The organism is Paraburkholderia youngii, assembly GCF_013366925.1.
Classification (GTDB): Bacteria; Pseudomonadota; Gammaproteobacteria; order Burkholderiales; family Burkholderiaceae; genus Paraburkholderia; species Paraburkholderia youngii.
In genome coordinates this window covers 3,213,001-3,270,671 of the sequence record NZ_JAALDK010000001.1, presented here as the reverse complement: position 1 = coordinate 3,270,671, position 57,671 = coordinate 3,213,001, and the positions used below count along the sequence as shown (strand labels likewise).

Sequence of the window (57,671 nt, the reverse complement as noted above, 5' to 3'; positions counted from 1 at the left end):
GCACGACGACCGCGCCGAACGCGACCGCCGCCGGGCCGGCCTTGATCGTCGCGAGCGCCTGGAACTGCACCAGCGCGACCAGCATCGTGATCACGTAGATATCGAGCATCGACCAGCGCCCGATCAGCTCGATCAGCCGATAGATCCGCGTGCGCTGCCCGGGTAGCCATTGCCAACGAAGCTGCGTGGACAACGCGAGATAGCCGATGCCGAGAATCTTCAGCATCGGTACCGCAATGCTCGCGATGAATACGAGCACCGCGAGCGGCCATGAGCCCGATACCCACAGATAGACCACGCCGCTCAGGATCGTGTCCTTCTGCGAACCGAACAGCGAACTCGTGTCCATCACGGGCAGCACGTTGGCCGGAATATAGAGCACCATCGCGGCGACCAGATACGCCCAGGTCCGCGACAGGCTCGCGGGCTTGCGCTGGTGCAACGGCGCCTTGCAGCGCGGGCAGACATGCTTGCCCGCGCCGCCGGGCTGCTTGAGCAGCAGGCCGCATTCTTCGCACAGCACGAGCCCGTAGGCAGCCGCCGTGATGGCGTTGCGGCGCACGCGGATCGGCGGCAATTGCCAAGCTTGCGCGCCACGCGCCGCCGTGATTCGCGACCACACCTCGCGCGGATCGAACGTCGCCGCCGCGGCCGCGAGCAGCAGCATCAGCGCGATGAACGACCACAGCGCGGTGCCCGGCACCACCTTCGCGATATGCGCGAGCTTGACCAGCGCGACCAGCAGACCGAGGATCAGCACCTCGGTCATGCCCCACGGCCGCGCGAGCTGAAACACGCGAAAGAACTCGACCGGGCGCCACGGTGCGCGCCCGAAGTGCAGCGGCAGCAGCAGCCACAGCATCGCCGCGGTTTGCAGCACCGGCGTGACGATCGTCGTGAGGCCGACCAGCAACGCGAGCGGCCACGCGCCGTGGGTGTACAGCATGCGCACCGAACCCGCGAGCGTCGTCTGCACGAGATTGCCGTTCAGCGACAGACCGACGATCGGAAACGCGTTCGAGATCACGAGCAGCACCGCCGACGCGCACGAGAATGCGAGCGCATACTCGGGCCCGTTCGAGCGTCCGCGCCTGAGCTCCGCGCGGCAACGCTGGCAGCGCAACGCATTGCCGGCGGCGGGCGGCGCGCCGAGCTGAAGCAGGTCGCACTCTTCGCACGCGATCAGCTCGTTGCCCGTCATCTCGCCGCCTCCACTGCACCCGACGTTCCACCCGGCGCGGTCAAGTTCTGCGAGGCCGGCGCCATCGCTGGCGACGCTTGCGGCGCGGCCGGCGGTGCAGTCATTTTTTCCGCCTCGGCCACCCAGCCGCCGCCCGTCGCCTTGTAGAGCGTGACGTACGAGGCCAGCACCGCGCCTTGGGTCTGCGCATAGCTCAATTGCGCGTTGAACAGGCTGCGCTCCGCATCGAGCACTTCGATATAGCTCGTATAGCCGCCTTCGTAACGCTGCCTCGCGAGGTGCGCATACGTGACCAGCGCTTCGACCTGAAGGTTTTGCGCATCGAGTGCCTGATGTGTCTTCTGCACGGAGAGCAACGAGTCCTCGACCTCCTGAAACGCCACCTGGATCGCCTTTTCATACGAGTACAGCGCTTCCTGCTGGCGCGCTTCGGCCTGATGCACCTGGCCGGTGATGTTGCCCGCCGTGAAGATCGGCTGCGTGACGCTGCCCGCAAACGACCACGCGCGCGCCGGCCCGGTGAACAGATTCGAGAACTGCGCGCTGACCGAACCGAACAGCCCGGTCAGCGAAATCGACGGGAAGTACAACGCGCGCGCCGCGCCGATCAGCGCGTTTTGCGCGACCAGCGTCTGCTCGGCCTCCAGCAGATCGGGACGGCGTTCGAGCAGTTCGGACGGCAGCCCCGCGGGAATCGGCGGCGTGCCCATCTGCGCCAGCTCACGGCCGCGCAGAATCGCGCCGGGATTCCTGCCGATCAACACCGACAACGCGTCTTCCTGCTGGCCGATCTGCGCTTCGAGCTGCGGAACCGTGACCTGCGCGGCTTGATACTCCGACTGGCTTTGCGCGAGTTCCATCTGCGAGACCTCGCCGTAGCGGAAACGCGCCTCGAACACGCGCACCGATTCCGCGCGGCTTTGCACGGTCTCCTTCGCGATCTCGAGCTGCCGGTCCAGACTGCGCAGATTGATATAGGCCGAGGCGACCGAGCTGACCAGCGTCAGAATCGTCGCGCGGCGGCCCTCTTCACTGGCGAGCAGATTCGCGCGCGCCGCCTCGGTTTCGCGGCGCACCTTGCCGAACAGATCGAGTTCCCAGGACACCGCCAGGGTCGCTTCGAACTGGTTGTAGACGGGGCTCACGCCCTTGGGCACCGTCACGGCTTCGACCTGCGAGACGCGTTGGCGCGACGCCTCGGCGCCTGCCGAGACTTGCGGGAACAGCCCGGAACGCGTGGTCACGAACATCCCGCGAAACTCGTCGACCCGGGCGGCCGCGACCTTCACGTCGCGGTTGTCCTGCAGCGCGGTGGCGATCAGCTGATCGAGCACTGGGTCCTGAAACTGCTCCCACCATACGGCGTTGGCGATGCCCGCGGCCTCGCCCTGGGCGAAACGATAGGTGGCTGGCACCTCGACCGCCGGGCGTTGGTAGTTGGGGCCTAGCAGGCATCCGCTCAGCGCGAGCAGCATGACGCAGGCGAGCAGACGGGTCGGTGCCGTGCCACGCATGTCATTCACCTTGCCGCGGCGCGGACGGCGCCTCGCTCGACGCACCGGGCCCGGCCACCGCCGAGGGCTCCCGTCCCGCGCCGCCACTGTGCTGCGCGTCCGGCTTCGACTTTTTGCCTCCCTTCGAGCGCGACGACATCGATTCGAGCAGGTAATAGAACATCGGGATGAAGAACACCGCGATCGCCGTGGCGCCCAGCATCCCGCCGATCACACCGGTACCGATCGAATGGCGGCTGTTCGCCGATGCGCCCGTCGCGATCGCGAGCGGCACGCAGCCGAGAATGAACGCGAGCGAGGTCATCACGATCGGACGCAGCCGTTCTTCCGCGGCGGTCATCGTCGCGTCGAGGACCGATGCGCCGCCCTCGCGGTTGAGCACCGCGAATTCGAAGATCAGGATCGCGTTCTTCGCGGCGAGCGCGACCAGCATCGTCAGCCCGATCTGGAAGTAGACGTCGTTGGACAGCCCGCGCAGCATGATCGCGAGCAGCGCGCCGAAGAGGGCGAACGGCACCGCCATCAGCACGCCGAACGGCAGCGTCCATTTCTCGTACTGCGCGGCGAGGATCAGGAACACCATCACGAGACCGAATACGAACACGAGACCGGAGGTGCCGCCCGACTGCCGCTCTTCGAACGCTTCGCCGCTCCACGCGACGTCGTAGCCGTCCGGCATCTGCGCGGCGAGCTCTTCGAGCGTGGAGATCACCTGCCCGGAGCTATAGCCCGGCGCGGCATTCGCCGTGACCTTGACGGCCGGGAAGTTATTGAAGCGGGTGACGAGGTCGGGGCCCGTCACATAGCGGTAGGTCGCCAACGCCTTGATCGGCACCATCGTGCCGTTGGTGCTGCGCACGAAGATCTGATCGAGATCGGTCGGCTTCAGGCGATATGACGGCTCCGCCTGCAGGATCACCTGCCACAGCCGGGCCGCGCGGTTGAACTGCGACACATATAGCGAGCCGAACATCGTCTGCATCGCGCTATAGACGTCTTCGACCGGCACGCCGAGCGTCTCCGACTTGTCGCGATCGACGTTGACCATCAGTTGCTGCGACGACGCATTGAATGTCGACGTCACGCGAGTCAGTTCCTTGCGCGCCCGCGCTCTCTGTAAAAACTGATCGACCACGCCCGCGAGCTGCGAGATGTTCCCGTCACCCTTGCTCTGGATCCACACCTCCGTGCCGCCCGTCGTGCCGAGCCCCGGAATCGACGGCGGATTGACCGGCAGTACGATGCCCTCCTGCACGTTCGAGAAGTACTTATACGCGTCGAGCAGAAGCGCGCGCGCATTCTGCGTCCTGATGTTGGCCCGCGTGTAGCGTTCGTCGAAGCTCTTCAGACCGACGAAGAATGTGCCGGCATTGTTCTTGTTCTGACTGTCGAGCAGGCTGAACCCATCGATCGTGGTGATGCTGCCCACCCCGTCTCGCTCCTTGAAGTAGTCGGTGACGCGTTGCGATACCTGGCCGGTGCGGTCGAGGCTCGCGGCGTCCGGCATGATGACCGCGCCGAGCAGATAGCCCTGGTCCTCGGGCGGCAGGAACGCGGACGGAATCGAGCGCACCATCAGCACCGAGAGCGCGATCAACGCGACGAAGAACACGAGCCCCATGATGCAGCGCTTGATGACGACTTTGACCGCGCGCGTATAGCCCGCCGTCATGCGGGCGAACTGATTGTCGAACCAGCGGAAAAAGCCCTTTTTCTCGTGGTGCGCGCTCTTGAGCAGCAACGCGGCGAGCGCCGGCGACAAGGTCAGCGCGACGATGCCGGACAGCACCACCGAAATCGCGATCGTGATCGCGAACTGCTTGTACAACTGCCCGGTGATGCCACCGAGAAACGCAACCGGCACGAACACCGCGCACAGCACCAGCACGATCGCCACGACCGGTCCGGCGACTTCGTCCATGGCCATTTTCGCGGCTTCTTTCGGCGACAGCTTGTGCACCGTCATGTTGCGCTCGACGTTCTCGATCACCACGATCGCATCGTCGACGACGATGCCGATCGCGAGCACCATGCCGAACAGGGTCAGCATGTTGATCGAAAAGCCGACCAGCAGCATGAACATGCAGGTGCCGACGATCGACACCGGCACCGCGACGATCGGAATCAGCGTGGCACGCAGACTTTGCAGGAACACGAACACGACGATCACGACGAGCACCAGCGCTTCGAAGAACGTGTGGATCACGTCCGAGATCGACGCCCGCGTAAACTCGGTCGTGTCCATCGCGATCTCGTAGGTCATGCCTTCCGGAAACGACTTCTTCAGCTCCGCGAGCGTCTTGCGCACCTGCTTCGACACTTCGAGCGCATTGGCGCCCGGCTGCTGATACACGGCCAACACCGTGGCCGGCTTGCCCTGGAAGCGGCTGCGAATCGAGTAGTCCTTCTGGCCCAGCTCGGCGCGGCCGATGTCCTTCAGGCGCACGATCGCCGCGCCGCCGCTCGCCGCGCGCACGATGATGTTGTCGAACTGCGACGGCTCGGCGAGGCGCCCCGTGGTCGTGACCGCGAACGACTGCTGCACCGCCGAGCCCGTTGGCGACTGCCCGATGCTGCCGACCGCGAACTGCTGGTTCTGGTTCGCGACGACCTTCTGCACGTCGGCGGCCGTCACGCCCAGTTGCGCCATTCGATCCGGCTTCAACCATATTCGCATCGCGTAGTCTGGATTACCGAATATGGACGACTGGTTCGCGCCGGGAATCCGCTTGATCGCGTCGAGTACGTAGATGTTGGTGAAGTTCGCGATATAGGTCGCGTCGTAGCGGTCGGTGGGCGAATAGACCGCGATCACCATCATGAACGCCGACGACTTCTTCTGGACCTGGACGCCCTGTGACTGCACCGAGCTCGGCAGTTGAGGCAGCGCGAGATTCACGCGGTTCTGCACGTCGACCTGGGCCAGTTCGGGATTCGTGCCGATGTTGAAGAACACGTTGAGCGTAAAACTGCCGGTCGACGAACTGGACGAGTTCATGTAGATCATGTTGTCCGCGCCGTTGACCTGCTGCTCGATCGGCGCAGCGACGTTGTTCGCGACGACCTCGGCGCTCGCGCCCGGGTAAGTCGCGGACACGGTGATCTGCGGCGGCGTGACGTCCGGGTATTGCGCGACCGGCAGCGCGAACATCGCAATCGCGCCGCCGAGCGTGATGACGATCGAGATGACCGACGCGAAAATCGGCCGGTCGATGCAGTAGCGCGAGATATTCATGTGGGCGCCCCGTCACTCGGCGGCGGGCGCCGCCGCCGCGCCACTTTGCGATGCAGCCGTCGCCACGGCCGCCGAGTCCTTGGCCGGCGGCAGCTCCTTGACGATCTTCAGCTGCGAATCCGCGGTGACGCGCAGCGCGCCATCCACGACGATGCGCTCGCCCGCCTTCAGTCCATCGGACACGAACCAGTTGTCGCCCTGCCACTCGCCGACTTCGATGACCCGCTGATGCGCCTTCGCATCGTTACCCACGACCCACACGAAGTGACTCTTCGCGCCCTGCAACACCGCGCGCTGCGGCACCAGCGTCGCGTTGGGCCGGATCGCACCGCCGACGCGGGCCTTCACGAACTGCCCCGGACGCAAGGTGTATTTCGGGTTCGCAAAGGTCGCGCGCACGAGGAAGGTTCCCGTTTCCGTGTTGAACGCAGGGTTCGCGAAGTCGATCTGGCCCTGCTCGGCATAAGGCGTGCCGTCGGCGAGAATCAGATGTACGGAGAAATTGTTGTTCGGCGGAAAGCGCAGCCGTCCGGCCGCGATTTCGTCGCGGTACTTCAGCATCTCGTTCTCGGAAATGCTGAAGTTCACCCACATCGGGTCGAGCTGGTACACGTAGGTCAGCAAGCTGCTGTTGCCGGTTGCCGTCACGTAGCTGCCATCCTGCTGACGCGCGAAGCTCGACAGCCCGTTCAGCGGAGACTTGATCGTGGTGTAGCCGAGGTTCAGCTGCGCGGTATCGACTTCGCCCTGCGCGGCGAACACCGCCGCGGCGCTTTGCTTCTCGTTGCCGACAGCGTCGTCGAGATCCTTCTTGCTCAACGCGTTCTGCGCCGCCAATGGTTGCACGCGCGCGAGATTGGCCTTGGCGACTTCGAGACGCGCCTGCTGCTGGGCCAGTTGCCCTTTCGCGGTCTGCAGCGCGGCCTCGAACGGCTTGCGGTCCATCTGGAACAGCGTCTGTCCCGTCTTGACCAACGTGCCTTCGGTGTACATGCGCTTGTCGAGAAAGCCGTCCACCCGCGAGCGGATCTCGACTTCGCGCGAACTCTGGGTTTGCGCGGTGAATTCGAAGTCGACCGGCGTGTCCTGCTGGACCACCGTCATCACGGTCACTTCCGGCACGGCGGCCACCTGCGGTGGCGCTTCCTTCTTGCACGACGCGAGCAGCGTGAGCAGCGTCAGTGCCGCGACGACGGCGAGCAACGGGAGAGGGCCGCGAGAATCCGGCCGCGGCGAGGCCAAACACACGGGTACGGTTTTCATCGCGCACTCCGCCTGATTACAAAGGCGTGCAGTTGCCGAACAGCACGAAGGCATCGTTTCTGTTCGCGATCATCAGCGTCATCTCGCCGTCCGTCGAATCGACGGCCAGCGTCCAGCCAAAGCCCATTTCATTGCCAAGCATCACGAGCTGATCCGCCTCTTTGGTAACCGAGAGCATCGGCGTCGTGTGCGCGGGGCCGACGACCGCGCGTTTGTCGAAGTCGAGCGTGAGGAATTTCGGCAGACCGAGATCCGCGGGCAACGCGCGCGTGCAAGCGATCCCTGGATCGCAGGCGTGCGCGTCGATCGTCGCGCACATCAGCCGCTTGCTGCCGTCGAAGTCCGCCGCGCCCACCTGCATCGCAGCGGTACCGAGAAGAATCGCGAGACAAACCGAAATTGATTTCATCACTTGCGCTCCCGCTCTTATCCTTGAACGCTGCCGCGCTCCGCGCGGCGCAGCCGGCGTTCGGTTCGACGCTTGGATTGAGTTCAGTTTGGTGATCCGAAGAAACGGCGGCAATCGGACCTTGGTCTCATATCTTCTGGTGCGAAGGCGCGCGTTCAGGGTGTCGGCGGCGGACCGCCGATGGCCACCTCGACCGCCTTGAACAGAATCGCGCTGGTGAAAGGCTTGCGCAGATACGCGGCCGCGCCGGCCGCGAGCGCGGCCTGGCGGACGGAGATATCTTCGTAGGCGGTAATCATGATGACCGGCACCCCCATTTGCGCGAGCTGACGCTGGACTTCCAGGCCGTTGGTTCCCGGCATCTGGACGTCCAGAATCACGCAGGCAGGCCGATACGACGGAATTGCCGCAAGCGCATTCAAGAACTCGTCACCGCTGCAAAACGTCTCCGCCCTGATACCTTCGGAATGCAGCAAACGCTTGATAGCTCGGCACACCGACTCGTCATCGTCGACCACCGCAACGAATTGGTTAGGGTTGACCATATGACAACGCGAACGCGCGGCCGCTCCGGAAAGGGGACCTCTGATGCCTTAGCGTACTGGTTGAAACCCCAATGAGATATAAGACTTTGGTCCACTAGCGGTGTCGGTCAGCGCCGCTGAAAGTGGCGGCGCAACGCGGGAGCCGGGCGATTATTCTTCGTCGGCCGTACAAAAGCCGCCCTTTCGCAGCAGATGAACGAGTTCGACGATCGATCGGGCCTTCATCTTCTCCATCACGCGGGCCCGATGAATCTTGATCGTTTTTTCGGCCGCGCCCAGATCGCTCGCAACCTGTTTGTTCAGACGGCCGGTCACGACGAGCTCCATCACTTCGCGCTCGCGGCGGGTCAGATGCCGCATGCGCTCTTCTATTTCCTCGCGTTCGTGGCGGCGCCTGCTTTCCACGCATGCGCGCGCGAGCGCGCGATCCACCGCGGCGAGCAACAGCGAGTCGCGCACCGGCTTGGGCAGGAAGTCGACGGCTCCGCCTTTCATCGCGTCGACGCTCGAGCCGATGTCGCCGTGGCCGGTCAGAAAGACAATCGGCAGCAGCTGATCGAGCTTGCGCTGCACTTCGAGTCCCGTCATGCCCGGCATCTGCAGATCGAGAACGAGGCAGGCCGGCATGCTCGTCAAATCGGCTCGTTCGAGAAAGGCCTCGGGACTGTCGAAGCATTCGACCTGGTAGCCGGACGCGCGCAGCAAGCGGGCGAGCGCGCTGCGCACGCTGCCGTCGTCGTCGACGATGAAGACGCGAGTGTTGGTCTGGTTCATGATGATCAGGGCACGAGTCTCTGTCGGATATCGGTCGCGACGGGAAGCGTGACGTGAAACGATGCCCCTTTGCCCTCGTTGTTTTCCGCCCACAGCCGGCCGCGGTGCGCCGTGACGATCGTGCGGCTGATCGACAGGCCCAGCCCGAGCCCCTGCGGTTTGGTGGTGAAAAATGGCCGGAAAATCCTTTCCATGCTGTCGACGTCGAGGCCCTGGCCGCAATCTTTTACCGTTATCCGTATCAGCCCGTCCGCTTCCTCGCGCACCGTCGTTTCGACGCGGCGCTCCGCGGCAGGGCAAGCCTTGACCGCGTCGAAAGCATTCAGCAGCAGGTTCAGGATCACCTGCTGAAGCTGAACCTTGTCGCCGCAAATCAGCGCCAGATTCTCCGGGATGTCGAAGCTCGTGTGCACGCCGCGTGTCAACGCATCGCTATGCACGAGCATCGCGGTGTCGCGCACGACGTTGCCGGCGTCCAGCAACTGCAACTCGACATCGCCTTTGCGCACCAGGGCGCGGATCTTCTGCAGCACGTCGTTCGCGCGGCAATTGTCGGCCACGATGTCTTCGAGCGCTTCGCGCAGCTCCACGACGTTGGTGGTCTCCGAATCCAGGAATTTGCGTGCGGCCTGCGCGTTGAAGAGGATCGCGGTAAGCGGCTGCTTCAACTCGTGTGCGAGCGATCCGGCGAGTTCGCCCAACGAAGAAACGCGCGCGAGGTGCGCGAGATCCCTCGTATTTCCATCGACTTCGCCGCACGCACTGCAATCCGATATCGCGGTGATCCGCAATTCCTGATCGTGCACGCGGCATCGGGTGGTCTCCGCCTCCGCGTGAAAGCCGCCGCCATCGCGCCGCCGCGCGATCAGACTCTGCGTGGTCGTGACGCCGAGTTGCAGCTTCGCGCCACGATTGCCTCGACTCGACCGATCGGCGTTGAAGCCGTCGATCGGAAACAGCCTGGCGCTCGGCGCGCCGACCAGCTCTTCGCTCGTGTAGCCGAACAGTTGCGCCGCCCGCGCGTTCGCGAAAATGATCTGGTCGCGCTGATCGATCGTGACGATCGGCACCGGCAACATTTCGAGCGTCTCGCACAGCGGCACTCTCGCGTCGAGCATGCGCCGCGTGCCGCTATCGCCTTCGCCTCGCAACCATGACGAGCAGGCGGCGACATAGCGCCGCCATGCCGGCAAGCCGGACGGCGGCTCGCAGGTATCGCGGGGACTCTGCCGGCTCGACACGCCGGTGATATTTCGAGCGGTCTGAAACCGATGATGCCTGGGTGAAGACTGTCTGGAACGGTCATGCCCGGATAGCGGAGGACCGTCGTTGCGCGCATTGTCGATCTGCGACGGGTTGCTTTGACCCATGTGGCGCGGTTGCGCGTGCAGCGCCGTGAGGATTCCCGCTACCCCGATCGCCAGGTGTCTGCCATGCACGATCAGATTAATCATTGGCACCTCCGGGTCCAGTGCGAACGGATTCCGTACAACTGCGACGTCTTTATCGTTGGGCTTCGAACCAAATAATCGACTTCACAATCGGTACTTCGCACGTCTGGTGCTGGAAGTCAGTATAGGATATCCAGAATCAATTACCGACAGGAGACCGTAATTTATGCAACTTACTCGGGAAACTACTCAATGGTTTTTTGCATTGTCCGCCATCAACCGGCAGATGGCGACCCAGTTTGTTAGGCAGTTAATTATTGCTGGCCCGGAGTGTCGGCCCATCCACACGCGCACAAGGTTAGCAAACCAGCAACGTCGCCGTTTGGAGCCGCAATGCTTTCACTCTGGGCGATAGCGCTTTCAAATGGAAACTTCAACGGTAAAGTTTTCATGCAGTGCGAATTAAAGAGCCAGCGGGCAGGCCCAACGCCAATTCTGCAATTTAGTTAATCTCCCGGAAATATGTTTTTGACGCAAGTCAAGCTTTTATCCCGATATTCCACGCGGTGAATATCTGCTTTCATCAACCGCGAAAAATAAATCTATGCCAGGAAGATGAGGAACCCGAGTTTCGGTTTCGTCTTTGGTCAGTGCAGATCAAAGGCGGCGTCGCCGGGAGCCGCGAGCGCAGCTGGCTCGCAGCGTTTCGTGAGAACAACGGGAAGGATGATAGGGAGGCCGGCTGAGGTGGGTCCGCCAAAAACCATGCTGGCGCGTCGCCGTACCAAAGCATGCGACGCGCCGCCGGGTGACGGCGTCATGACGATCGATCGAATGGCGCTGCTTGCCGCGTCCGGTTACAGATTCAGACGCGTAACCTTGGTGCCGGCCACCGACACGTCGGCCATCAAGCCCGCATTGGTCAAGACCATCGCCACGACCTCGGCGGTCGCCGACGAGGTATCGATCGCGCCGTTAGCCCCGACTTTCAGCAGCGAAACCGACGCATCGGCGCCCGCCGACCAGCCCTTCGAGTTGCGGAATTTGTCGAGCGAAGCCTGCGTCATGAACAGGAAGAACACGGCGGTCGACTGCGCGCCGGCCTGCAATCCGAACGAAGCCGCGGCGGTACTGTAATAGCCGACCGTCGCTCCGCCGACGCGCAATGCGCCTTCACCGTACTCGCCACCGACGATAAACGCTGCCTTCTTCACCGAAGGAAACACCAGCACGCCCTGCGCTTTCGATACGAGCTCGTGCGAGCCTTGCACCGTATCGAACAATTTCGACAGCGCACCGTTCACGGCCGCGTCGATCTCCTGCCGTTTGGCGGCGTCGGTAGTGGCGCTTTCGCCACTGCCTCCTGTCGTCGTGCAACCCGCCAAAGCCAGACTCGCTGCCATGGATGTTAGCGCGAGCGTGTGCACAAAGTTCCGTCTGTTCACTTTCGACTCCGTTCTGGTTACGATCCGAGTCGCCAGTCGTGATGTCTGGAAGCCTCGATCTTTTTTCTCTGCCGTGAAGCGGCATAGCCGCCCAAGGAACCATCAATGCCACCGCCGCGCGTCGATCTTCCGAGCGCATGTAGCGAGCATTGGAAGCGTCGCTCTTAAGTTACCGGAGCGACGACTACAACGCTTGCAGATACATGATGTCACGCTGAAACCGCTGCGGAATCGGACCTTGGTCTTACAGGTAGCGCAGTGTGGATGCTGGGCGAAACGCGAAGCCAGAGCTCATCGATCATCCGCCGAGCGCGATGATCGCCATGGTCAGCAGCACGCCGACCACCGCCATCGCAAGGCCGGCGTGCCAGCCGCGAAATCCCGCGTAATGGCCCAGCGCCACGCCGCTGCCGAATAACATCACGATGGTCAATACGCGAGAGACGATCAGCGCCGTCGGCACGTGCGTGAACAGCACGAAGGGCAACGCGACCGGGAACGTCGCGGCAACCACGAGCACGAAGATAGCCGCGGCGCCGATGAAATCGTCGCGAACGAATACTGCACGCTGCGGCAAATCCGGACGCGCGGCAACACGCCTGCGGATGGACTCGAGCTCCGTGTCGCCGATCAACGGCTTGAGCCATGCCGCCATCGCATCGCGAAGCGCCCGAACGCCCGCGGCCGCATCCGGCTCACTTCGCACGGAATGCGCAACCGTCATACGTCTGCCGCGAGACACCAGCGTACGCACGAGGTACATCACCGCGTCCGCGAGACCCCAGGCAAGATTGCAGCCGAGCGCGGTGTAGAACATTTTGTGCCCCGCGTCCGCACTCGCGCCGACGGCCGAGACGGTACCGACGAAGGTCAGCGCCATGAAGAGGCCGAAACATAACTCGCACACTCGATCGACGACATCGAGGACCGGCTCCCTATCGCCGACGTTTTCCCGCTCCGTGTGACCGGTGGCATCCATGAGGCCTCCCGTGGCGATGGCGTCGAACTATCCCGCGCGCCTTGCCGGCATATGGACGAGGTACCGCGAGGACAGTCGGATCGGGCTCGCGCGAGCAAACGCCCAGAGCATACAGCGCGCCCTGTACCGACGATATTGGACCAAGGTCGTATGGCCCTGCTTCGCGCCGCGCTCTACCTTGGGAATGGATCATTGCGCAGTACCCTGGAACAGTCCGCGCTGGGGAGAAGAGTATGACCAGAACGAAGTCGGAAAACGGGCAGCCCGAGAAAGACAGGTCGCTGTCGTACAAGGAGTATCGCAAGGCGTTGTTCGATCTGCATGTCGAGCTCGTCAAGCTGCAGGAATGGGTCGTGCAAACGGGAGCGAAGATCTGCATCGTCTTCGAGGGTCGTGACGGCGCGGGCAAAGGCGGCACGATCAAGGCGATGACCGAGCGCGTCAGTCCGCGCGTGTTCCGCGTGGTCGCGCTTCCGGCGCCGAGCGAACGCGAAAAAAGCCAGATGTATATGCAGCGCTACGTGCCGCATTTGCCGGCCGCGGGCGAGGTCGTCATCTTCGACCGTAGCTGGTACAACCGCGCGGGCGTGGAGCGCGTGATGGGCTTTTGCTCCGAGGACGACGTGCAAAGCTTCTTCAAGGCGGTGCCGCTCGTCGAGCGGGCGATCGTTCATTCCGGGATCATCCTGCTCAAATACTGGCTGGAGGTCAGCCCCGAGGAACAGACTCGCCGGCTCGAAGCACGCATCAACGACGGCCGCAAGCTCTGGAAGCTGACCGACATGGACCTGAAATCCTATAGCCGATGGTATGACTACTCGCGCGCCCGCGATGAGATGCTCGCGGCGTCGGACACCGACTTCGCTTCGTGGTACCTGGCGAACTCGAACGACAAGCGGCGCGCGCGGCTGAACATCATCAGCGACATGCTTCAGAGGATTCCGTATAAGCAGTCGGCCCGCAAGAAAGTCTCGTTGCCGAAACGGCAAAAGCCGGACGGCTATAAGGAACCAGACTATCCGTTTAAATATGTGGCCGAGCGGTATTGATGAGGCAGGTGTTGCTCGCCTCACCTCGCTAGAACGACTCGTTGAACGGGCGCAGGTCGATTTCCTGCGACCACGCGCTGCGTCCCTGCTGATGCAGGTGCCAGTATGCTTCGGCGATGTCGTCGGGATTCAGCAGGCCGTCCGGGCCGCGTTCGGCCACGTATTGCGGCGCGGACGTGCGCAGACGTTCGCCGTCGATGCCGCCATCCACCACCACGTGCGCTACATGAATATTGCGCGGCCCGAACTCGCGCGCGAGGCTCTGCGTGAGCGAGCGCAAGCCGGCTTTGGCCGCGGCGAATGCGGCAAACGGCGGCCGCCCGCGCAGCGACGCGGTGGCGCCCGTGAACAGCAGCGAGCCTCGTCCTGCTGCCAGTAAGGCCGGCAACGACGCTCGCGCGAACAGAAAACCGCCAAGGGTGATGACGCGCCATGCCGCCTCGAACTGCTCGGCGCTCAATTCGAGCGTCGGTCCACGCGTTGCGCCGGCAGCGTTGAAAATCGCGACTTCGAGCGTGCCGTGGTCGGCGAGCTGGCGCGCAATGGCGGCGAGTTCGCTCTCGCTCGTCACGTCGCCGGGCAACGCATCGGCTTGCCCTCCGGCACGCCGGATTTCGTCGACGATCGTATCGAGCCGATCGCGCGAACGGCCCGTCACCGCGACGCGCAGACCCTCGCGAGCAAAACGACGCGCGAGCGCGGCCCCTAGCCCGGCGCTCGCGCCCACTCCGGCAATCCACGCGACACGCGCGTTCGCCGCGTTTCCGACGGCTTCAGTCATCGCACTCTCCGTTGGGTCGTAGCCGTGGCACGACAGGCGTCACGGCACCAAGTACATGCTTGCATGGTGTCATCAGCTTAGGCGAATTTCGTCGGATCGGCTGGCGAATCGGATTGTCGGAGTTGTCGAGCTGCCGCTGACTTTCAAACGTAGGGCAGCGCTGCCTCGCAAGCGGCTTCAACGAGGCTGCGGCGATAAGCGAAGGCCGCGAGCGGGTAGTCGAAGAAGAAGCGGCCCGTGTCGCGCTTCTGCACGTAGAACGCTTCGGCCTCGCATTGCGGCGTCGCAATTCGCAGCGTGCGCGCCCACGCGAACGCCAGCAGCATCCAGCCAAGCATCGCGAGATAGTCGTCCGCGACGCGGTAGGCCGTCTCCGGGTCTTGCGCATGGCGTGCCTTGATCACCCGCGTCGTGTTCCCGACTATCTCCGCGAGTTGTTCGAGCTTCGCACCCGCAGAACGAACCAGCGGATCGGATTCCTGGCACAAGCGCGCTTCGGCGCGCACGTGACGAAGCAGCATATCGAGGGCTCCAGCCCCGTCCGGCAGCACCTTCCGAACCAGCAGATCGATCGCCTGAATCTCGTTGGTGCCTTCGTACAACATCGACACGCGGCTATCGCGCAACGTCTGTTCGATGCCGTACTCGTGGATGTAGCCGTAACCGCCGAACACCTGCAATGCCTTCGACGCGGCGTCGAAACCATTGGCCGTAAAAAACGCCTTCGCAACCGGCGTGAGCAACGATGCGAGCTGCGCCGCCCGGTCTCGCTCGTCGGCATCGGCATGATGCGCGGCGATGTCGAGCCAATGCGCGGTCCAGTAACCGATCGCGCGCTCGCCTTCGACGATCGCCCGCAGCTCCATCAGAATCCGTCGCATGGCCGGATGAAACGCGATCGGCGCAGCCTGCCCCGCCGCGACGGTCGCGCCGGGCGGCACGCTGACCGCGCGCATCTGCGCGCGTTCCTGCGCGTAAGCATGCGCGCGTTGCCACGCGGTATGCGCATGCCCGAGGCCTTGCATCGCAACCTGCAGGCGCGCCGCATTCATCATCACGAACAGGCAGGCGAGGCCGCGATGCGGCTCCCCGACGAGCCAACCGAATGCGCGTTCGAAGCGCATCGTGCAAGTCGGGCTGCCCTTCAGGCCCATTTTCTTTTCGATGCCTTCGCAATGGACACCATTGGGCGAGCGCCCACCGTCGGCGTCTTCGAGCCATTCGGGGACGACGAACAGTGACAACCCTTTCGTACCGGATGGCGCATCGGGCAAACGGGCGAGCACCAGATGAACGATGTTCTCCGTCAGGTCGTGCGCGCCACCGCTGATGAAGATCTTGCTGCCGTCGATGAAATACCCGTCGGTGCCCGGCGCTTCTGTCGCACGCGAACGGATCAGGCCGACATCGCTGCCGGCCTGGGGCTCTGTCAGACACATCGTCGACAGCCACTCGCCACTCGCGACTTTCGGCAGCAACTCTGTTTTCACGCGCTCGCTGCCATGCGTCTGCAAGCAGGCAGTCGCGCCGTGCGTGAGCCCAGGAGACATCAACCACGCATGATTGGCGCCCGCGAGCATTTCCTGCAGTGCGACGTCGAGAAGCTGCGGCAGGCCCTGTCCGCCGTGCTCGGCGTCGAGCGACAGCGTCGGCCAACCCGCTTCGACGAACTCCGCGTAGGACTCGCGAAAACCCGCGGGCGTCGTCACCTTGCCCGCATCGAAACGACATCCTTCGAGATCCGCGCTCGCGTTCAGCGGCGCGATGCGCTCCTCGACGAAACGCGCCGCTTCCTCCAGCACCTGCTGCGCCGTCTGCGAGTCGAGGTCCTGCCAGTCGGGCACGTCGCGCCACCACGACGCGGCGTCGAGCCACTCGTCGATCGCGAAGCGCATGTCGCGCAGCGGCGCCTTATAAGTCAACGTCATTTCTTCGTGTCCCCGGACTGGCTGCCTTTGCGCGCATGGATCACCGTCGCGTCGGCTGCGTCGGCTTCGTGCATGGCTTCCACTAGCGCGGCGCGGTGCTGGAGCACGGCGCGCTGATTGATCGAGCCTTTGTCGGTGATCTCGCCCAGGTCGAGCGACGGCGGCGCGCTCAGCACGTGCATGCGGGCAATGAACGACGCACTGCCCGTCGCACTCCGATTCAGCCGCGCGACGAGTTCGCTGAAGAAATCGCGCACGGCGGCCGTGTTGAGCACCTCCTCCGTGCTCGCATCCGCGGGCGAACCCGCCAATGCGCGACACGCGTCGAGGCGCGGAAAAATCATCACGCCGACTTCGTCACGGTTCATCCCCGTAATGACCGCATCCTGAACGTAGGGCGCCCCTTCGCTGATGATGCGCGCGCGCATCGGCCCAACGCTGACGAAGGTTCCCGACGCCAGCTTGAAGTCTTCCGCAATGCGGCCATCGAACATCAGGCCCAGTTCCGGACGTTGCGGGTCGACGAAACGCACGGCGTCGCCGGTGCGGTAGTAGCCTTCGTCGTCGAACACGCTGCTCTGAAGCGCCGGCGATGCGCGCCAGTAACCGCCCATCACGTGAGGGCCGCGAAAGCGCGCTTCGAATTTGCCATCGACAGGCGCGATCTTGGCCTGGCACCCCGGCGGCGGCAAGCCGATATAGCCGGCGCACGATACGGGTCCCGTCGTGAACAGACAGGACGGGGCGGTTTCGGTCATGCCGAGCCCGGCCATGATGCGGATGCGTTCTCCGCAATGTTCGAGCGTCACGCGTTCGAGACGCTCCCACGCCGCCTGCGACAGACCGGCGCCCGCGAAGAAATACATCTTCACGCGTGAGAAAAACCGCTCGCGCAACACCGCATCCTTTTCCAGCGCGATGGTCAGTTCTTCCCAACCCTTCGGCACGTTGAAGTAGATGGTCGGCGCGACCTCTCGCAGATTGCGCAGCGTCTCGTCGAATTTGCCGGCGATGGGTTTGCCGTCGTCGATATAGAGCGTGCCACCGTTGTACAGCACGATGCCGACGTTGTGGCTGCCGCCGAACGTGTGATTCCACGGCAGCCAGTCGACGAGGACCGGCGGCTCGATGCCGAACTGCGGAAAGGTTTCGAGCAGCATCTGCTGGTTTGCGCCCAGCATGCGATGCGTGGTCGGCACGGCTTTCGGCAGGTTCGTCGAGCCGGACGTGAACAGGAACTTCGCAATCGTGTCGCCATTCACGCGCGCGTTGGCCGCGTCGACGTCGCGCGGGACGGTGTCGAGCAATGCGTCGAAGCGCGTCACCCTGGACGCGTTCGGCGCGGGCGCCGCGCTGACACGTTCAACTTCGCTATCCAGCGCGGCATCGAGCGCGGTTGTATATGCGCCGATATCGTCCGCGTAGACGAGACCCGGTTTGAGCAGTTCGAGGACATGGCGCAGCTTTCCGTAATCGCCCGACATCAACGAATAGGCCGGCGACACCGGTGCATAAGCGATACCGGCCCACATCGCGCCGAGTGCGAGCTGCATATGTTCGACGCTGTTGCCCGACAGGATCACCAACGGGCGCTCGGCGCTGAGATCGCGATCGAGCAGCGCCTGCCCGATCGCACGCGCGCGCTCGAGCATTTGCGCATAGGTGATGCCTTGCCACGCGCCATTGGCATCGCGTCGCGCGACGAGCAGCCGGTCGGGATGCGCGCGTGCGCCGCTCAGCAAGCGGTCGGTAAAGCGCTCCGGAAACGGGCCCAGAGGTTCAAGTGACTCGAGGTACCAGCAGTCGCCGCGTTTCTCGATCCGCGAGGAAGGCGCTCCGATGGCGACGCTCCGGTATCCGGTCGCCAGAGAGCTTGCGTGGCTGTGCTCCGATTCCAAAACCTGTCTCCTATGTCGACCAGAGTTAGCGCTTTATCGCTTACTCTGGTCCCATGTTGGTTGTATCGCTTTTCCTACCCTTAGGGCATTGCGGCCGGGAGCCGACGCCTAGATCGGATAATGACGCGGGCTCGTCTGCACCGTGATCCAGCGCAACTCGGTGAACTCGGGAATCGACGCCTTGCTGCCGAAGCGCCCATAACCGCTCGCCTTCACGCCGCCGAACGGCATCTGCGCCTCGTCGTGCACGGTCGGGCCGTTGATGTGGCAGATGCCCGACTCGATGCGTTTCGCGACGTTCATCGCACGCGCAATATCGCGGCTGAACACCGCCGCCGACAAGCCATACTCGCTATCGTTGGCGACCGTCAGCGCCTCTTCATCGCCGTCCACGCGCTGTACCGTCACCACCGGGCCGAACGATTCGTCGGCATAGAGCTTCATCTCGCGGGTAACGTTCTCGACGATCACCGGCTGCATGATCGCGCCGTTCACCTCGCACCCGAGCGGCAGATTCGCACCCTTTTCGCGGGCATCTTCGACGAGCGCGCGAATGCGCCGCGCGGCGGCTTCGCTCTCCAGCGTGCCGAGAATCGAGCCCGGCTGCGTCGGATCGCCTGCCTTCAGCGTGCGCGCTTTCGCGACGAGCTTCTCGACGAACGCATCGGCAACCTTGCGATCGACGATCACGCGTTCCGTCGACATGCAGATCTGGCCTTGATTGAAGAACGCGCCGAACGCGATACCTTCGACCGCGGCGTCGAGGTCCGCGTCGTCGAGCACGAGCACCGGCGCCTTGCCGCCCAGTTCGAGCAGCGCGGGTTTCAGATGGCGCGCCGAAAGCTCGGCGACGATGCGGCCGACCCGCGTCGATCCGGTGAAATTCACGCGCTTCACGGCGGGATTCGCGACCAGACGCTCCACGATCGCGGGCGCATCTTCCGGCGCATGCGTGAGCACGTTGACGACGCCTTCGCCGAGACCCGCGTCGTTCAGCACTTCGCCGATCAGCGCATGCACGCCGGGACATCCTTCCGACGCCTTCAGCACGACCGTGTTGCCGCACGCGAGCGGCATCGCGAGCGCCCGCGTCGCGAGAATCACGGGCGCATTCCACGGCGCCATGCCGAGCACGACGCCGCACGGCTGACGCACGGCCATCGCGAGGCTGCCCGGCACGTCCGAAGGAATCACCGCGCCGTCGATCTGTGTCGTCATCGCCGCGGCTTCGCGCAGCATGTTGGCCGCGAGCATCACGTTAAAGCCGTACCAGTTCGCCATCGCCCCCGTTTCGGCCGCGCCGATCGCGATGAACTCGGCCGTGCGCGCGTCCATGCGGTCGGCGGCGGCGAGCAGGCGTTTGCGCCGTTCCGTCGGCGTGAGCGCCGCCCATGCCGGGAACGCGCGCGCCGCGGCGGCGACGGCTGCATCGGCGTCCTCGACGGTGGCCGCGGCGGCGCGGGTGGCCACCGCGCCCGTCGCGGGATTGATGCGCTCGAAAGTCTTGCCGTTCGACGCGGCACGTTTCGCGCCGCCAATCAACAGGTTCGTTTGATGCATGTGTTCGTCTCCTCAGTCGTAGCGGTGAAGTGCGCCGCTTAGCGCTTGTAGGTCTGCAAGCCCGGCTTGATGCTCTTGTCGTCGAGGAACTGCTTCAGGCCCTGTTCGCGGCCGCCTTCCGGATCGCGATAATTCGCCTGGTCGAGCTTCGCGTACAGGTAGTCTTCGTTCTGCTCCCATGTGAGTTCGCGCGAACGCTTGAAGCCATGCTTCGCGTTGCGCAGCACGACCGGGTTCTTGTTCAGCAGTTTCGCCGCGAGAGCGATCGTTTCGTCGCGCAGTTGCGCGAGCGGCACGCTCTTGTTCACGAGACCCATCTTCGCGGCTTGCGGACCCGTGAAGGTGTCGCCCGTCATGATGTAGTACAGCGCTTCACGATGCCCGACAGTATCGGCCATCGCCTTGCTCACGAGGTTGCCCGGCGGAATGCCCCAGTTGATTTCGGACAGGCCGAACACGGCTTCGTCCGCGGCGATCGCCAGATCGCAGGCGACCAGCGGCGAGAAGCCGCCGCCGAAGCACCAGCCGTTGACCATCGCGATGGTCGGCTTCGAGTACATGCGCAGCAATTGCCATTGCCAGCGGCTCGCGTCGCGGCGAATCCGCTCCTGCAGCACGTCCGGACCCGCATCCACTTCGCGGAAATATTCCTTCAGGTCCATGCCGGCCGTCCACGCGCTGCCTTCGCCGGTCAGCACGAGAACCTGGGCTTCGGCGTCGAGTTCGAGCGTCTCGAGAACGTCGATCATTTCCTTGTTCAGCGTCGGGCTCATCGCGTTGCGCTTTTCCGGACGATTGAACGTGACCCAGGCGATTCCGCCTTCCACCGCGACCTTGACCGTTTTCCAGCGTCCTTCGTAACTCATCTGCATCTCCGTATCAATGCCGCCCTCGCGGCCTGAGCTCAATTTAATATCAGGCGACCTGATAAGTAAAGTACAATGTAGAGGTCTTGGTACAAACCCCTAACCGCCTATGCCGACGATCAAGAGAAAGCCGTCAGGGTCCGCAACCACGCCAGGCGACACGGTGCGGCGCAACGTGCGCGATCGAAGGCATGCTGCCGCTCCGGTGCGTCTGACCTACCTGGCCGGGCAGCTCGACAAGTTTCTCACGCGGCAGCTTTCCGAAGCGCTCGCGTCGCACGGTCTGACGTTGCCGCAATACACGGCGCTGTCGGTGCTGCGGGCGCGCGCGCGTTCGTCGAACGCGCAGCTCGCGCAGCGCTCGTTGATCACGCCGCAAGCGGCCAGCGCGGTCGTCAAATCGATGGAAGCGAACGGATGGGTCACGCGCGTGGCCGATCCGTTCAACCGTCGCGTCGGGCTGCTGTCGCTGACGCAGGCCGGCGAAACATTGCTGGATCAGTGCGACGGTGTCGCCGACAGGGTCGAGCAATCGATGCTTGGCGAAATCGATGAACACGGTTCACAAATGCTGAAAGACCTGCTGTCGACATGCGTGCGCAATCTTCGCGCAGCCTGACGCATCAGCCTCAATTACACATAGGAGACGCCATTGAATATCGATCAACTGAAGGCCATCGACACCCACGTGCATGCCGAGGTGTCGTGCTGTCAACCGCCAGACCTGTTTGCCAAAGAATTCGACGAAGCCGCCGACAAGTACTTCGGCACCGTGCTCAAACAAGGGCGACGCCCGACCATTCCCGAAACGATCGAGCACTATCGGGAGCGCAAGATCGGCTTCGTGATGTTTACCGTCGACTGCGAAGCGAACGTCGGGCGCCGTCGCATTTCGAATGAAGAGGTCGCGCAGTTCGCGCAGAACAACGCCGACATCATGATCGCGTTCGCCAGCATCGATCCGCATAAAGGCAAGTTCGGCGCGCGCGAAGCACGGCGGCTCATCGACGAGCACGGCGTGCGCGGTTTCAAGTTTCACCCTACGATGCAGGGCTTTTTCGCCAACGACCGCATGGCGTACCCGCTATATGAAGTGATCGCCGAGTACGGGCTGCCGGCGGTCTTTCACAGCGGACATTCGGGCATGGGCTCGGGCATGCGCGGTGGCGGCGGCTTGCGCCTCAAGTATTCGGAGCCGATCTATCTCGACGATGTGGCCGTCGACTTTCCAGACATGAAGATCGTGATCGCGCATCCGTCCTGGCCGTGGCAGGAGCAGGCGCTGTCGATCGCGCTGCATAAACCGAACGTGTATATCGATCTGTCGGGCTGGTCGCCGAAGTACTTTTCGCCCGAGCTGGTCAAGTATGCGAATACGCTGTTGCGCAACAAGGTGCTGTTCGCGTCCGACTTCCCGCTGATCCGGCCGGACCGCTGGCTGGAGGACTTCGACACGCTCGACATCAAGCCCGAAGTGAAACCGCTCATTCTGAAAGAGAATGCCGTCAGCTTGCTGGGTTTGCGGGCCGACGCATGACGAATCGCGAATGACGCATGAAAAATGGCCCGGCGCGAAAGCGCCGGGCCATCTCAGTCCATCAACGAATACTTAGCGTTTCGCGGCGTTGGAGCGAATGACGAGCAATGCCGTAATCGCCGCGATGATGGTCACCGGCACGCTCGCGCCGATAACGAGGGCCGAGCTCTTTCCCATCGACAGCAATTGCCCTGCGGCGGCGGGGCCGACGATCGAACCGACGCGTCCCACCGCCACCGCGGCGCCGACGCCCGTACCCCGCACGCTGGTCGGATAGCTCGCGGCGGACAGCGCATACAGCATCGACTGCGCGCCGACGACGCCCATGCCGGCGAACAGCACGGCAACGGATAACGTCTCGATGCTGGCGACCTGCGAAAGCGCGACCAACGCACCGACGATGCACGCATAGATTGCCGTGACCGACAGGCCTTGTCTGAAGCGATCCATCAGCAGACCGATGCCGAGCACGCCAATCACGCTGCCGACGTTGAAAAAGATCTGTGCAATCCCGGCCTGCGAACGACTCATGCCGCGCCCCACGGTCAACGAAGGCAACCAGTTCAGCAGGAAATAAAGAACGATCAGCGTACAGAAGAAACTGATCCAGATACCGATCGTCGCCGCGGCGCGCCCCTCGCCGAACAGGACTGCGCGCGTCGATAGCAGCGATTTGTCCGCTTTAGTCGATTCCCGCGACTCGGCGGCGAATTCGCGTGACTCAGGCAGCAACGCGATCAGCAGCGGAATGATGAGCAGCGGTCCGACTCCGCCTACGTAGAAGATATGACGCCACGCAGTAGCACCCGCGCTCAGCACGGCGATCAATGCGGCAAGCGCGCCGCCGACCGGCATACCGCAATACATGACACTGACCGCCGTGTTGCGGTGACGCGGATCGACCGCCTCGGAAGACAACGCGATCAGGTTCGGCATCGCGCCGCCGAGCCCGATGCCCGTCAGCAGGCGAGCAATCAGCAGACTTTCGAAGCTCCAGACCTGCGCGGTCGCAATCGAGAAGATGCCGAATACCGCCATTGAGATCATTAGAACGCGCTTGCGGCCGATCCGGTCGGCGAGTCTGCCGCCGATCATCGCGCCCGGTAAAAGCCCCAACATGCCGGCGCTGAAAGCGAGCCCCAACTGGCCGACCGACAAGCCGAACTCGTGCGCCATCCGAGGCGCCGCAACGCCGGTGGACTGCAGGTCGATACCCTCCAGCACCGCGACGAGAAAGCACAATGCCAACGTTAGTGCAGTACTGGAGCCCACGGCACTCGACCGATTAGCAACACTTGACATGACGTCTCCTTGACCTTTGATTGAATTACCAGTGGCCAGCTACGCTTCGTCGTTCGACGAAGCGGCCATGGGAAGGAGAAGATTTCTGACAATGATCTTTGCGTCACTTATCGGAACCCTTCCCACGGCACCCCCGGAATTAGTGATGAGTCTAGTCTCAGGACACCTGATATTGAAAGTAGAATATGATATGCTTGGTAGAAACACCTAAGCTAACCTGATAATGACCAAGACAATGGAGAAGCGGCGAACGCCCCTTGCCAAACAGGCCGGTTCAACGAAAACCGGTGCGCCACCTGCCCGCGTTTCCTATGTGGTCGGCCAACTGGACCGCCTGCTCAAACGCAGTTTGATCGATGTGCTGGGTGAATTCGGGCTGACCTTGCCTCAATTCACCGCGCTCTCCGTAATCAGCGCCAGCGGCGCGATGACCAACGCTAAACTCGCCGAACGCTCGTTCATCACGCCGCAGTCGGCCAACGAAGTTGTCAAGACGATGGAGGCCAACGGTTGGGTCGGACGCGCTGGACATCCTACGCACGGCCGGCTGATTCATCTGTTTCTGACCGACGAAGGGCGCAGGGTACTGAAGGAATGCGATTCAGCGATCGACACGCTCGAAGCGTCCATGCTGGACGGAGTAACGGAAATCCCGGTCGATACGCTGCGCAAGGTGCTGCAGCGATGTGTGTCGAATCTGCGTGGTTGAGTGGACCTTTCCAATGACAAAAGAGTGGTCGCGCTCGAATCGAACGCGACTCTTTTTCCTTCGCCTGAGGGCTGAATCGCGTTCAGCTCGGTGAAATCCCTGGTCGGCATTTAGCCGCGTATTACCCCGCCCACTGCGTCGATCGCTATATTGCTTGTCAACGGCCGCTTTGCGCACACCGCGACAGCGCGTCCGCCTCGCCTTTCCCAACCCGATTCGAGAGGACACGAAGCATGTCAAAGCGCATTCTTATCATCGCCGGTGATTTCGTCGAAGACTATGAGCTGATGGTGCCGTTTCAGGCATTGGGGGCGGTCGGTCATAAGGTGGACGTGGTTGCGCCCGACAAGCGCGCCGGCGACGCGATTCGCACCGCGATCCACGACTTCGAAGGCGATCAAACCTACACTGAAAAGCGCGGACACAACTTCACGCTGAACACCGACTTCGCATCGGTGGACCCCGCGAAATATGACGCGCTGCTCGTGCCCGGCGGCCGCGCCCCCGAGTATCTGCGGCTCAACGACAAGGTGATTGGCTGGGTGCGCCACTTCGCCGAAGCGAAGAAACCGATTGCCGCGGTCTGCCACGGCGCGCAACTGCTTGCTGCGGCGGGCGTGATCGAAGGCCGGCGCATCTCCGCGTATCCGGCCTGCGCGCCCGAGGTGAAGCTGGCGGGCGCGGAGTACGTGGCGCTCGACTGGCCCGACGCGATCACCGACGAGAACTTCGTCACCGCACCCGCATGGACTTCGCACGTGAACTGGATCGCGCAATTCCTTGCGCTGCTCGGCACGCGCATCGCGCATTGAAGGAGCGCCAGGACCGAAGCGCGGCATCGCGGGCGAGCAACCGTGTTACGCTCGATCATGATGGCATGAGCGACCGCACCGCGCGCTTCGCGTCCTGCGACGTCATCACTTGCGAGAAAGGCTGACCGAATGTGCAACGTCTATGTCAACGCTGATCCGATCCTCTACGAGTCGCGTACGCGCGCGCTGCGCATTCACGGCGTCGTGACCACGGTGAGGCTCGAAAATCTCTTCTGGGACGTGCTTCAGGAAATCGCCAACCGCGAGGACGTGACGACGACCCAGTTCGTCGTGAAGCTTCACGACGAACTGATCGCGTTGCGCGGCGAAGATCCGTTGAATTTCGCGTCGTTTCTGCGCGTGTGCTGTTTGCGCTATCTGTCGACGAGCGCTGCCCGCAACGAGGCCGCTGGCGACGTGCAGCTGAACGCCCCGTTTCAACCCAGAGTCGTGAAGACGGCTGTGTGACGGATTCGTCGCCTGGCGGGCCGCGGCGTCGCCTCGGCCCGGTATCGCGAGTGCGGTCTCGCGCCGTATTTGTTCTGTTTTTGTTGCGTTCCGTCAGTCAGCCGACGCATCGCACGCGCAATCAAGAGAAGACGCAGCGGCCGGTCGTTCCAGCACAGCAAGCCGTTGCAGTGTCACGAGACCGAGCAGTGCGAGTCCAAGTCCCAGCGTGAAGTCAGCGTGAATTCCCGCGCGGTCGACAATAGTGCCTCCCACTGCCGAACCCGCCGCAATCGCGACCTGGATGATGCTGACGAACATCGCCGAGCCCGCTTCGGGCAGGTCTGTCGTGCTGCGCTGAATCCATACGCTGAAGCAAAGCGGCAGCGCTCCGAACGCGATTCCCCACAGCAGCATCCCCGCAGTCTCGCCGATCGGCGAATGCTCGAGCAGCAACATCGACGACATCGCGCCCAATAGCAGCATAACCATCGCGGCGACGGATTTCTTCAGATGGTCCGAAATCACCATCGACGCCAATGCATTCGAGAAGAAGCCGATCAGACCGAATCCGAACAGCAACAGTGTGATGGCGCTCAACGAGAAGTCGTGTTCGAGCAGCGGAGCAATGTAGGTGTAGGTCGAGAAATGCGCGCCGAAGACGAGCGCGACCATCACCATGCTCAGCCTCGTATGAGGCCGGTGAAGCAGTGTTTTGAAATCGGCGATCCGCAATGCCGATGCCGACGGCAACGAAGGCACGAGGAACGCCTGCGCCAGCAAGGCGAGCGACACGAGGCCCGCGGTCGCGGCGAACGCGAGGCGCCACGATGCAAACGACGCGATGAAAGTCCCGAGCGGCACGCCGATCACCGTTGCGCAGGTCACGCCGGTCAGAATGGTCGCGGTTGCTTTGGCGGCATCCTTTGCTTGCACGAGTCGAGGAGCCGCCGCCGTCGCCAGAGTCCAGAAGCCACCCAGCGCGCCGCCGAGCAAAGCCCGTCCGACGAGCATGATCGCGAGGTTCGGTGCGATCGCGCACACGACGTTCGCGATCAACAGTACCGCGGTGAGGAGCAGGAAAACGTACCGGCGGTCCATGCGGCCCGCGCTGACTATCAGCGTCGGCGCCAATATTGCGGCCATTACGCCGGGCGTGGTGACCATCAGACCAGCGACACCAGTCGACACGCCGAGGTCATGTGCGATCTGTGGCAACAGCCCGACGGGCAAAAACTCGGCCGTGACGAACGCGAACGCGCTTACCGCAACAGCGATGACGGATAGCCATTGACCTGCGGAGGTTGAATTCCCTTCCAGGGACGCTGAAGTCGTAGGTGTATCGATGTGCATGATGACCCTGATGCCAGATTGAAGCCTGACACTTTAGGCGGGGTCTCACGTTGGAAAAAGAGTCGTCCGATGAAAAGACTAGAAGGTGTGGCTGAACAATGCGCGGGCGACGATATTCCGCTAACGGCCGAAACGACCGCGTAGCCTCTTTCATATGCGCCGGCATGAAAGCGTTCGTCATCAGCGGCGTGATGCGTTTCGTTGACAGTCTTCCACGATGTTAGAAAATCTCGTAAGTGGCGCCGAAGTGCTTGCATCGGGCCGCCAAGTCGGTATTGCAGTGTTCGCGGCCGCTTGAGGACTTCGTTTTTCGCCGTGTCCAATAGGGCTCCGTGATAGTTATACCGACTGGCCTGATCAGTACTTGGGAGACGGATGGCGATTGATTTGAAAGCGGGAGCCCACCGCAGTTGCACGCTCCATACGCGGCACGAATATCGCGGCAGCACGTCCAGCGACGAGGTGCGCACCGGCCGCCAGCTCATTGCTTCAGCAAGTCCATGGGAGCTCACGCGCGACGCGAGCCAACTAGCCCCGCTCGCCAGGTTCATGCGCCATGCTCAGGGCGGCGCATATGCAAGCGGCTCCGCGCCTCAGCAACTCGCTCGAGCGCTAAAGTGCGCCGTTTGGGCTATCGGGAAGCCAATGGGCGGATACGGAACAGTCCAGGCGTGCATGGACCGTGCGCGCTACAACTACAACATTTGCATGGGATTCACTCAAGCAATATGAACACTCCACGCTCACCCCAGCCACCAAAATCAATCGTTGTCGGCTTCGTTCCTGAGGACATGGAACTGACCATTCAGATGGTTGATGAGGCGGCTCTCCAGCCACTTTTGACCGGGACGGTCTTCCCCATTCTGTTGTCAGACTTTGGCGACAAGATTGACGACGAAATCGCTCGCCGTTTCGGTGTCGCCATCCTCAACTGCCTGGCTCGATACAAACCCGAATTAGTGCCGCTCATGTCGTCGGTCACCCAAGAGCCGCAGAAACGACCGGAATAACGCATCTAAACGGCAAGTCTGCGCCCTGAAGGTACCTTAAAGCTCACTTGGCACCCCGCGTCAGCGTAACAATTCCGTTTTGCTTGAATGGACCTGATCAACAAATTCAATGCACGTATTTCGGGAAAGAAAACCGCCCCAACATGCCGATTGCATACATAACCGCCTCATTGGGCGCGGAATTGCTTGTCGAGTTCGATACGGTGAACGTCGTTGCAGATGAAAGCAGACCCTGCCTTTCGCTAAACGAATAAAACAGAGAAGTAAAAACCGCGCGATGCGCCAATTAATAATTGCCGTGCCGGTCTTCCGCCTGGAATTAGAAAAATTCGGAAAATCCCCTTCCGAAATCGTCTCGTCTTGCAATCTGCGCTCAGTAACATATGCTCTCTTTCAGAGCGCTTTCCGGGTCCTTTTTCCGGGACCACGGTGCAAGCCGGTCGCCCTCAGGCGCGAGGCGGCCGACACACGCAAACAACGCCGTCGCAGCGCGCCCGACGTTTCTCCGCCCACCCCCGGTCGAGGCTGCGTGGGCGGCAACCATCCTGAAAGCCGACATGTCGCGCGCGAACGAAATCAGACTGCCGAGTCTTTCCGGTGAGAGCAATCGCATCGAGGGGTAAGCAGCAGTTTGCGCATACGGGCGACGTGCGCGACGTGGTTGGGTTTCCCGAGTTCCTGTCACCGAGCTTTTGTAACGTGCGCCGCTCACAAGTGGGTGAGCGGCGTAACCGGCAATGGTGCCGACCGCACGGATGAATGTCGCGCTCACGCGGCTCGAGTCGAACCACCGCAGGCGAGCGTCAACGTACAAGGAGTCTTGGCGATGAAAGCTCCTCAGCGTCCTCAGCGCATCGAGTTGATGGCGCCACTGTCGGGCGTACTGGTTCCTCTCGACAGCGTGCCCGATCCGGTCTTTGCCCAGAAGATGGTCGGCGATGGCGTATCGATCGATCCGACCTCGGATGAACTGCTATCGCCGCTTGCCGGCAAGGTCACGCAACTCCACAGCGCGTGCCACGCCGCAACGATCACCGGCGACAACGGTCTGCAAGTGCTGCTGCACATCGGGCTCGATACCGTAATGCTGCGCGGCGAGGGCTTCATGCCGTTGGTCAAGGAAGGCGACACCGTCGCGGCGGGCACGCCGCTGATCCGCTTCGACCCGATCGTGGTCGGCGCAAAAGCAACCAGCCTGCTCACGCAAATGGTGATCGCCAATGGCGATCTCGTCACGCGCTACGTTCCCGCGAAAGGGCTCGTCGTCGCCGGCACCGACGTCGCGCTGTACGTCGAACTGGTCGGCAGCGGGGAGAACAAGGATACGGCCAGCGCCACCGGCGCGATCCTCTCCGGCGAGATCACGCTGCCGAATCCGGCGGGCCTGCATGCGCGGCCCGCCGCGGTCGTCGCGGTCGAGGCGAAGAAATTCAAGTCCGAGATCCGCTTGCTGCGCGGCGACGCCAGCGCAAATGCCAAGTCCGTCGTCGCGCTCATGGGGCTCGCAACGAAGTTCGGCGACAAGTTGCGCGTCGAGGCCCGCGGTCCCGACGCGGCGGAGGCGGCCAGCACCGTCGCGCGACTGCTTGCCGAGGGATCGGGCGAAAAGCCCGGCGATGCGCCCGCACCCGCGGCGGCCGCGTCAAGCGCGCCGGTTGCGCCAGTGCCGGCACCGAGCGAGGCGGCTCCCGCCGACGCCAACGAATTCATCGGCGTCTCCGCGTCGCCGGGGCTTTCGGTCGGTAAGATCGTGCAGTTCCGCCAGCAAGTGATCGAGGTGAACGAAGCGGGCGAGTCGCCGCAACGCGAACGGGCGCAACTCGAAGCGGCGCAGCATCAGGCGCGTCAGCAGATCGAGGGGCTCAAGGCGACGCTCACCGATCCGTCGAAAGCGCAGATTCTCGACGCGCATCTCGAACTGCTGGACGATCCCGACCTGAACGACGCCGCCATCAGCAGCATCAGCGAGGGAAAGGGCGCGGGGTTCGCGTGGCGCGATGCGTTCCAGAACCAGGCAAGCATGCTCGAAAAGCTCGACAATCCGCTGCTGCGCGAACGCGCCGGCGATATCCGCGACGTCGGCCGCCGTGTGCTCGCGCTGCTCGCCGGCGTGAAGCAGGCGCAGATCGACGTGCCGGAAGAGTCGATCCTGATCGCCGAGGAACTGTCGCCGTCCGACACCACGTCGCTCGATCGCAGCAAGGTGCTCGGCTTTTGCACGACGACCGGCGGCGCGACGAGCCACGTCGCGATCCTCGCGCGCTCGCTCGGCATTCCGGCGATCTGCGGTATCGACGCGCGCGCGCTGCAACTCGCCGACGGCACGCCCGTCGTGCTCGACGGTTCGCGCGGCAGCTTGCGGCGCAATCCGAGCGCCGAGGAACTGGAAAAGGCGCGCGAACGCATCAGGCGCCAGGCCGCCAAACGCGAAGACGAAAAGCTCGCGGCAAGCAGACTCGCAATGACCGCCGACGGCCACCGCGTCGAAGTCGTCGCGAACATCCGCAATGCGCAGGAAGCGCGCGACGCGGTCGCTGGCGGTGCGGAAGGCGTCGGACTGTTGCGTTCCGAGTTCCTGTTCGACGCGCGCGACACCGCGCCAAGCGAAGACGAACAGGCCACCGAATATTGCGCGGTCGCGGAAGCGCTCGGCCGCGAGCGCACGCTCGTGGTCCGCACGCTCGATGTCGGCGGCGACAAACCGCTGTCGTATATGCCGCTGCCGAAGGAAGACAACCCGTTTCTCGGGCTGCGCGGTGTGCGCGTGAGCCTCGAGCGTCCCGACATCTTCCGCACCCAACTGCGCGCAATCCTGCGCGCGGCGCCGCTCGGCAACCTGCACGTGATGTTCCCGATGATCACGACGGTCGAGGAAGTGCGGGCGGCGCGCAAGATCCTGCGCGAAGAAGCCGGCGATCGCGCAGCAAGCGTGAAAGTGGGAATCATGATCGAAGTCCCGGCGGCCGCGCTGATCGCCGAGCCGCTCGCACGCGAAGTCGACTTCTTCTCGATCGGCACGAACGACCTGACGCAATACACGCTCGCGATGGACCGGGGCCATCCGCAACTCGCAAAGCAGGCCGACGCGCTGCACCCGGCGGTGTTGCGTCTGATCGGCATGACGGTCGACGGCGCGCACCAGCACGGCAAATGGGTCGGCATTTGCGGCGGCATCGCGTCGGATGCGATGGCGGTGCCGGTGCTCGTCGGCCTCGGCATCGACGAGCTCTCGGTAAGTATTCCGGCAGTCGGTTCGATCAAGGCCCAGCTTGCACGCATCACGACCGACGAAGCAAAGAAGCTCGCCGCCGAGGTGCTGCGTCTGGGCACCGCCGCGGAAGTCCGCGCGCATCTGTCGCGCTTTGCCGACTGAGCCGATCAACAGGAGATCAGCCATGTTCTCGCATGCGTTCGGAGTCTTGCAGAAGATCGGCAAATCGCTGATGCTGCCCGTCGCCGTACTCCCGGTGGCCGGCTTGCTGCTCGGTCTCGGCGCCACCGACTTCCACGGTTACGTGCCGACCGTCGTGCTCGCGCTGATGAAGAACGCAGGCGACGTGATCTTCGCCAACCTGCCGCTGATCTTCGCGATCGGCGTCGCGCTCGGCTTCACCGAGAACGATGGCGTCTCGGGTATCGCCGCAACGATCGGGTATCTGGTGATGACGGCCACGCTGGGTGTGATCGCCAAGATTGGGGGCATCGAAACCGACACGATCATGGGCATTCCGTCGATCCAGACCGGCGTGTTCGGCGGCATCCTCGCCGGTGGTCTTGCGGCCTGGATGTTCAACCGCTACTACCGGATCACGTTGCCGCCGTATCTCGGCTTCTTCGCCGGCAAGCGCTTCGTGCCCATCGTGACCGCGATCGGCTCGATCGTGCTCGGCGCGATCCTGTCCTTCGTGTGGCCGCCGATCGGCAGCGCAATCAAGGCTTTCTCGCATTGGGCGGCGGTTTCGGACCCGCGCACCGCCGCGACGGTCTACGGTTTCGTCGAACGTCTGCTGATTCCGTTCGGTCTGCATCACATCTGGAACGTGCCTTTCTTCTTCGAAATGGGCAGCTTCGTCGACCCGACGACCGGCAAGGAGGTTCACGGCGACATCACCCGCTATTTCGCGGGCGACCCCACCGCCGGCATTCTCGCGGGGGCGTTCCTGTTCAAGATGTTCGGCCTGCCGGCCGCGGCGATCGCGATCTGGCATTGCGCGAAGCCGGAGAAGAAGGTGGCTGTCGGCGGCATGATGGTTTCGGCCGCGCTGACTTCTTTTCTCACCGGCATCACCGAGCCGATCGAATTCGCGTTCCTGTTCGTCGCGCCGGTGCTGTACCTGATTCACGCATGCCTCGCGGCGTCGGCGCAGTTCGTGGCGAACACCTTGGGCATGCGCATGGGCTTCACGTTCTCGCAAGGCGGCATCGATTTTCTGATGTTCAACCTGATCGGCGGAAAGGCCACGCACGCCTGGTATGTTTTCATTCTCGGTCCAATTTACGCGGTGATCTATTACGGCGTGTTCCGCTTCGTCATCACGCGCTTCAACCTCAAGACACCCGGCCGCGAGGACGACACGGCGGATACCGTGGCGGTCGCCGCGAGCGGCGCGGGCGGACGCTCGCGCGAACTCGTGCTCGCCTTTGGCGGCCGCTCCAATATCACCAGTCTCGACGCTTGCATCACACGGCTGCGCATCTCCGTGAAGGACCCGGCGCGCGTCGACGAACACAAGCTCAAGGCGCTCGGTGCGGCGGGTGTGGTGCGCGTGGGCAACGGCGTGCAGGCGATCTTCGGGCCGTTGTCGGAGAACATGAAAACCGACATGCAGGACTACCTGAAGACAGCGGGCGCAGAAGCGGATCTGCCGGCGGCCGGCGCACCCGGCGTGGAAAGCGCAGCAGCCGCGACTGCCGCGGCGGCTCCAGCGGCCGTGGCCGCCTCGGCGCAACACTCTGCGCAGGAAACGGAGCGCGCTGAAAAGATTCGTGCGGCGCTGGGCGGCGCGGCCAACATCCTGAAGCTCGACGCGCTGGCGGCCACGCGGTTGCGTGTCGAACTATTGGATGCGTCGCGCATCGACGCGGCCGGCTTGAAAGCGGCGGGCGTGGTCGCCACGCAAGCATTGAAGAACGGTGCACTCGATCTGATCGTGGGTCTCGGCTCGGGCAGCCTCGCAGGCGCAATGCGATAGGAGCGACGCGTACATAGGGGGCCGCATGGAAGCAGTCAGAACTTTCCTCGAAACTCAGCCGCTGCTCGCGCTTTTTCTGACCATTGCGCTCGGCTACCTGGTCGGCGAAATCACTATCAAGGGCGTGGCTCTCGGCTCGGGGGCCGTGCTGTTCGTTGGACTCGGGCTCGGCGCGTTCGCGCCGAAATCCGCGCCGCCGGCGTTGCTGGGCACGCTCGGTCTGCTGCTGTTTCTGTATGGCATCGGCATTCAGTACGGCGCGCAGTTCTTCCGCGGACTGACGAGCCGGGAAGGCATGAAGGCCAACGCGGCCGCATGTGTGGGCGTGATCGCTTCGGGTCTGGTGGCGTGCGCCTTCATCCACTTCGGCATCACGCTCGCCGATGCGCTCGGCATGTTCGCGGGCAGCGGCACCAGCACGGCGAGCCTGCAGGTTGCCATTGCATCGATGAAAAGCAGCAATGCCGCCGTGGCTTATAGCGTCACCTATCCATTCGGCGTGGCTGGGCCGATCCTGTTCCTCTATGTGCTGAACGCGGCTCTGAAAGCCAAAATACCGAAGCCGACCGCGAAGGTGCTGGAGACCGCGGAAATCGCGCTGCGCAATGCCAGTCTCTTCGGTCTCCGGCTGTCGGAGCTCTCGACCCGCCTGCCTGCCGGCGTGGCGATAGCGGCCGTGCGGCGCGCGCATCACAATCAGTTGCCCAGCGACGACTTCACGCTGCGCGCCGACGACGTCCTTCTTGCCACCGCCACCGAGCGCCGCCCGCTCGACGAAGCAACCGCACTATGCGGCGAGTCGCAGCCCGGGCGTATTTCGAGTCATCGCGAAGACCTCGACTATCTGCGCGTGTTCGCGTCTAGCCCGGCGGTCGTCGGCACGGCGCTCGGCAATCTGCGCTATCCGGACGGCGTGAACTGCGCGATCGCGCACGTGCGGCGCGGTGATACCGATCTGCTGTCGACCCCGGATCTGATTCTCGAGGCAGGCGACCGCGTCGGCCTGCTCGTCGACAACGCGCATAGGGCGACGGTCCGCGCGTTCTTCGGCGATTCGATCAAGGGCACGGCCGAGCTGAGTTTCATCTGTCTGGGCATCGGCGCGGCAGCGGGGCTGCTGGTCGGTGCGATCCCGCTGCGCGCGCCCGGTCTCGGCGCGTTCAGCCTGGGTCTCGCGGCGTTGCTACTGGTCGCACTGTGCCTCGGCAAGGTGCGCCGCAGCGGACCTTTCGTGTGGGTGATGCCGCTCTCCGCAAATCTCGTGCTGCGCAATCTCGGGCTGACGATTTTTCTCGCGCAGGTGGGCCTGTCTTGCGGACCGAAGTTCGTTGCGACCGTCGGCACCGCCGGACCGCTGCTGCTGCTTTATGGCGTGATCACGCTGCTGGTGCTCGTCGGCGTCACGGCTGTGTGCTGCCTGTGGATCTTCAGACTGTCTTTCGATACGTCGGTCGGCGTGATTTGCGGCGCGACCGGCAATCCCGCGATTCTCGCCTTCGCCAACCGCATCGCGCCGACGGATCAGCCCGACGTCATGTACGCGATGATTTTTCCGTCGATGACCATCGTCAAGGTGCTGTTCGTGCAGATCGCCATCGCGGTCGCTGCCGGCTAGAAGAAGCCGTTATCGCGACCCGCCGCTATCGGGAACGCCGCTTGCGCGACTTAGAGCCGCGCGACGCATTCTGCAACGATGCGCGGACGGTTCGGCGATGGAGGCCAGATGAAAGGACAGGTGGCAAGTGCGGGCGTGGCCGTTGTTGTGGTCGCCCTCATGGCCGCGCACGGCCCCACTGCGCATGCACGGGAGCCCGCGCCGGGTGCCGTCACTGCGCCGATCGCGGCCAACAGCGATACCGCGGCCGCGACGCGCGGCGCGAAGCTCGCGGCCATTGGCAATTGCGTCACGTGCCACACCGCGACGGGCGGCCAGCCCCTCGCGGGCGGACTGCCGCTGCAAACACCTTTTGGCCTCATTTACTCGACCAACATCACCCCGGACAACGAAACCGGCATCGGGGGCTGGACGCTCGACGCGTTCGAACGTGCGATGCGGCGCGGCGTGTCCAGCGACGGCCATCTGCTCTACCCCGCGTTCCCATATCCCCACTTCACGCACCTGAGCGATGCCGATATCGGCTCGCTGTATGCATGGCTGATGAGCCGCGCTCCGGTCAACGCGCCTGCGCCGCACAACGAGCTGATCTTCCCGCTCGGCTTCAGGCCCCTCATCGCCGTGTGGAATCTTCTTTACCTGCATACCGGCAGCGAAGCCGCACCGTCGCCGACCGGAGCGCCGGACCTCGCACGCGGGCGTTATCTGGTCGAAAGCCTCGGTCATTGCGGTGCGTGCCACACGCCGCTCGACCGCCTCGGCGCAGAGCGCCGCGACCACGCGCTGCAAGGCGGCACGATCGACGGATGGGACGCGCCCGCGCTGACGGACCTCGCTTCACGCCCGACGCCCTGGACTCAGGCCCAGCTCGTCGGCTATCTGCGCACGGGCCTCGCCAGCGCCCATGGCGCGGCGGCGGGTCCGATGCGCCCCGTCACGCGCACGCTCGCCGACGCATCCGCCTCCGACGTTGAGGCGATGGCCGCGTATCTGCTGGCGTTGCCATCCGGGGGCCGAGGCGCGCCGGAGCATCCGGTCGCCTCGCCCTCCGCTACCTCCGCGCCCGTGTCCCCCGCGCCCGGCGGCGGCGCGAATCTGTTCGCCGCGGCCTGCGCATCGTGCCATGCCGAAGGCGCGCCGATGTCGAACGGGGGCGCTCGACCGTCGCTGTCCCTTTCCACGGCCGTCAACGCCGACAGCCCTCGCAACATGGTCCGTTTCATCCTCGATGGCATCGACTGGCACGAAAGCGATAGCGAGCCCTTCATGCCATCATTTGCCAACACCTTCACGGATGCGCAGATAGCGGAGCTCGCCAACTACACGCGCGAACGCTTCACCGCACGCGACGCGTGGCCCACGCTCGACGCCCGTGCGGTCGCGCAATTTCGCAGGGACGGCCTGCCACGATGATCACACTCAACGTCAACGGCGTCAGTCAGACGGTCGATGTCGACCCGTCCACGCCGCTGCTCTATGTGCTGCGCAACGAATTGCAGCTCGACGGCGCGAAGTTCGGCTGCGGTCTCGGTCAATGCGGCGCATGCACGGTCAGCGTCGGCGGCGCACCGGTGTTCTCGTGCCTCATGCCGGTCGTGGCCGTGGGCGAGCGGCCAGTGCGAACCGTCGAAGGACTCGGCAGCGCGCAACATCCTGGACCACTTCAGCAAGCCTTCATCGACGAACAGGCCGCGCAATGCGGCTATTGCATCGCCGGCATGATCATGCGAGCGCAAACGCTGCTGGACCGAGTGCCGCACCCAAGCGATGAACAGATCCGCCGCTACATGCAGCCGAACCTGTGCCGCTGCGGCACGCACATGCGCATTCTTGCGGCGATCCGGCAAGTCGCGAGCGGTTCGCCGCCGCGTACGGGCGGGGGAGCGCAATCGTGAGCGACGGCCGCCCATTGTCCGCCGCCCACGGCAGCGGTCCGGATGACCCCGCGCGGCGCCGCTTCCTCGTTGGCGGCTCGCTGATGGTGAGCTTCGCGATCGTGCCAGTCATGGCCGCGCTCGCGCAAACCACCACCGAAGCGGGCACCTTCAACGCGAGCGCCCCGAAGCTGCCGGGCAGTCTCAAGACCACGCCGTTGCTCGATGCGTGGATCAAGGTCGCCCCCGACGGCCACGTGAGCGTATTCACGGGCAAAGCGGAGCTTGGCACGGGCATTCGCACCGCGCTGCTGCAGGTCGCCGCGGAAGAGCTGGATCTCGCGCCTGATGCGATCGAGCTGATCACCGCCGACACCACCAGAACGCCGAACGAAGGCTACACCGCCGGCAGTCACACGATGGCCGACAGCGGCACCGCGATCCTTAACGCCGCGGCTCAGGTGCGCGCGCTGCTGGTCGCGAGCGCGGCCTCACAGTTGGGCCTCGACGCAGCGACCCTGACGACACGCGACGGCGCCGTCATTGCCGCCGACGGAAGACGCGTGAGCTATGGCGAAGCCGTGCAACACGCGGACCTGCATCAGAACGCCCAGCCCGACGCGCCGAGAAAGCCGCCATCGGCCTACGCGCTGATTGGCCATATGCTGCCGCGCGTCGATATCCTGGGCAAGGTGACGGGCGGCGCGAGCTATGTCCAGGACCTGCGGCTGCCCGGCATGCTGCATGCCCGCGTCGTGCGGCCGCCGTCTTATGGCGCGAGCCTCGTTGCATTCGATAGCGGGCGCGTCGAGGCGCTGCCCGGGGTCGTCAAGGTCGTGCGCAACGGCAACTACCTCGCGGTGGCCGCCGACGACGAATGGCGCGCGATCCTCGCGATGCGTGAGCTGGCGCTCGCCGCGCAGTGGCGGTCGGGGCCGCCGCTGCCCGATCCGGCGAACGTCCACGCGTTGCTGATGAGCCTGCCTGCACAGGAAATCGCGGTGGCCGATCGGGGCGCGGCGACCGGCGCGGCCGCACCGATGGCGACGCTACGGGCGCGCTATTCGAGGCCGTATCTGACGCATGGCTCGATTGGGCCATCATGCGCGGTCGCGCGACTCGACAACGATGTGATGACCGTTTGGACGCATACGCAAGGCGTCTTTCCGCTGCGTGCCGGCATCGCCGAAATGCTCGCGATGCCGCCCGGCAAGGTGCGCTGCGTGCATGTGGAAGGTTCGGGCTGCTACGGACACAACGGCGCGGACGATGTCGCGGCCGACGCCGCCCTGATCGCACGCGAGTTGCCTGGTCGACCAGTGCGCGTGCAATTGATGCGCGAACAGGAACACATGTGGGAGCCGTTCGGCCCGGCCATGACAGTCGACGCGAAGGCAACGCTCGATGCGGCAGGCACGATTGCCGACTGGCGTTACGAGCTATGGAGCAATACGCATAACAACCGCATCGAGAATGCGGGCCGCCTGCTGCCCGCGCAGCTCCTTGCGCAGCCGTTCACCCCCGCGCCGCCGAAGCCGATTCCGATGCCGGAAGGCGGAGGCGACCGCAACAGCATTCCGCTCTACCGCGTGCCCAGCCTGCACGTGCAGCATCATTTCGTGCCCACGATGCCGATCCGCGTCTCCGCGATGCGTTCGCTCGGCGCGCACATGAACGTGTTCGCGATCGAGAGCTTCATCGACGAGCTCGCCAGAGCCGCGCACGCCGATCCCGTTGCGTTTCGCCTCAAACATCTCGATGATCCGCGCGCACATGGCGTGATTCGCGCCGTAGCCGATCAATTCGGCTGGCATGCTCACAGCGCGCTAACGGGCGACGCTAGCCCGCGTTCACACGGTACCGGCTTTGCGTTCGCCCAATACAAGAACCTGATGGCCTACTTTGCCGTTGCGATGGACGTGACGGTGATGCGCGATACCGGCGAGCTCAGCATCGAGCGCGTCGTCGCAGCCGTCGATTGCGGACAGATCGTGAATCCGGACGGTGTGCGCAATCAGATCGAAGGCGGCATTTTGCAAACCGCGAGCTGGACGCTCTATGAAGAAACGCAATTCGATCCGCAACGCATCACGAGCTATGACTGGAGCACTTATCCGATCATGCGCTTCTCGTCCGTACCCAAACGCGTGGACGTGCTGTTGATCGACCGGCCGGGCTTGCCATTCCTGGGTGTCGGAGAAGCGGCGCAAGGGCCGGCCGCCGCGGCGCTCGCGAACGCGATCGACGACGCGACGGGTGTGCGGATCCGCGACTTGCCGTTGCTCGGGGCGAACGGCAAGAAGATGCTCGAGGCGTGAGGGCTTTCGCGTTAACAAACGAACGCGCCGCGCGATCTTCGGCGCGGCGCCGGGACCGCGCTCAGTGGCCGCCGGACGGAAACGAGAACGTCGCGCGCGCGCTGCCATTGCCGCGGACGTTCACCGTCTGCTTTCTGGTCACGCTGCTGTAAGTGGCGCTGATCGTATAGCGCCCTTGAGGCAGCCGCACGAGCATGTACGGCCCTTTCGACGTGGCCTCGAACACGGAAGCGCCGCCTTTGGCGATCTGCACCTGAACGTCGGCCACATAGCTCGCACCGGGTCCCGTGAACTGCAGAGACAGCGGCCACTGCCTGCGTGCCTGCCGCAGCGCGGTCGACTCGTCGCGACCAACTCCGCCGGTCACGAACGATATGTCGCCCTGCTGCTGCGTCGGTGGCATGCCGGTCCTGTGGATCTCGCTGGCGCTCTGCGGAGCAGCCGTCTGCGCGACCGCGACGCCTGCCTGAACCAGTGTGAACGCCGCGGCGAGCAGGGTCGACGCGATCCGGGGAGCGTTTCGTTGCATTTTCATCGTGACTGCTCCTTACAGTATTGCCGACTGCCGGTTAGAGTGCGTGCCCGGTTCGTCGGGTGGAAGAACGCTTGCACCAGGTTGGAAACGCATCGCGCGCCGGGGGCCGGCCACGAGCGAGGGCACCTCACGACCACGGTCAGCAGCGGACTCATCACGAATAATACGACATAGGGCGCGTAGCAGAGCGTAGATACGCCAATGGGTCACTGCCATGCATACCGCGCAACTGGCCCCGGCATCGGTCAGCAATGTTTGAGCCAGTCCCGGACCAGAACTTATAAGACATTCTTCAGAACGCCGGAGCTAGGCGCCGCCTCGATCTTGAGAAGCACATTCAATCGTCTATGTTCAAAGAGACGTTATTGGGCCGACGCGCCGTTGCGGTCAGGAGGATGTCGCCATGTCATTACTCGCGCAATCCGGTGCTGGACTGCGGCACCTATGCCTCGTCGCATCGATAAGTGTCGCGGCGGCCTTTCCCGCTTCAATCGCTGCGCAGGTAGTGCGGACAGAAGTTCTACCGCTGCAGTCGGTCACACTCACTGACGAACAGTTCCTCGGCGGACACGAAGCGGGCAAGCCGGTCACCGTTGCCGGAGTGCTGAGCCTACCCAAGGCGGGTTCGGATCGTCTTCCTGCGATCGTCATGCTTCATCCCTCGGGCGGCATCAACAGCGGTATCACCGACTGGCAGCAGGAGTTCCTTGCGATGGGCGTCGCCACGTTCGTTGTCGACAGTTTCGCGGGGCGCGGTGTCGTCAGCACGCTCAACGACCAGGGGCAACTGGGCCGGCTCGTGCAGCTCGAGGACGCGTATCGCGCACTCGACCTGCTCCAGAAGCATCCAAGAGTCGATCCGGAGCGGGTGATACTGATGGGCGAATCACGCGGCGGACAACCAGCGTTATATGCCGACCTCAAACGGTTTCAACAATTGCATGGCTCCACTTCCGGCAAGGGCTTCGCCGGGTACATCGCGTTCTATCCGAACTGCAACACGACCTTTAGAGCCGACGACGAATTCGACGACAAGCCCGTGCTCGTCTTTCATGGCAGTGCAGATGAATTCGCTCCAGTCGCGTCATGCCGCGCATACGTCGAAAGACTGCGCGCCAAGGGGAAAGACATCAAGTTCGTCGAGTACTCGGGCGCCCAGCATATGTTCGACTGGAAAGCCGCGGCGAAGCCAATCGTTCTCGCCAAGGCGCAGACCATAAGAAGCTGTCAACTGAGCGAAGCACAGAACGGCCAAATCATGGACGCAGCGACTGGCCAGCTTTTTACTTACAGCGATCCCTGCGTCGAGTATGGAGCGACCCTCGCGTACGACGAAAAGGCCGCGATCAATGCCAGGAAGACAGTCCGCGAGTTCGTGACGGGCACCCTCAAACTTGGCGCGCCCGCTCCGTGACCCGGAAGGCCGGTTCGTTTGCGAACTTGGGTTGTCCTGAGCTTCGACGAACGGCCGTCTCCTGACAAGAGCCAGTTTCACTTTCAATGCGTCCTTATGCGCGTTTCAAGTATGAAGCGCACATCGGCGCTGTAATAGCCATAACACTCGCTGATTTCCCGGCTCCCATTTTTGGGCCGCTATTTCAATCCGTCCGTCCGGGTGTGCGGAGAGCTCGCTTTACCTGTCGGATGTCTTTTCGCCTTCCGGACAATTAACCAAATCTTCTGGGGTTGGAAATTTTTAACCATAACATTCAGGAGTAGCATCGTGCGTGTATTGCATTGACGGGGTGGCGCCGTTCGTTAACCAATACATCACGGAGAAACAGCATGAAGATGCGTACTCTGGGCCGCAACGGCCCCACGGTTTCGGCACTTGGGCTGGGCTGCATGGGCATGTCGGATTTCTACGGTCCTGCGGATCGCACCGAAAGCATCGCCACGCTGCACTCGGCGCTCGAAGCAGGCGTCACGCTGCTCGATACCGGCGACTTCTACGGCATGGGCCACAACGAACTGCTGATCCGCGAGGCGCTTGCAGGCCTGCCGCCGTCGCGGAGTGACGCGGCAATCATCAGCGTGAAGTTCGGCGCGTTGCGCGATCCTGCCGGCGGCTGGCACGGTTACGACAGTCGGCCGGCGGCCGTGCGCAACTTCGTCGCGTATTCGCTGCAACGGCTAGGCGTCGATCACATCGATATCTATCGGCCCGCGCGGCTCGATCCGCAGGTACCGATCGAAGAAACGATTGGCGCAATCGCCGATCTCGTAAAGGAGGGCTATGTACGCCAAATCGGTCTTTCTGAACTTGGCGCTGCATCCATCCGGCGCGCGGCGAGCGTGCATCCGATCAGCGATCTGCAGATTGAATATTCGCTCGTCTCGCGCGGGATCGAGGAAGCAATCCTGCCGACTTGCCGATCACTTGGCATCGGCGTCACGGCGTATGGCGTATTGTCCCGTGGATTGATCAGCGGCCACTGGCAAGCGGGCGCGAAAACGAACGACTTCCGCGCCGTCAGTCCACGATTTCAGGGGGCCAACGTGGCGCATAACCTTGCGCTGGTCGAGGCCTTGCGGGTTACGGCCGAACAGCGGAGCGTGACGGTCGCCCAGCTCGCGATCGCATGGGTAGCCGCACAAGGCGCGGATATCGTGCCGCTCGTTGGGGCTCGCAAGCGCGACCGGCTCGCGGAGGCGCTCGGCTCGGTCGACCTCGAACTGAGCGCAGACGATCTCGCCGCGATCGAGCGTACCGTGCCAAAGGGCGCCGTCGCAGGCGAGCGTTATGCGTCCGCGCAGATGTCGCAATTGGACAGCGAGAAAGGCGCCGGTTAGGTAACGTGGCGGCTCGTCAGGCGTCGACCTGAACGCGATCCGCGATGGTGCGCAACCGCTGAGCGAAGTCCCCGGCGGCCCACTGAGGAGGCGTGCCATTGCAGCCGCGCGCGCGAAGGCCATCGACCTTCGTAATAGAGACGTCATCGGGGATCACGCGTACCGAACACTCGTACAAGAGCTGGACTGGGCTGAACTGTCCGCTGGCGGCAACGCGCCGTCATAGCGTCCTGACGAGCGGAGAACGCCCTTTAAGGAGACCTTCTTGATGCTCGCGGACACGGTGAGCAGGTAACCGGTCCGCGTCTGGAGGGCACGAGTTCCTAGCGGATCCCGCGCTTGATCAGCGGAATCAGCGAGTCGATCGTCGCGGGTGTCTGCACACCTGCGCCGGTGTTGATGGTCAGTCCCGCGAAATGATAGGCAGCCGAGAGCACGCATTGCGTAACCGGCAGGAAACCCTGCAGATAGAGCTGCTGGTCGAGCGTCGCAGTGAGGTACTTGTTCTGCAACCCGGAAATCGTGGCGGGCGCCAGATCGATGCCGCCCACGATGATTTGCCCCGGCTTCTTGCCAGCCTGCTGGAGCGCCTGCGGAATGAACCCGGTCACGCCGCCGTGCTGCGTGCCGATCGCCTTCAGATCAGGGTGCGCCTGGATAAAGGCGACCAGGATCGGCACGGCGAGCGATGAATCGGCATCCACCTGCGGTGAGATATTGAGCCTCGTCACCTTCACACCGGCCTTTTCCAGCGTCTCGGAAAGGCCACGGTCAGACTGGCTGCGCACGCTCTCGTTGAAGACGCCATATTCGAGCGCCTCGTCGCCCTTCTTGAGCCCGGCGTTGAGCATCGCCTGAGCAGTGATCTGCCCGCCGATGTAGAGTTCGACGCCGGCGTAGCCGAAGCCCTTCGCGTCGTAGAGCTTCTGGTTTTCCGGCAGCGGCGTATTGCCGACGGTAACGATGATGCCCTGGTCTACCGCCTGTTTGATCAGTGGTGCGAAGGCTGGATCGCCAGGATGGCCCATGATGCCGATACACGTCGGATGCGCCGCCATCGCCTGGCGAAACTGCGCAAGCATCGTCTCCGGACTCCAGGCCGAAAACTGCTCGATCACCTTGATGCCGAGGGCATGTCCCGCGTCCGCGGCTCCGGTCTGACGTGGCAGCGTCGCGCCGTCGCCGGGGTTTCCGCCCATCTGCATATACATCGTCATACCGGCGCCGAGCGGCCCCGTCGTGGTCGGCTCGGTGGCACCGGCGGTTGGCGCGAGGCCGAACGCAACAACGCTCGCCCCTAGCAGGAATCCCGTCATGATCTTGATCATTTCTGCTCCTATCTCCTGATTTAACGGCTTTATCTCCCGCCAAACCTGAGTTTTTCGCGCAATACACGCAGCCTGGCGGGATTCTCGACCAACAGATGCAGGATCACGGCGACGATGAACACCACTCCTTCGATCGCCTGTACCCAGAAGCCGGCGATACCTGTCGCAACGATTCCCGCCTCCAGCATGCCAATCACGAAGGTGCCGAAGAACGTACCCACGATCGTCGCCGTGCCACCGAACACCGAGGTTCCGCCGATGAACACGCCGGCCAGCGCCGGCAGCAGGTAGCCTTGCCCCTGGGTCGAGAAGTAGTTCAGATTCTCGAGCGTGAGCAGAACCGTCGCGAAGCCGGCCAGCACACCCATCAGCGTGAACAGTTTCACCGTCTCACGCGGCACGTTGATGCCCACGACCTTCGCCACGTTGCGGTTGTCTCCGATGAACAGCACGTGCTCGCCGAAACGGTGGCGATTGAGGATGAACCACATGAATATTGCGAGCCCGAGCGCCCAGAGCGCTTGCATCGGGACCACGTCGAACAGGGTGCCCGCGAAAACCGCATAAGCCGAACCACTGGCGAGTTGCTGAAGCGCATTGGAAAGCCCGCCGGAAAGGATCGAAGCAACACCGGCCCAGAGGAACTGCGTGCCAATCGTCACGATGATCGACGGCACACCGACCACCGCGACCAACACCCCGTTCACCACGCCGACCAGCGCGCCGCCAGCCAACGCCGCAATGACGGCAAGCCAGGCCGATCCGGTGGTGTTCACGCACCAGGCGAACAGAAAGCCCGCGAATGCCATTACCGACGGGAACGACAGATCGATCTCGCCGGCCGCAATCACCAGAGTCAGCCCGATCGCCAACACCACCAGCGGCGGCACGGTGGTCAGAAAGGAGAAGTAGATTGGCCAGCCTAAAAAGACCCGCGGTGCGGTCGCCATGAACAGGCCGACCACCAACGCAAACACGACCACGCTCGGCAATCCCTCCACGCGAGCAAAAGCTGGCAGGCGAAAAAACACTAACCGCGCCGGCCGTTTTTCTTTTATCGGATCGCTCACGTCCGTGTCCCCGCAACCGGCGCCGGCCCGTGCCCGCTCTGCTGTAGCGAAATCAGGAACCGCGTGAGTTCCTCGAGGCTCATCTCACCGGACTTGAATTCCGCGACGATACGGCCACGATCGAGCACGACCAGTCGATCGGCGAGCTCGTGCACATGGGCGAGGTTATGTTCGATGTAGATGCAAGCGCGGCCGGATTCCTTGATCGAACGCACAAAGTCGAGAACCTTGCGCACCTCGCTGATGGCTAGCGCCACCGTCGGTTCATCGAGAATGATCAGATCGCTTTCGAAATACATTGCCCGTCCGATTGCGATGCCCTGGCGCTCGCCACCGGAGAGTTTCGCAATCAACGAATCCGCGTCGATCCCCACGCCGCGGAAACCGAGCTGGTGCTTCAAGATTTCGTTGGCGATGCGCCGTTGTTCGGCAACATTGATGAAACCGAACCGGTTGGTGATTTGCCGGCCGACAAAAAAATTACGCCACAGCGGCTGCTTCTCGCCCAGCGATTTTTCCTGATAGACCGTCTCGAAGCGCAATCGGTGCGCCTCGCGCACGGAAAAGCGGCTCCAGTCGACCTCCTCGTCGCGGATGAACAGCTTGCCCGTGCTCGGTCGCACGACACCGGTCAGCACCTTGATGAGCGTCGATTTGCCCGCGCCGTTGTCGCCGATCAGGCCGACGATCTCGTTGCGCCCAATGGCAAGGTCGATGCCGGAAAGCGCGCGTATCTTGCCGTAGGACAGGCTGATGCCCTGCGCGCGCACGATATGTCGCCAGGCGCTCGTAGCGGGCGCGGCATCGCTCGCCGTCACGCTACGCCCCAGCTCGAAGGACCCACAGTGATGTTGTGTACGACGATAGCCATAAAACCTTCCTTTTGCTTATCGATCGCCGCATCAACTTACATTGAAACTGTCTATGCAATTCAGCAAGATTTAAAGTCTAGTTCAAGAATCGCCCGACCGTGGCTAGAAAGTGCCGGCGGCGTGACAGCGCGGGCGTCACGGCGTCTATCACTCAAACTGGCCAGGGGACTATGATGATAAAAGCTGCATTCATCAGCGCAGGAGCACATCATGACCTCCAATCCATCCGCTGAGCCGACCGGCACCTCTCGCGACCCCGCGCAATCTTCCGCCGGCACGACTGGCCATCCCGATCCGAAGGGTTCGCAAAAACCGGCCCCAGACGAGCTTCCTAACGCCGACGCGGCAGAGCCCGAGCCTCACGAGCATCTCCCGTCCAGAAGCGACGACAACTGATTCAACACCACAGGTGCCGACGCCGTCCGCGTGACGATCCACGCCGCGGGTTCGCGAGTGGATCGCACATGCTTTCGCGCCGACGCCGCGAAGTCGGGGAGAGTTCGCGGTTCACGCAAACGGCCCGATGGATTTCGTCAGACGAAGTCGCGACCCGGTGGGAACCGCACAGGAGCAGATCATGCAGAACGTGCTGGTAGGTTATGACGGGTCGGCATCCGCGCAATATGCCGTGACTTTCGCGGTCGATCTGGCCAAGCGTTTCGACGCGCGCTTGCATGTGCTCGTCGTCGCGCGCACGCCGGACTGGGGCGCGATCGAAGTCGAGCGAAAAAATCTGATCGAACTGGAAGTGCGCCATGCCAACGAGATCCTCGACGACGTCAAGGCGAAGCTCGCCGCTTCGAACGGGGCCATAGAGTTCGATCTCGTGGTCGGGCCGCCGGCGAAAGAGATCGTGCTGTATGCGGAGCGGCATGCTATCGACCATCTCGTGGTGGGACATCGCGGACATACGCCGTTCGATCGCTGGCTGATCGGCTCGGTCGCCCGCCAGGTGCTCGCCTACGCGCCATGCGCGGTCACCATCGTGCGCGATCCGGCGACCATGAAAAAAACGCGGCATGAGAATTGACCGTCCCTGAAGTTTGGTCTTCCAGGAGGCCAAATCGGCGACTACCTCGCAATATGCAAATAAGCGATTGCCATAACTTTCACGACTTCCGTGAACTGGCACGGCTCAGACTGCCGGGCCCGATCTTTAACTACATCGATGGCGCCGCCGACGACGAAGTGACCTATCGCCGGAACACCGCGAGCTTCCAGCAATGTGACCTGGTACCCAATGTGTTGCGGGGAGTTGGTGACGTGGATCTCTCGGTGCAAGTGCTCGGCCAGCGGCTGGCGATGCCTGTGTATTGTTCCCCGACCGCACTGCAACGCCTTTTTCACCATGAAGGCGAACGCGCAGTGGCCGCTGCGGCGTCGAAGTACGGAACGATGTTCGGCGTTTCTTCGCTCGGCACGGTCAGCATGGAAGAGTTGCGCAAAGCGTTCCCGACTCCGCAGGTGTACCAGTTCTACTTCCATAAGGATCGCGGTTTAAACCGTGCAATGATGCAACGTGCCAAAGATACTGGCATCGATGTGATGATGCTGACGGTCGACAGTATCACTGGTGGAAACCGCGAGCGCGACTTGCGAACAGGCTTCACCATCCCTTTCAAACTCACCTTGGGCGGGATGCTTCAATTCGCGCTGAAGCCCAAGTGGGTTCTGAACTACGTCACGCATGAGCGCTTTTCCATGCCGCAACTGGAGACCCACGTCGACTTTGGCGGCGGTGCCATGTCGATTGGCCGCTACTTCACGGAAATGTTGGACCCTTCGATGAATTGGGACGACGTGGCCGAGATGGTCCGCGATTGGGATGGCCAGTTTTGCCTCAAGGGCGTGATGTCTGTCGAGGACGCGAAGCGTGCGGCCGCAATTGGCTGTACCGGCATCGTGCTGTCCAATCATGGCGGCAGGCAGCTGGATGGGTCGAGAGCCGCGTTCGATCAGCTTGCGGAGGTTGCAGATGCGGTGGGCGACAAGCTGGACGTCATCATGGATGGAGGAGTGCAACGCGGAACCCATGTTCTGAAGGCTCTGGCTCTAGGGGCGAAAGCCGTTGGTGTCGGACGTTACTATTTGTTCCCGCTGGCAGCTGCGGGGCAGGCTGGCGTTGAGCGGGCGCTGGCATTGATGAGAACGGAGTTAGAGCGGGGCATGAAATTGATGGGATGTAGCTCGGTGAGCGAGCTTTCTCGCGAAAGTCTTCGCTTTCGATAGCCTGCCCCGCAAAGCAGTCGAGTGCGCGTCACCTGCTGAGACGGCGATACGCACTCAGGTGCCTCAGAAGTCCCTGCTTGTCGCCTCGGATTTCGCTCAGGCGTGCAATATTGAAGTGAGCGTCGGCATGAGTGGGGTTGAGCTCGATGCATCGTTCATAGGCTTGCACCGCTGCGTCGTAGCGCTCCAGTTCTTCCAGAGCGACCGCGCGATTGAAGTGCAACAGAGCGTCCTGCGGAAAATGCTCGAGTGCCTGGTCAAAGACGGACAATGCCTCGTCGTACTTCATTCCGACCTCGCAAAGCAGGACGCCCAGGTTGTTATAAGCGTCGTAGTGCGGGGTCGGCGATAACTCGAGCACCTTTTTATAGGCCTGCTCAGCACCGATGACGTCGCTATCGGTAAGTTCCTCCGCAAGAGCGAACCACTCCTCGGTTTGCTTTTCGCGGCCAACGATGTTCCGGGGCGCAGCGTCGAGGAACGCGACTTCGCCCTTGACAGGCGCCACTTCCAGATCGAGCAGGAGCTGGCCCGAGGTCGCATCCCATTGTGATTCACCTGTCTTGACGACCACCGAGTCACCGACAGCCGTAATGCGGATGCCGGTCAGTGGAAGCTCTTCAGGCAATTCCGCTTTGAGCCGCGCAAGCGCTCGCAGAATTTTGCGTGACGCGATTTTGGCCGACTGAAGCTGGAAAGCTGTGCGCAACAACACGACGTCGCGGAACGTGAACCGGAGCTCGTTACGACGACCACGTGACGGTTGCACGAATCCAGCGTCTATCAGGCCTGACAGCACTCGTCGTGAGACACCCAGCAGCGACTGGAGACTGCGCAACGAGTAGTCGTGCGAGGCATTGCGCCTTTTCACTTGCGCGCCCGGACCTTGGCCGGAGCCGCTTCTTCAACCTTGGCGGGCGCCCTCTTCGCCGGTCGCCTCGGTTTGGATGCGAGCTCATCGGAAGCGGCTGCGGGCGCCTTTTTTACGGGCGCGGCTTTTGCGGACGCGGCCTGTTTGGTCTTGTTGCGGCCAAGGCTCGCACGAAGGGCTTCCATCAGGTCAATCACTTCGGCGCCCGACTCCATGCCCGGTTCGGCCGGAGACACGATCTGCTTGCCGGCGATTTTCTGGTCGATCGCTGCCAGAATCCGCTTCTTCTCCTCATCTTCGTATGCCGTTGGGTCATACGAATCTTCGGAAACCTGGTCGATTATTTGCAGCGCGAGCTGCAGCTCGGTGCCCGTCACTGCAACATGCTCGATGTGCAATTCGCTCAGCGAGCGGACCTCGTCCGCGAACAACAGTTGCTGAAACACCATGCCATCTTCGGCTGAGCGAATCTGGACGATGCGCGTCTTCCCTTTGTATGACCATTTTGCGAGCGCACACCGTTCGCTTTCGCGCATCGCCTGCTGAAGCAGACTGTATGGTTTGCCGCCGCGCTTGTCTGGCGCGATGAAATAAGCCTTGTCGTAATACAGCGGGTCGACTGATTTCTCCGGCACGAAGGAGACAATCTCAACGACATGCGTTGCGCCTTCCTCGAGCGCTTTCAGTTCATCTGGCGTGAAAACGACGAACTGGCCTTTCTCAAACTCATAGCCTTTCTTCATGTCGGCTCGCGCCACGACCTCGCCTGTCGCCTCGGAGATGTACTGCTGTTTGACCCGCCCGCCGTCAGGCGTCAGGAGATGGAATCCCACGCCTGAAGCACTGTCGGTCGCCGAGTAGAGCTTGACCGGAATGGATACCAGACCGAAGGAAAGCGTCAGAGACGCAATTGAACGCGCAGCCATGACTTTCTCCCGATAACCGGCGACAGCTGGTCGCAGAAACTCGGTTGGATCGCACGAAGGCGAACTGTGCTTGGGGAATTCTACGGCGTTTTAAGGCGCTAGCGCCGGGTGAGATCGCAAAGCATAGGTTGTGCCTGTCGGTATAGATCTGGGTGCAGTGTCCTGGGCTTAGACGCCGGGCACCCTCACGTTGGCGGAGTGTTCCGGCCCGCTGCCCGCGCCTTTGGCATTTTGTCCGGGGAGTATGCTTATGTTTGGGGGAAGCGGTCGCATCTGAAACGCCTGTAGGACTAACGCGGGAGGCTCGCACATGGATCCCCGGGACGAAGAATTCGTGCTCGCTGGAAGCCTCGAAGAACTGCGAGCGAAAGGCCGGTGCATTGTCCAGGGAAGACATGGTCCGATCGTCGTCATCTGCGACCGCGAGCGTGTCTTTGCCGTTGATAATCGATGCCCGCACATGGGATTCCCGCTCGAGCGAGGCACTGTCGAAGACGGCATCCTGACCTGTCACTGGCATCATGCCCGCTTCGATCTGGAAAGCGGCTGCACGTTCGACCTTTGGGCAGATGATGTCCCCAGCTACGCGGTCCAAATACGCGATGGCGACGTCTGGGTCGCAACCAGGTCGGATCATCCCGATGCTGCCGCGCACTGGCGTCAACGGCTTGCGGATGGCCTCACACATGACCTTGGACTTGTCATCGCCAAAGCCGTGCATGGCCAGCTCGCCGCCGATGTGCCAAGGGTCGATATCGTGCGGCAGGTCGCGCTGTTCGGAGCGCAAAACCGTGACGGCTGGGGCGTTGGTCTCACGGTACTCACAGCACTCAGCAACCTGTTGTCCGTCCTGCCCGCAGACGAAACCTATCTCGCCCTGTTCCACGGCGCGCGCCGTGTAGCGGCGGACTGCAACGGCGAGGCGCCGCGGCGCGAACGTACGCCGCTTGCGAGCCGGCCGGAGCCCGCCACGCTCGATCGTTGGCTGCGCCTGTGGACAAACGTGCGCCACCGCGAGGCGGCCGAGCGCACGCTGTTGACTGCGATTGCCTCCGGTCTCGCACCCGCCGTGCTCGCGGATGCGTTGCTGTCCGCCGGGACGGAGCGGGCCTTCGCGGACTCCGGGCATTTGCTCGACTTCATCAACAAGGCGTTTGAATGCCTCGATCTGATCGGCTGGGAGCACGCGTCAGCTGTGCTGCCCACTGTCATCGCCCAGTTGGTGAGCGCCCGGGGTGCCGAGGAATCGACCGCGTGGCGCCAGCCCCTCGATCTCGTCGCGATGTGCGACGAAGCGGCCAGCCAGATCTCGAACCTCTTCGCTGCCGGGCGCAGCGTGCAAGGCTGGTCGGATCACGCGGCGCTTGCCTTGGAACTGCTTTCAGACGATCCAGCGAGAATCATTGACTCGCTGAAGGAGGCGATCCACGCAGGCGCTGCGTCTGCCGACCTGGGACAAGCCCTCGCTTACGGAGCGGCGTTGCGCGTGGCCCGCTTCGGCAATGCCAACGAGTACTCCGACTGGGAGACCGCGCATCATGTGTTTACCCATGCCAACGCACTCCATCAGATTCTCAGGCGTGTCGGGGACGCAAGCTTCGACACTCGAGTCATCGGCGTTCGCGGCGTACTGCACGGAGCCATGGCGCTCTACCTGGCGAGATATCTGAACGTTCCGCCCGCCCGCATCCCGGGCGAGGACGATGATCCGCTCGACGACCTTCCTGCCGATGAGGGGTCGATCCGAACGGCCTTGCTCGACGCTTTCGATCGGCAGCGTCAGGTTGATCTTGCGGCGAAGTTGGTGGCGCGCCACCTTACGCTCGGTCATCCGCCGCAGGCGCTCATCGCCACACTTGCGCTTGCCGTGTTGCGTGAAGATGCCGGCTTTCATGCGTATCAGATGCTGGAGGCAGGCGTTCGGCAGTTTGCTACATGGGGCAATACTGCCGAAGGACGGCACATTCTCATTGCAGTCGTCCGCTATCTCGCGGCCCATTCACCGACTGAACGTGGAATGCTGCAGACGGCCGACATCGCCCGGCGGCTGATGCTGGGAAGCGAACTGCATTGACCTGCCAATCTCGCTAATGGTGTCCGTCTGGACACGTTTTTAAAGGAAGCTCCTCACGGGTTCATGCGGTACGCATAAAAGCGGCGCAGCGCCGCTCAGAAAAACACCAAGCAATTTTTTCATATGCGCCTTACCCAGAGCCCTCATTACTTCCTTTTACTTTACGTTACATCTAGTTACCGGTATCCTCCGCGCCGAGTTATCTGCTCTATCTCAGTAGGCCAACATACGTAATTCAAATAATGTTGAGAAAACAAGTTCTGCTTCGCGAGGCACGAAGCGAAATAGTCGGCAACACGACCAGGCTCACCAAGGTTGTACACGTCAACGAAGGCGATCACATTTGCTATCAGGGGGCCACAGAGTCGCCGCTCATCTTCCTCGTAGAAGGACAGCTCCGTGTGTCGACATACTCCGAGGATGGTGTCGAGCTCCCGTTCTACGTTGTCAATCCCGACGAGTGTACGGGCGAGATTTCGATCCTCAACTGCGCGCCGACCTTGGGCAATATCATTGCTACGAAGCGCAGTACCGTCGGTCTGCTCGACCGGGCGCACGCCCGCCGGCTTCTCAGCGACCCGGACGTGGCGCGCTCGCTGAATAACCTGATCGCGAGTCGCGCCAAAACCCTACTCGTGGCGCGCAGCTCGCGAAGCCAGCCGCGTGCGGATGCGCGTGTGACCGCCGTGATCGAGGCGGCCATCAACCAGAGTCAGGCTTTCGATTCACCGCTTGTCGAACTGCCCAGTCAGGTCACGATTGCGGCCATGGCGGGTGTGAGCCGCGAGACGGTGTCGCGTGTGATCACGTCGCTCGACAAACGTGGGATTGTCGAACGGGAAGGCAAGGCGATCCGCATTCGGGATCGTGTCGCGTTGCACCACCTCGCAATCGGCCGGGCGCCAAGTTGAAGCGACTCAGGGTCGCGCAGAGATTCCTACCGGTTTTTGAGTCACTGCAAAGCAAATTGCGCCTTGTCGGTGGCGCGGCGGCCGCGGCGTGCTCGGCGTGGCGTCTCGTCGCTTTGGAGAGTGTAGAGCGTCAAGCATGAAGTCCGGCCGAACGACAATTATCTTGTCCGGTCAGCGGGGGTAATCGTCGCTGTTCAAGAGGTCATAGTTGTCGCTCCTTGTGGCTCGGGATCCGGTAATTGACGCCGCCGTGCTGCCTTGTTGTCGGTGGCGTTCCGACGCCGGTAGCTTTCGACGTTCAGTTCGAAGATCGTCGAGTGATGAACCAGGCGATCGATGGCGGCCACGGTCATGGCCGGGTCGGGGAAGACGTCATTCCAGCCGGAGAACGGCTGGTTGGCTGTGATCAGAAGGCTGCGCCGCTCATATCTTTCAGCGATCAGCTCGAACAGCACGCTGGTTTCGGCCTGATCCTTACGGACGTATGAGAGGTCGTCGAGGATGATCAGATCGAAATGATCGAACTTCGCGAGCATCGACGGCAACTGCAGGCTCTGGCGTGCAACCTGTAGCTTCTGCACGAATTCGCTGGTGCGCGTGAACAGCACCCGGTAACCGGCGTCGATCAGAGCGTGGCCGATGGCGGAACCGAGATGTGTCTTGCCGCCGCCGGGCGGCCCGAATAACAGGATCGTGGCCCCTTTCTCCAGCCACGAATCGCCGCTGGCCAGCGCCATGACGTGCGCCTTCGAGACCATCGGCACCATGCTGAAGTTGAAGGTATCGAGCGTCTTGGTCGGATCCAGATGCGATTCGATGCGGTGCCGCTCAATGCGCCGTTTCACGCGCTCGGCGAGTTCGTGTTCGAGCAGTGCACCAGCAGCCGCGTGGCGTGCCAGCCTTCCTTGTCGGAACGCTGGGCAAATTCAGGCCACAGCCGGCCGATGGTCGGCAGCCGCAGCTCATTGAGCATCAACCCCAGACGGGCGGCATCGTAAGTAGCAGCGGTGTTCATACCGGCACCTCGTCATCGAGCAGCGTGTCGTAGAGTGCCGCCGATGGCGTCTCAACCACCACTTCGGGACACTGGGGCTGACGCGGTGCAAATTCGTGACGCAACTGCTCCAGCTCGGGTAACTTGCCGGCAGCGAGCAGCGCATCGAGCCGTTCGGCCAGGATTGCCTCGACGCCGTGATGCGCGGCCAGTTCGAGTAGCCCGACCATGAGCTTGCAGGCTTCGCGTTGTGCCAGTCTTGCCTCAAGCTGCTCCCAGGTGCGGCGATACGCTTCGCGCGGAAACAGGTCGTCGCGAAACGCCAGGCCCCTGAAGGCCTGCGGCTTACGTTTGAGTGCATCGATGAAGTGTCGGTAATCGAGGGCGCGGCCGCGGCCGTAGGGCACACGCGAGCCTCGCTGGGTGCTGTGCACCAGTGCGCCGGACAGATAGCAGTCGAGTCGGTCGTTATAGAGCCGTACCCGCAGGCGGTGGCCGATCAGGCGCGATGGTGCGCTGTAGAGGATTCCGCGCACGGTAAAGGTGCCACAGCGGGTAACGCGCGCTTCTTCCTCGACGAAGTCGGTCGTGCGACGCTCGGGCAGATCGTGCAGATGCTCGCGCTCAACGTTGAATCCAGCAGCATTGCGCCGGTTGCGGCGCATGACGACTTCGCGAACGAACCCGTCATAGGCAGCACGCTCGGCAAAGTCGCGATGACCGCGCAGCATCAACGCCTGATCGATTGCCTCCTTCAGGTGACGATGCGATGACTCCACGCTGCCGTTCTCGTGGCCCTGCCCGCGGTTGTTGCGCGTGCCGACCATGCCGTAATGCTCGAGCAGCGCGGTATAGCGGACCGTGAAGTCGTCCTGTTCCTGCAGATTCCTGAACGCCGCCGACAGACTGTCGGTGCGGTGTTCCCGTGGGCATCCGCCGGCCTGCCACAACGCATTCTGCAAGCCTTGGGAGAGCGCTTCAAAGCTCTCGCCCCCATCGACGACACAGGCGTATTCCCAGTGCGAGAACGCGAGCACAAAGTGGTACAGCCGGTGGGCGAACGGCACGCCGGTGATCGTGATGCCGAGGCCGCCCATATCGGTGAAGTCCGAAAGCCCCTGTGCGCCAGGCAGATGCTCCTGGGGAAAGAAGACTTCCTTGCCTGGTCCCTCAAGGGCACGCCACTGGCTAACGCGTCGCTCCAGCGTACGCCGCATGCTGTCAGGAAACTCGCCCGGATGCGTCTCCTGCAGTTTGCCCAGCAGCGTGATAGCCCTCAGCCCGGGGGCGCTGCGCAGCAGAGGCAGCACTTCACTCTCCCAGACCTCGGCAAATGGATCGGGGCGAGTGCGCCAATCGCGATGCGGCTTCTGCGACGGTAACCGGCCATCGCGTTCGATTCGCCGTGCCGTGCGCGAACTCATGCCCGATTTGGCAGCAGCGACTTCCTGAGTGTGATGTTTGCGCTTGCTCATATAGAGGCGGACCTGCTGGTCCGTGATTCGGGTTCCGGACATGGCTGTTCGCTTCTTCTTGAACGCGATCAGCCATCCTATGACCCCATCATCCCGGCGCCGCCGGTGGTGCGTCGTCTCCGGCGGCTACGCCGCCTCCGACTCCGCACCACCGGCCAACACAATCGTCAATCGACCGGACAAGATAATTGTCGGCGCCCAGGAGAGGATCAGGGAGATCGACTGCCTGTTCAACGTGTCGCTGAAGTTCCAGTGCCAGCACCGCCCCACTCAGGTCACGGATCATCTGACGTGCCTGCTCCGCATCCAGTACGAAGCCACGCTGATTGGGTGCGACAGGGCTCGCCGGAAACCTGTCCGCGTCGAGATGGACGGTCACGTTCAGGCTCGTCGAATCGATGCGCCATCGCTGTACCGTTGCGAGCGTCATATCTCGCGCGTCTTCGTCGTGTGACGTCCCGTTCTTTACCTGTTGCATACCAAGGGCTTCTGTCAGTGCGCAGAATATACGCCGGTGTTCGAGAGAAGCTGTGATCGCAATCACAAACAGGTCATCATTGGCCAAGCGGGATGACTTTCGATGGACGTCGATGTGTGAAAAAACTCGGCCGCTCAAGCGATGTGACTGACTGATCATCTACAGGCGAGCGTGGGGATTGATCGCGAAGAAGCCGGCAGATTGATTGCCGGTGCGAACGTTTGATGGTGCCCATGGGCAGGATCGAACTGCCGACCTCTCCCTTACCAAGGGAGTGCTCTACCACTGAGCCACATGGGCCGTCTAGATGACGTAACGCTGGAGCGGGAGACGAGGCTCGAACTCGCGACCTCAACCTTGGCAAGGTTGCGCTCTACCAACTGAGCTACTCCCGCATTTGGCTCCCCGACCTGGGCTCGAACCAGGGACCTACGGATTAACAGTCCGGCGCTCTACCGACTGAGCTATCGGGGATCAGGCTTTGTGAAGCGGACCGGATTGTACAACATCGGTTATGCAAACGGAGCAGTGACATGATCTTTCTGAGCGAGAAGTTCGACTCGTGGTATTCGCCCAACACGAGACAGCCGAGCTGCTGCGTTCCGGCAGCAGCCTCTATCGTTGTTACGGTTGGCGTGCCAGCGTGCCGCGATAACCAGCAAACGAAGCAAGCGGCAATTCCGTGGCTGGGTTGAAGGGCTGCCATGCAACGCCGAGCGCGTTTTCAAGCACCGAACCGACGTGTGGAGCACCAAGCGCGATGCTCAATGATGGAAATGTCCAGTTCCAACTGGCCGGGTGCCGGTCCAGTCGATGCACGCTGGCCGGCACCAGTCCGTCGTCTCTCCTGGCTGCCCAGTTCGTGACCTGGCTTGCATAGTCGCGCCACACATTCGTGCTGGCCAGATCGACGGCCAATGGTGCAACAGACACCACGGCAAACCACAGCGCAACGCCGAACGTCACGGCGCACGCTTCGAACCTCCATACACTGAGAGCAATGAGCGGCGGCAACCAAAGCAGGGTCAGCACGCGCGAGTCGAAGCTGATCTGCGCATTGAAGAAATCGAACCGTTCATGCCAGCATAGATAACTGATCGCAAGCAGCACCACGACCAGCACCCCACGTGTTTTGGGTACTCGCAGTCCGATAAAAAAGCACAGCGCTGCAAGCATACTCACGTCAAATACCGCGTTTTGCGCCGTATGAGCGAGCCCATGTAGAAACGCGCCCCGGTTGGCCGGATCACGCGGATAAATAATCCAATACGCTGCAATTGCAGCACCGAGCACCCATAGTGCAATACAGAGACAAATAAGGCCCAGCACCAGATAACGTCGCTGCCGTGCGAGAGCAGTCAATTGCGCACGTGAACGAAGTGCCAGGATCAAACCGAAGAGCGCAAGTGTGACGGCTTGGGTTTCGTACATGCGCGTGAGAAGCACAGATAGCGCAATCGGTAACAGCCATGCGGCCGAAGAAAATCGGCCAGGCTGCAGTAAGTATGCGAGCATCGGCCACGCAAGCGGCAATAGGAACTGACTTTCGCCGACCAACAGAAAGTCGCTCGGCAGCGCAATCGACAGCATGCCGAAAAGATAACCTGGTAGCAGCGCGGGGACTGCGCCTTTTGTCACCTGCACGCGCACAATCAGGTAGGCGGCTATGAAAGGCAGCACATAGCCGAGCCCGAAAATGAAGCGGAGCAGTGCGGCATTCGACAAGCCCCAGTGCAGGACCAGCACTAGCGGCCATTGACCCAGCTCGTACGAAAACTGCCGCGACCATGCGATATGGTTCACATCGCGTGAACGCAGGATTTCGATGAAAAATGATGCGCCATCGGCGGAGAACTGTTTGTTCGACAATACCGACCATAACAGCGTGCCGAGGATCGCTGCGGCGAGACAGTCGAACGGAAGCAGCGGCGAACAGCAGGATTTTTGGTGCAGTCTGGGTGAACTCGCTAAGGTCATGGGACTAGGTCTTATAGGTGTTATTAGGGGTCGAGGGTGTGGCTTTGTCGGTTCATGAAAATCGACGTTGGGCGCGAGGCCCCGACCCACTTCTGATAAATCGACCGAGCGCGCTACTCACCACTGCGATC

Annotated in this window: 46 protein-coding genes, 3 tRNA genes and 1 pseudogene (1 of these 50 running past the window's edge); 21 read left to right on the top strand and 29 right to left on the bottom strand. The window is 62.7% G+C overall.

Annotation, left to right across the window (positions count from 1 at the left end; translation table 11 throughout):
* From G5S42_RS14970 to G5S42_RS14925, 10 genes are all read right to left on the bottom strand, one after another.
* Positions 1 to 1,201: the 5' portion of a paraquat-inducible protein A gene (locus tag G5S42_RS14970; RefSeq protein WP_176107426.1), read on the bottom strand. Its footprint begins 80 nt before the window's first position; only the first 1,201 of its 1,281 coding nucleotides appear in the window; the start codon lies at positions 1,199 to 1,201; its stop codon lies off the left edge, out of view.
* A complete protein-coding gene (locus G5S42_RS14965) occupies positions 1,198 to 2,715 on the bottom strand; it encodes an efflux transporter outer membrane subunit (protein WP_176107425.1) in 1,518 nt (505 codons plus the stop codon). Before G5S42_RS14965 ends, G5S42_RS14970 begins: the two co-directional genes overlap by 4 nt.
* A 1-nt stretch (position 2,716) precedes the next feature.
* A complete protein-coding gene (locus G5S42_RS14960) occupies positions 2,717 to 5,950 on the bottom strand; it encodes an efflux RND transporter permease subunit (RefSeq protein ID WP_176107424.1) in 3,234 nt (1,077 codons plus the stop codon).
* A gap of 12 nt (positions 5,951 to 5,962) precedes the next feature.
* Complete coding sequence (locus G5S42_RS14955) at positions 5,963 to 7,213, bottom strand: efflux RND transporter periplasmic adaptor subunit (protein WP_176107423.1); 1,251 nt, start codon at positions 7,211 to 7,213, stop codon at positions 5,963 to 5,965.
* A 16-nt stretch (positions 7,214 to 7,229) separates the two neighbouring features.
* A complete protein-coding gene (locus G5S42_RS14950; protein WP_176107422.1) occupies positions 7,230 to 7,622 on the bottom strand; it encodes a hypothetical protein in 393 nt (130 codons plus the stop codon).
* 155 nt (positions 7,623 to 7,777) lie between these two features.
* Positions 7,778 to 8,167, bottom strand: coding sequence for a response regulator transcription factor (locus tag G5S42_RS14945; RefSeq protein ID WP_013093249.1), 390 nt, complete (start codon positions 8,165 to 8,167; stop codon positions 7,778 to 7,780).
* 150 nt (positions 8,168 to 8,317) lie between these two features.
* Positions 8,318 to 8,941, bottom strand: coding sequence for a response regulator transcription factor (locus G5S42_RS14940; RefSeq protein WP_176107421.1), 624 nt, complete (start codon positions 8,939 to 8,941; stop codon positions 8,318 to 8,320).
* Positions 8,942 to 8,946: 5 nt separating this feature from the next.
* Positions 8,947 to 10,395, bottom strand: coding sequence for a PAS domain-containing sensor histidine kinase (locus G5S42_RS14935; protein WP_176107420.1), 1,449 nt, complete (start codon positions 10,393 to 10,395; stop codon positions 8,947 to 8,949).
* A 794-nt stretch (positions 10,396 to 11,189) separates the two neighbouring features.
* Entirely contained in the window at positions 11,190 to 11,777 is a 588-nt protein-coding gene (locus G5S42_RS14930) for a BPSL1445 family SYLF domain-containing lipoprotein (RefSeq protein ID WP_376776876.1), read from the bottom strand.
* 298 nt (positions 11,778 to 12,075) lie between these two features.
* Positions 12,076 to 12,756, bottom strand: a complete 681-nt coding sequence (locus G5S42_RS14925; protein WP_176107419.1) for a hypothetical protein — start codon at positions 12,754 to 12,756, stop codon at positions 12,076 to 12,078.
* Between the two features lie 233 nt (positions 12,757 to 12,989).
* Here G5S42_RS14925 and ppk2 point away from each other — a divergent pair, with 233 nt between their 5' ends.
* Positions 12,990 to 13,805, top strand: a complete 816-nt coding sequence (gene ppk2 / locus G5S42_RS14920; RefSeq protein ID WP_176107418.1) for a polyphosphate kinase 2 — start codon at positions 12,990 to 12,992, stop codon at positions 13,803 to 13,805.
* A 28-nt stretch (positions 13,806 to 13,833) separates the two neighbouring features.
* Here the strand turns inward: ppk2 and G5S42_RS14915 are convergent, their stop codons facing one another.
* The 5 genes from G5S42_RS14915 to G5S42_RS14895 form a co-directional block, all read right to left on the bottom strand.
* On the bottom strand, positions 13,834 to 14,586 hold the full coding sequence (locus tag G5S42_RS14915) for an SDR family NAD(P)-dependent oxidoreductase (RefSeq protein WP_176107417.1): 753 nt from the start codon (positions 14,584 to 14,586) through the stop codon (positions 13,834 to 13,836).
* A 143-nt stretch (positions 14,587 to 14,729) separates the two neighbouring features.
* Entirely contained in the window at positions 14,730 to 16,514 is a 1,785-nt protein-coding gene (locus G5S42_RS14910; RefSeq protein WP_176107416.1) for an acyl-CoA dehydrogenase family protein, read from the bottom strand.
* Positions 16,511 to 18,412, bottom strand: a complete 1,902-nt coding sequence (locus G5S42_RS14905) for a feruloyl-CoA synthase (protein WP_176107415.1) — start codon at positions 18,410 to 18,412, stop codon at positions 16,511 to 16,513. Before G5S42_RS14905 ends, G5S42_RS14910 begins: the two co-directional genes overlap by 4 nt.
* 108 nt (positions 18,413 to 18,520) lie before the next feature.
* Positions 18,521 to 19,972: an aldehyde dehydrogenase gene (locus G5S42_RS14900; protein WP_176107414.1), complete on the bottom strand. Its 1,452-nt coding sequence runs from the start codon at positions 19,970 to 19,972 to the stop codon at positions 18,521 to 18,523.
* A 38-nt stretch (positions 19,973 to 20,010) separates the two neighbouring features.
* Positions 20,011 to 20,838: a p-hydroxycinnamoyl CoA hydratase/lyase gene (locus G5S42_RS14895; protein ID WP_176107413.1), complete on the bottom strand. Its 828-nt coding sequence runs from the start codon at positions 20,836 to 20,838 to the stop codon at positions 20,011 to 20,013.
* A 175-nt stretch (positions 20,839 to 21,013) separates the two neighbouring features.
* Between G5S42_RS14895 and G5S42_RS14890 the strand changes: the two genes are divergently transcribed.
* Both G5S42_RS14890 and G5S42_RS14885 read left to right on the top strand, forming a co-directional pair.
* Entirely contained in the window at positions 21,014 to 21,457 is a 444-nt protein-coding gene (locus tag G5S42_RS14890; RefSeq protein ID WP_312883570.1) for a MarR family winged helix-turn-helix transcriptional regulator, read from the top strand.
* 33 nt (positions 21,458 to 21,490) lie between these two features.
* A complete protein-coding gene (locus tag G5S42_RS14885) occupies positions 21,491 to 22,375 on the top strand; it encodes an amidohydrolase family protein (protein ID WP_176107411.1) in 885 nt (294 codons plus the stop codon).
* 72 nt (positions 22,376 to 22,447) lie between these two features.
* Here the strand turns inward: G5S42_RS14885 and mhpT are convergent, their stop codons facing one another.
* Entirely contained in the window at positions 22,448 to 23,677 is a 1,230-nt protein-coding gene (gene mhpT, locus G5S42_RS14880) for a 3-(3-hydroxy-phenyl)propionate transporter MhpT (RefSeq protein ID WP_176107410.1), read from the bottom strand.
* Positions 23,678 to 23,900: 223 nt separating this feature from the next.
* Here mhpT and G5S42_RS14875 point away from each other — a divergent pair, with 223 nt between their 5' ends.
* From G5S42_RS14875 to G5S42_RS14865, 3 genes are all read left to right on the top strand, one after another.
* A complete protein-coding gene (locus G5S42_RS14875) occupies positions 23,901 to 24,386 on the top strand; it encodes a MarR family winged helix-turn-helix transcriptional regulator (protein WP_176107409.1) in 486 nt (161 codons plus the stop codon).
* A 233-nt stretch (positions 24,387 to 24,619) separates the two neighbouring features.
* The gene (locus G5S42_RS14870; RefSeq protein ID WP_176107408.1) at positions 24,620 to 25,198 is read left to right on the top strand and encodes a DJ-1/PfpI family protein; all 579 of its coding nucleotides are present in this window, start codon (positions 24,620 to 24,622) and stop codon (positions 25,196 to 25,198) included.
* Positions 25,199 to 25,327: 129 nt separating this feature from the next.
* Positions 25,328 to 25,666 (top strand): ribbon-helix-helix domain-containing protein, encoded by a 339-nt coding sequence (locus tag G5S42_RS14865; RefSeq protein ID WP_176107407.1) that lies wholly within the window; start codon positions 25,328 to 25,330, stop codon positions 25,664 to 25,666.
* Positions 25,667 to 25,759: 93 nt separating this feature from the next.
* Here the strand turns inward: G5S42_RS14865 and G5S42_RS14860 are convergent, their stop codons facing one another.
* Positions 25,760 to 26,998, bottom strand: coding sequence for an MFS transporter (locus G5S42_RS14860; protein ID WP_176107406.1), 1,239 nt, complete (start codon positions 26,996 to 26,998; stop codon positions 25,760 to 25,762).
* A gap of 791 nt (positions 26,999 to 27,789) precedes the next feature.
* Here G5S42_RS14860 and G5S42_RS14855 point away from each other — a divergent pair.
* From G5S42_RS14855 to G5S42_RS14825, 7 genes are all read left to right on the top strand, one after another.
* Positions 27,790 to 28,008 carry a hypothetical protein gene (locus G5S42_RS14855; RefSeq protein ID WP_246391999.1) on the top strand — a complete coding sequence of 73 codons (219 nt, stop codon included), beginning with the start codon at positions 27,790 to 27,792 and terminating at the stop codon, positions 28,006 to 28,008.
* 826 nt (positions 28,009 to 28,834) lie between these two features.
* Positions 28,835 to 31,381, top strand: coding sequence for a phosphoenolpyruvate--protein phosphotransferase (gene ptsP / locus G5S42_RS14850; protein ID WP_176107404.1), 2,547 nt, complete (start codon positions 28,835 to 28,837; stop codon positions 31,379 to 31,381).
* 22 nt (positions 31,382 to 31,403) lie between these two features.
* Positions 31,404 to 33,200, top strand: coding sequence for a PTS glucose transporter subunit IIBC (gene ptsG, locus G5S42_RS14845; protein ID WP_176107403.1), 1,797 nt, complete (start codon positions 31,404 to 31,406; stop codon positions 33,198 to 33,200).
* Between the two features lie 25 nt (positions 33,201 to 33,225).
* A complete protein-coding gene (locus G5S42_RS14840; protein ID WP_176107402.1) occupies positions 33,226 to 34,815 on the top strand; it encodes an aspartate:alanine exchanger family transporter in 1,590 nt (529 codons plus the stop codon).
* A 108-nt stretch (positions 34,816 to 34,923) separates the two neighbouring features.
* Positions 34,924 to 36,228: a cytochrome c gene (locus G5S42_RS14835; protein ID WP_176107401.1), complete on the top strand. Its 1,305-nt coding sequence runs from the start codon at positions 34,924 to 34,926 to the stop codon at positions 36,226 to 36,228.
* Entirely contained in the window at positions 36,225 to 36,710 is a 486-nt protein-coding gene (locus G5S42_RS14830; RefSeq protein WP_176107400.1) for a (2Fe-2S)-binding protein, read from the top strand. Before G5S42_RS14835 ends, G5S42_RS14830 begins: the two co-directional genes overlap by 4 nt.
* Positions 36,707 to 39,007 carry a xanthine dehydrogenase family protein molybdopterin-binding subunit gene (locus G5S42_RS14825; RefSeq protein WP_176107399.1) on the top strand — a complete coding sequence of 767 codons (2,301 nt, stop codon included), beginning with the start codon at positions 36,707 to 36,709 and terminating at the stop codon, positions 39,005 to 39,007. Before G5S42_RS14830 ends, G5S42_RS14825 begins: the two co-directional genes overlap by 4 nt.
* A gap of 61 nt (positions 39,008 to 39,068) precedes the next feature.
* Here the strand turns inward: G5S42_RS14825 and G5S42_RS14820 are convergent, their stop codons facing one another.
* On the bottom strand, positions 39,069 to 39,542 hold the full coding sequence (locus G5S42_RS14820) for a carboxypeptidase regulatory-like domain-containing protein (protein ID WP_176107398.1): 474 nt from the start codon (positions 39,540 to 39,542) through the stop codon (positions 39,069 to 39,071).
* Positions 39,543 to 39,945: 403 nt separating this feature from the next.
* Between G5S42_RS14820 and G5S42_RS14815 the strand changes: the two genes are divergently transcribed.
* Together G5S42_RS14815 and G5S42_RS14810 are read left to right on the top strand one after the other, a co-directional pair.
* Positions 39,946 to 40,956, top strand: a complete 1,011-nt coding sequence (locus G5S42_RS14815; protein ID WP_176107397.1) for a dienelactone hydrolase family protein — start codon at positions 39,946 to 39,948, stop codon at positions 40,954 to 40,956.
* Positions 40,957 to 41,327: 371 nt separating this feature from the next.
* A complete protein-coding gene (locus tag G5S42_RS14810) occupies positions 41,328 to 42,335 on the top strand; it encodes an aldo/keto reductase (protein WP_176107396.1) in 1,008 nt (335 codons plus the stop codon).
* 323 nt (positions 42,336 to 42,658) lie between these two features.
* Here the strand turns inward: G5S42_RS14810 and G5S42_RS14805 are convergent, their stop codons facing one another.
* The 3 genes from G5S42_RS14805 to G5S42_RS14795 are packed head-to-tail and all read right to left on the bottom strand — an operon-like array spanning position 42,659 to position 45,551.
* A complete protein-coding gene (locus tag G5S42_RS14805) occupies positions 42,659 to 43,663 on the bottom strand; it encodes a substrate-binding domain-containing protein (RefSeq protein WP_176107395.1) in 1,005 nt (334 codons plus the stop codon).
* 29 nt (positions 43,664 to 43,692) lie between these two features.
* Positions 43,693 to 44,733, bottom strand: coding sequence for an ABC transporter permease (locus G5S42_RS14800; RefSeq protein ID WP_312883569.1), 1,041 nt, complete (start codon positions 44,731 to 44,733; stop codon positions 43,693 to 43,695).
* On the bottom strand, positions 44,730 to 45,551 hold the full coding sequence (locus G5S42_RS14795) for an ATP-binding cassette domain-containing protein (RefSeq protein ID WP_176107394.1): 822 nt from the start codon (positions 45,549 to 45,551) through the stop codon (positions 44,730 to 44,732). The genes G5S42_RS14800 and G5S42_RS14795 overlap by 4 nt, the downstream gene beginning before the upstream one ends.
* Positions 45,552 to 45,815: 264 nt before the next feature.
* Between G5S42_RS14795 and G5S42_RS14790 the strand changes: the two genes are divergently transcribed.
* The 3 genes from G5S42_RS14790 (at position 45,816) to G5S42_RS14780 (ending at position 47,834) form a co-directional block, all read left to right on the top strand.
* Positions 45,816 to 46,001 (top strand): hypothetical protein, encoded by a 186-nt coding sequence (locus G5S42_RS14790; RefSeq protein WP_176107393.1) that lies wholly within the window; start codon positions 45,816 to 45,818, stop codon positions 45,999 to 46,001.
* A gap of 181 nt (positions 46,002 to 46,182) precedes the next feature.
* Positions 46,183 to 46,635, top strand: coding sequence for a universal stress protein (locus G5S42_RS14785; protein ID WP_176107392.1), 453 nt, complete (start codon positions 46,183 to 46,185; stop codon positions 46,633 to 46,635).
* A gap of 53 nt (positions 46,636 to 46,688) precedes the next feature.
* Positions 46,689 to 47,834 carry an alpha-hydroxy acid oxidase gene (locus G5S42_RS14780; protein WP_176107391.1) on the top strand — a complete coding sequence of 382 codons (1,146 nt, stop codon included), beginning with the start codon at positions 46,689 to 46,691 and terminating at the stop codon, positions 47,832 to 47,834.
* Between the two features lie 28 nt (positions 47,835 to 47,862).
* On the opposite strand, the gene G5S42_RS14775 is transcribed toward G5S42_RS14780, so the two are convergent.
* The gene (locus G5S42_RS14775) at positions 47,863 to 48,705 is read right to left on the bottom strand and encodes a tetratricopeptide repeat protein (RefSeq protein ID WP_176107390.1); all 843 of its coding nucleotides are present in this window, start codon (positions 48,703 to 48,705) and stop codon (positions 47,863 to 47,865) included.
* Positions 48,702 to 49,631 carry a non-homologous end joining protein Ku gene (ku, locus tag G5S42_RS14770; protein WP_176107389.1) on the bottom strand — a complete coding sequence of 310 codons (930 nt, stop codon included), beginning with the start codon at positions 49,629 to 49,631 and terminating at the stop codon, positions 48,702 to 48,704. Before ku ends, G5S42_RS14775 begins: the two co-directional genes overlap by 4 nt.
* 310 nt (positions 49,632 to 49,941) lie before the next feature.
* On the opposite strand from ku, the gene G5S42_RS14765 reads away from it, so the two are divergent.
* Both G5S42_RS14765 and G5S42_RS14760 read left to right on the top strand, forming a co-directional pair.
* Positions 49,942 to 51,705, top strand: a complete 1,764-nt coding sequence (locus G5S42_RS14765) for a Rieske 2Fe-2S domain-containing protein (protein WP_176107388.1) — start codon at positions 49,942 to 49,944, stop codon at positions 51,703 to 51,705.
* Between the two features lie 242 nt (positions 51,706 to 51,947).
* On the top strand, positions 51,948 to 52,616 hold the full coding sequence (locus tag G5S42_RS14760) for a Crp/Fnr family transcriptional regulator (RefSeq protein WP_176107387.1): 669 nt from the start codon (positions 51,948 to 51,950) through the stop codon (positions 52,614 to 52,616).
* 194 nt (positions 52,617 to 52,810) lie between these two features.
* On the opposite strand, the pseudogene istB reads toward G5S42_RS14760, so the two are convergent.
* Positions 52,811 to 53,631, bottom strand: a pseudogene (istB, locus tag G5S42_RS14755) (IS21-like element helper ATPase IstB).
* Positions 53,628 to 55,127 carry an IS21 family transposase gene (istA, locus tag G5S42_RS14750; RefSeq protein WP_176107386.1) on the bottom strand — a complete coding sequence of 500 codons (1,500 nt, stop codon included), beginning with the start codon at positions 55,125 to 55,127 and terminating at the stop codon, positions 53,628 to 53,630. Before istA ends, istB begins: the two are co-directional and overlap by 4 nt.
* Here istA and G5S42_RS14745 point away from each other — a divergent pair.
* A complete protein-coding gene (locus G5S42_RS14745; protein ID WP_176107385.1) occupies positions 55,126 to 55,539 on the top strand; it encodes a hypothetical protein in 414 nt (137 codons plus the stop codon). The genes istA and G5S42_RS14745 overlap by 2 nt on opposite strands.
* 249 nt (positions 55,540 to 55,788) lie before the next feature.
* Here the strand turns inward: G5S42_RS14745 and G5S42_RS14740 are convergent.
* The 4 genes from G5S42_RS14740 to G5S42_RS14725 form a co-directional block, all read right to left on the bottom strand.
* Positions 55,789 to 55,863: transfer RNA gene (locus G5S42_RS14740), tRNA-Thr, on the bottom strand.
* 19 nt (positions 55,864 to 55,882) lie between these two features.
* Positions 55,883 to 55,958, bottom strand: a tRNA-Gly gene (locus G5S42_RS14735).
* Between the two features lie 3 nt (positions 55,959 to 55,961).
* Positions 55,962 to 56,037: transfer RNA gene (locus G5S42_RS14730), tRNA-Asn, on the bottom strand.
* A gap of 150 nt (positions 56,038 to 56,187) precedes the next feature.
* Positions 56,188 to 57,540, bottom strand: coding sequence for a hypothetical protein (locus G5S42_RS14725; protein WP_176107384.1), 1,353 nt, complete (start codon positions 57,538 to 57,540; stop codon positions 56,188 to 56,190).
* Positions 57,541 to 57,671: the final 131 nt, after the last annotated feature.

Excerpts from the sequence above, each read along its gene's own strand:
- G5S42_RS14965 (WP_176107425.1), bottom strand. The coding sequence starts at position 2,715 with ATGCGTGGCACGGCACCGACCCGTCTGCTCGCCTGCGTCATGCTGCTC.
- G5S42_RS14960 (WP_176107424.1), bottom strand. The coding sequence starts at position 5,950 with ATGAATATCTCGCGCTACTGCATCGACCGGCCGATTTTCGCGTCGGTC.
- G5S42_RS14955 (WP_176107423.1), bottom strand. The coding sequence starts at position 7,213 with ATGAAAACCGTACCCGTGTGTTTGGCCTCGCCGCGGCCGGATTCTCGC.
- G5S42_RS14950 (WP_176107422.1), bottom strand. The coding sequence starts at position 7,622 with ATGAAATCAATTTCGGTTTGTCTCGCGATTCTTCTCGGTACCGCTGCG.
- G5S42_RS14945 (WP_013093249.1), bottom strand. The coding sequence starts at position 8,167 with ATGGTCAACCCTAACCAATTCGTTGCGGTGGTCGACGATGACGAGTCG.
- G5S42_RS14940 (WP_176107421.1), bottom strand. The coding sequence starts at position 8,941 with ATGAACCAGACCAACACTCGCGTCTTCATCGTCGACGACGACGGCAGC.
- G5S42_RS14935 (WP_176107420.1), bottom strand. The coding sequence starts at position 10,395 with ATGATTAATCTGATCGTGCATGGCAGACACCTGGCGATCGGGGTAGCG.
- G5S42_RS14925 (WP_176107419.1), bottom strand. The coding sequence starts at position 12,756 with ATGGATGCCACCGGTCACACGGAGCGGGAAAACGTCGGCGATAGGGAG.
- ppk2 (WP_176107418.1), top strand. The coding sequence starts at position 12,990 with ATGACCAGAACGAAGTCGGAAAACGGGCAGCCCGAGAAAGACAGGTCG.
- G5S42_RS14915 (WP_176107417.1), bottom strand. The coding sequence starts at position 14,586 with ATGACTGAAGCCGTCGGAAACGCGGCGAACGCGCGTGTCGCGTGGATT.
- G5S42_RS14910 (WP_176107416.1), bottom strand. The coding sequence starts at position 16,514 with ATGACGTTGACTTATAAGGCGCCGCTGCGCGACATGCGCTTCGCGATC.
- G5S42_RS14900 (WP_176107414.1), bottom strand. The coding sequence starts at position 19,972 with ATGCATCAAACGAACCTGTTGATTGGCGGCGCGAAACGTGCCGCGTCG.
- G5S42_RS14895 (WP_176107413.1), bottom strand. The coding sequence starts at position 20,838 with ATGAGTTACGAAGGACGCTGGAAAACGGTCAAGGTCGCGGTGGAAGGC.
- mhpT (WP_176107410.1), bottom strand. The coding sequence starts at position 23,677 with ATGTCAAGTGTTGCTAATCGGTCGAGTGCCGTGGGCTCCAGTACTGCA.
- G5S42_RS14875 (WP_176107409.1), top strand. The coding sequence starts at position 23,901 with ATGACCAAGACAATGGAGAAGCGGCGAACGCCCCTTGCCAAACAGGCC.
- G5S42_RS14870 (WP_176107408.1), top strand. The coding sequence starts at position 24,620 with ATGTCAAAGCGCATTCTTATCATCGCCGGTGATTTCGTCGAAGACTAT.
- G5S42_RS14865 (WP_176107407.1), top strand. The coding sequence starts at position 25,328 with ATGTGCAACGTCTATGTCAACGCTGATCCGATCCTCTACGAGTCGCGT.
- G5S42_RS14860 (WP_176107406.1), bottom strand. The coding sequence starts at position 26,998 with ATGCACATCGATACACCTACGACTTCAGCGTCCCTGGAAGGGAATTCA.
- G5S42_RS14855 (WP_246391999.1), top strand. The coding sequence starts at position 27,790 with ATGGAACTGACCATTCAGATGGTTGATGAGGCGGCTCTCCAGCCACTT.
- ptsP (WP_176107404.1), top strand. The coding sequence starts at position 28,835 with ATGAAAGCTCCTCAGCGTCCTCAGCGCATCGAGTTGATGGCGCCACTG.
- ptsG (WP_176107403.1), top strand. The coding sequence starts at position 31,404 with ATGTTCTCGCATGCGTTCGGAGTCTTGCAGAAGATCGGCAAATCGCTG.
- G5S42_RS14840 (WP_176107402.1), top strand. The coding sequence starts at position 33,226 with ATGGAAGCAGTCAGAACTTTCCTCGAAACTCAGCCGCTGCTCGCGCTT.
- G5S42_RS14835 (WP_176107401.1), top strand. The coding sequence starts at position 34,924 with ATGAAAGGACAGGTGGCAAGTGCGGGCGTGGCCGTTGTTGTGGTCGCC.
- G5S42_RS14830 (WP_176107400.1), top strand. The coding sequence starts at position 36,225 with ATGATCACACTCAACGTCAACGGCGTCAGTCAGACGGTCGATGTCGAC.
- G5S42_RS14820 (WP_176107398.1), bottom strand. The coding sequence starts at position 39,542 with ATGAAAATGCAACGAAACGCTCCCCGGATCGCGTCGACCCTGCTCGCC.
- G5S42_RS14815 (WP_176107397.1), top strand. The coding sequence starts at position 39,946 with ATGTCATTACTCGCGCAATCCGGTGCTGGACTGCGGCACCTATGCCTC.
- G5S42_RS14810 (WP_176107396.1), top strand. The coding sequence starts at position 41,328 with ATGAAGATGCGTACTCTGGGCCGCAACGGCCCCACGGTTTCGGCACTT.
- G5S42_RS14805 (WP_176107395.1), bottom strand. The coding sequence starts at position 43,663 with ATGATCAAGATCATGACGGGATTCCTGCTAGGGGCGAGCGTTGTTGCG.
- G5S42_RS14790 (WP_176107393.1), top strand. The coding sequence starts at position 45,816 with ATGACCTCCAATCCATCCGCTGAGCCGACCGGCACCTCTCGCGACCCC.
- G5S42_RS14785 (WP_176107392.1), top strand. The coding sequence starts at position 46,183 with ATGCAGAACGTGCTGGTAGGTTATGACGGGTCGGCATCCGCGCAATAT.
- G5S42_RS14780 (WP_176107391.1), top strand. The coding sequence starts at position 46,689 with ATGCAAATAAGCGATTGCCATAACTTTCACGACTTCCGTGAACTGGCA.
- ku (WP_176107389.1), bottom strand. The coding sequence starts at position 49,631 with ATGGCTGCGCGTTCAATTGCGTCTCTGACGCTTTCCTTCGGTCTGGTA.
- G5S42_RS14765 (WP_176107388.1), top strand. The coding sequence starts at position 49,942 with ATGGATCCCCGGGACGAAGAATTCGTGCTCGCTGGAAGCCTCGAAGAA.
- G5S42_RS14760 (WP_176107387.1), top strand. The coding sequence starts at position 51,948 with ATGTTGAGAAAACAAGTTCTGCTTCGCGAGGCACGAAGCGAAATAGTC.
- G5S42_RS14745 (WP_176107385.1), top strand. The coding sequence starts at position 55,126 with ATGGCTGTTCGCTTCTTCTTGAACGCGATCAGCCATCCTATGACCCCA.
- istA (WP_176107386.1), bottom strand. The coding sequence starts at position 55,127 with ATGTCCGGAACCCGAATCACGGACCAGCAGGTCCGCCTCTATATGAGC.
- G5S42_RS14725 (WP_176107384.1), bottom strand. The coding sequence starts at position 57,540 with ATGACCTTAGCGAGTTCACCCAGACTGCACCAAAAATCCTGCTGTTCG.